The following is a 55,922-nucleotide window of genomic DNA, read 5'->3' on the forward strand; positions in this document are numbered from 1 at the left end:
GCCCCCTGCCCCGACCCCTCGCCGGCGAGATTCCAATAGCCGTGGTTGGTGATGTTGACGATCGTCGGCTTGTCGGTCGTCGCGCGATATTCGATGCCGAGCTCGTTCTTCTCGTTGAGCGAATAGGTCGCAAGCACGGTGAGCTTGCCCGGATAACCCTGATCGCCGTCGGGGCTGACATAACGCAGCGTCACCGACGCCGTTGCCCCCTTCTTGACCTCGACGACCTCCCACAGCACCTTGTCGAAACCGGCGGTGCCGCCATGCAGCGAATTGCCGATGTTGTTGACCGGCGTCTGATAATGTTTGCCGTCGAGGCTGAACTTGCCCTTCGCGATGCGGTTGGCGAAGCGTCCGACCGTCGCACCGAAATATTCGGACTTGGCGAGATAGCCGTCGATCGAGGGATAGCCGAGCTGGACGTCGGCGACCTTGCCCTGCTTGTCGGGCATCATCAGCGACTGGATCGCGGCGCCCCAGTTGATGATCGTCGCCGAAACGCCCTTGGCGTTGGTCAGCGTCACCGCCTCGACCTGCCGTCCGTCGGGGAGAGCGCCAAAAGGCTTGCGCTGGATTTCCGCCGCGCCCGCGGGGGCAAGGGCCAGCGCCCAGCCGGCCGCCCCGATTGCGAGCGATGCCGCAAGCTTCGCCTTCATGATAATCTCTCCCTATTCATGGTCTATCACGCACCTTTTTGCGAGTAAAGCCGTTTAATATGATAATTAACTTGCGAATTGGCGTGGGGCAAATCCCCGGACGCCGGCATCGACCTCGAACAAGGCGCCGGCGTGCGGCGACGCGGTGTCGTCTTCGGCGGCCGAGGTGACGAACAGGCGGTCCAAATCGGCGCCCGCGAAGGTGCAGCTGGTGAGCTGCGACGCGGGCAGCGCGATGCTGCGGTCGAGGCTGGCGTCGGGCGCGTAGCGTTCGATGCGCCCCGCACCCCAGAGCGCGATCCAAAGCCCGCCCTCGACATCGAAAGTCATGCCGTCGGGGGTTCCGTCGCGATCGGCGAAATCGAGAAAAATGCTGCGATCGTGCAGACTGCCATCATCGGCGATGCGATAGCGATAGACGTGCCCCAGCTTGCTGTCGGTATGGAACAGATGCTCGCCGCCAGGCATGAGCGCGGGGCCGTTCGCGATCGTATAGCCGGTATCGACCCGGGTGACGCGGCGATCGGGATCGAGCCGATAGAGGCTGCCGCTCGCGCCTTCGCAATCGAACGGCATCGTCCCCGCCCATATGCGCCCCGCGTCGTCGGCCTTGGCGTCGTTCATCCGGTTCGCGGGCAGGTCGGGCTCGGGATCGTGGAACGGCGTCACCGTGAAGGGATCGAGCCGCAGCTCGGCGAAACCGCTTTGCAGGCCCGCGATGAAACCGTCGCCCGGCGCGCGCTCGATCACCCAGCCGATCGGCTCGGCGAGCGTCCAGCGGGTCGCCTCCCCGCCCGCGAGGTCGAACCGATTGAGCGCGCAGCCGAGAATGTCGACCCAGTACAGCGCATTGTCGCGCGGCGACCACAAAGGCCCCTCGCCCAGCCGGTCGCGCGTATCGCGCTCAACGATCTCGAAAGCGCTCAATGGCTGTCCCTCGGCAGGCCGGCATTTTGGGCGAGCCGCTGATATTTGGTCGCGGCCTCCAGCGCGGCGCCGCTGTCGAACTGGCCGACCAGCTGGCGCTGGATTTCCTGCCAGGGCGTCTGCGACGCCGGATAGGCGTAGCCGCCCGCTTGCTCGAGCCGGCTCCGCCGCGCGACAAGCTCGGCGTCGTCGACCAGCATGTCGGCGGTCCGGCGCACGAGGTCGACGCGAATGATGTCGCCCGTCGCCAATAGCGCCAGCCCGCCGCCGGCGGCGGCCTCGGGCGATGCGTTCAGGATCGAGGGACTGCCCGACGTGCCCGACTGCCGCCCATCTCCGATGCAGGGCAAGGTATGGATCCCCCGCTTGATGAGCGCGACGGGGGGCTGCATGTTCACGACTTCGGCGCCGCCTGGATAGCCGATCGGCCCGGTGCCGCGGATGACGAGAATGCAGCCCTCGTCGATGCCGAGCGCCGGATCGTCGATGCGCGCGTGATAATCCTCGGGACCGTCGAACACGATCGCACGGCCTTCGAAGACATTCGGCCGATCGGGGTCCGACAGATAGCGCGCGCGAAACGCGTCAGAGATCACGCTCGCCTTCATCACCGCCGAATCGAACAGATTGCCGCTGAGCACCATCAACCCCGCATCCTCGCGAAGCGGCGACGCAAAGGGCCGGATCACCGCCGCATCCTGCGTCACCGCTTCGCCGCAATTCTCCGCGAGCGTGCGGCCGTTGGCGGTGAGCACAGTCCCGTCGAGCAGTCCCTGGCGCAGCAGTTCGCCGATCACCGCCGGGACGCCGCCGGCGCGATAGAAATCCTCGCCCAGATATTCGCCCGCGGGCTGCAGGTTGACGAGCAGGGGAACATCCTCGCCCTCGCGCTGCCAGTCGTCCATCGTCAGCTCGACCCCGATATGCCGCGCGATCGCGTTGAGGTGGATCGGCGCATTCGTCGACCCGCCGAGCGCGGCATTGACCTTGATCGCATTCAGGAACGCGGCGCGGGTCAGAATGTCGGAGGGCTTGCGATCGGCGTGCACCATCTCGACGATCGTGCGGCCGGTCTGCCAGGCGCATTCCTGGCGGTCGCGATAGGGCGCGGGGATCGCCGCCGACCCCGGCAACGCCATGCCCAGCGCTTCGGCCAGGCTGTTCATCGTCGTCGCAGTGCCCATCGTGTTGCAATAGCCGGTCGAAGGCGCCGAGGAGGCGACGAGTTCGACAAAGCCCTTATAGTCGATCTCGCCCGCCGCGAGCATCTCGCGCGCTTTCCATACGATCGTGCCCGACCCGGTACGCTGCCCCTTGTACCAGCCGTTGATCATCGGCCCCACCGACAGCGCGGCGGCGGGGATATTCACCGTCGCCGCGGCCATCAGGCACGCCGGGGTCGTCTTGTCGCAGCCGATGGTCAGGACGACGCCGTCGAGCGGATAGCCGTAGAGCGTCTCGACGAGCCCGAGATAGGCGAGATTGCGGTCGAGCCCCGCCGTCGGCCGCTTGCCCGTTTCCTGAATGGGGTGCACCGGAAATTCGATCGGGATGCCGCCCGCGTCGCGGATGCCCTGCTTCACCCGATCGGCAAGGACGATGTGGTGGCGATTGCACGGCACAAGATCGCTGCCCGTCTGCGCGATCCCGATGATCGGCCGGTTCGACTGCAACTCTTCGAGCGACAGGCCATAGTTCAGATAACGCTCGACATAGAGCGCGGTCATGTCGGGATTGTCGGGATTGTCGAACCATGATCGCGACCTCAGGGCCGGCCGCTTCGATCCGCTATCTTGCTTGTCGTCCGTCACTTCATTTCCTGACTTGGCTCAATGTCATTTGAAGGCCGCGACCAGCCGGTCGTGCTGCGCCTTGCTGATCTCGATCATCGATCCGTGGCGCGCGCCAGCGGGCACCGCGTAGCGGTTCCATTCGGTCACGCCGCTGTTCCCCGACATCTGGAACCACGGCCCCTCGAGCCGCGGCGCTTTCGACAGGCCATAGCTGGTGCCGGCATATTGCTCGTAATAGAGCAGCCAGTCGGCGCCGTTCGGCGCGCGGATGATCGTCGGCGCCTCGCGGAAATTGGGGCTGAGCGACGGGCCGGGCGTCGGATAGGGACCTGTCATGTCCTTCGCGCAGGTGATGCGGACGGTCTTGCCCGTCGTCCAGGCGTATGAGGGGTAACGCTCGTCCTTCAGGAGCGCGCAATAGCCGCCCTCGGGGTTCGGCTGGATGACGGTGTCGATCGTCGCCATCTCCCATTCGAACAGGCGGCGCGGCGGCCCGGCAAAGCTTTTGAGGTCGGGCGACAGGACGTAAAGCGTGCGCTGGCTTTCCCAATAGCGTTCGGGGTCGCTCGCCGACCCCGGCACGGTCGGCGTGTGCCAGCTCAGCAGGAAACGCTTCGACGACTTGTCGAAATAAAGCTTCGGCGCGCCGATGCGCTGCAGCGGATTGGCGAGGCCGACCGCCGACTGCAGATCGGGCTGATAGGTGCCATAGGGCGCCCAGTTGACCAGATCGTCCGACACCCAGAAGCGGATCAGCGGGTCCTCGTCGCTCTTGTTGCCGACCAGATAATAGCGCCCGTCAGGCCCCTGTGCGATCGAAGCGTGGCCGTGATAATCCTTCGACACCGGCTTTCCGCCATTGAGCTCTGTCCAATAGAGGCCATCGCGGCTGACCGAATAATAGAGGATGCCGTAATGACCGGTCTTCATATGCGCGAACAGATAGGCCTTGTCCGGATGGACATAGGTGTCGGGTGCCGATGCCGGCTGCGTGTTATCCTGCGCCAAGGCGGGCGCGACGAACGCAGCGAGCGCAAGGCAAGCCATCGACAGTCTGCGAAGCGGCATAAACTCTCCCCTGTGCGGACCTTGCGCGGCCCCCTTGCATAAGCTTCGATCTCGTATAAGCAGATATATATGATAAATAAAGAGGACGCGATGGACGAGAGGAAAGATTTTTCGAAGGCACGCGAAGGCACGGAAATCCGCCTCGCGCTGGTCGGCATCGGCAAGATCGCGCGCGATCAGCACTTGCCGGCGATCGCCGCCGACCCGCGCTACCGGCTGGTCGCGACCGTGAGCCGCAACGATTCGGTCGATGGCGTGCCGGGCTATCGCAACATCGACGAATTGCTCGCCGCCGGCGTCCCGCTCGACGCGGTGTCGCTGTGCACGCCGCCCGAAGGACGCGCCGATATCGCGCGCCGCGCGATCGATGCCGGCCTGCACGTGATGCTCGAAAAGCCGCCCGGCGTCACCGCCGATGAAGTGCACGCGCTGGCGCGCCACGCGGCGGCAAAGGGCGTCACTTTGTTCGCCTCCTGGCACTCGCGCGAAGCCGCCGCGGTCGATAGCGCGCGCGACTGGCTGTCGGATCGCGTCGTCACCGGCGGGCGGATCGTGTGGAAGGAGGATATCCGCCAGTGGCATCCCGGGCAGGAGTGGATCCTCGAGCGCGCGGGCATGGGGGTCTTCGATCCCGCCATCAACGCCCTCTCGATCCTGACCCGCATCCTGCCAGCACGCTTCGTGGTCGAGGCCGCCACCCTCGACATCCCGAGCAACCGGTCGGCCGCGATCGCCGCCGCCTGCACATTGCGCAGCGCCGATGGCTATAAGATTGAAGCCGATCTCGATTTTCTGTTCGCCGGCGCGCCAAGCTGGGACATCGAAGTTGCGACCGATGCCGGGCGATTGATCCTGCGCGACGGCGGCGCCACGGTCGAGCTGCCCGGCGCCGCGCCGCATAGTGGCGAAAATCGCGAATATCCCCGCCTCTATGATCGCTTCCACGCGCTGGTCGAGGCCGCGGAAATCGACGCCGACACCGCGCCGCTCGAACTCGTCGAACAAGCTTACCGCGTTGGAGAGGAGCGCGCTGCGCCGCCGTTCGCGTTCTGAGCCGGCGGCAACCGACGCTCAGCGAGCGCGCGACCCGGCGGGGACAGGCGATGGCGTTCCGGCGGCGACGGGCGCGCCGAAATCCGGCCAGCCTGCGGTGGTCCATCCAAAACGCTGGATATGCGGCGCCCGTTTCGCCGTGCAGCCCATGCCCGCGGCCGGATTGGCATGATAGATGATCCAGTTCTCCCGGCCGTCGGGCGACCGGAAAAAGCCGTTGTGTCCGGTCGCATAAACGCCATTGGCGCTTTTGAAGACGGGCTGCGGCGACTTGCTCCACACGGCGGCGTCGAGCGGATCCGCGCCCGGCGGCGCGCGGAGCAGCCCCAGCGAATAATCATCCGACCAGCAGGCACTGGCCGAATAGGTCAGGAAAAGATCGCCCTTCGGGCCGGGCAGAAATTCGGGCCCCTCGACGATCTGCCGGCCGCCTTGCCGTTCCCAGACATGATCGGGCCGCGCGATCACCGCCTCGCGCCCCTTCAGGGTCCAGGGGTTCGCCATCTCAGCAATCGCGATGGCGCTGTCGGGGCCGATGTAGGGCGAATAGGCGAAATAGCGTTTGCCGCCGTGATCGAAGACGGTGCCGTCGATCCCGGCGTGCGCCGTGTTGACGCGGCCGCGATCGACCCATTTTCCGCTCAACGGATCGGGGCCCGCATTTTCCAGGACAAAGACCGCGCGATGATCGTCGTCGGTGAACCCGCTGGCGGTCGCGGAATAATAGAGGAACCACTTCCCATCGATGCGATGCAGTTCGGGCGCCCATATCGAATGCGCGTTCGCCCCCTCCTTCGGCGGCGTCCAGACGGTCACCGGCGCGACCGCGCCCAGTCTCGCGACATTGTCGGTCCGCCAGAGCGCGATCCGGTCGCCGAGCGTATGGGTGTAATAATAATATCCACCGTCCTGCAGAATCCACGGATCGGGCCCCGAGGGAAGCAGCGGGTTGGCGAAGGTGGCGACACCCGTCTCCTCAGCCGCCGCAGGCAATGCAAGACCGCCGATTGCCGCGACCGCAACACCCCACGCGATCCGCCGGACGACGCGGCGCGCAAGACGGTTGACCGAACCCGAAAAATGCATGCGCCTCTCCTCCTTATTGCTCTGATCCTCATTTATAATATAAGTATGATCAAATTGGCAACCGGCGACTTGGGCGCGTATGCGTGGACGCGTTGGCCGGTAGCGGCCTGTCAGCTTTCACCTCGGAAATTGTGAGCGCGGCCGCCCAACCTCGTAGGGATTTCGCGCTCCATCCCGACTGTGACCCTAGGGCCACAGCACCGCATGATTCGTATGCGGCGGGAGCTTGGCGTTCATCCTAACTCTTTTCCCGAGCGTTGCTGACGCGGCTGCCGGATTTCGGCGACCGCACACATATGCCTGAAAACAACAGGAGGAGAGGATAATGACCCAATTCCAGCAATTTGCTCGGTCGGGAACAGCCGTCATCGCCGTAGCGGCAGCTCTGGCAAGCGCTGCCCCCGGCAACGCGCAGCAATCGGAACCGCTTCCGCAGGACAGCATGGCCGAAACATCGGGGGATACCATTGTCGTCACCGGTTCGCGCATCCGCCGCGACCCGTTGGATCAGGAAGCCCCGATCGCGTTCATCGGTCAGGAGGATATCGCGAAGACCGGTCTCAATTCGGTCAACGACGTGCTCCAGCGGCTGCCCAGTTCGGGCGGCGGCCTCAACAGCAAGTTCAACAACAGCGGCAACCTCGGCAATCCGCCCGACGGCGGCGGCGTCGGCGCGGGCGCGGCGGAAATCGACCTGCGTTATCTGGGGTCGCGCCGCGTGCTCGTGCTCGTCGACGGCATCCGCTATGTGAACGGCGCTTCGGCGAGCGGCGTCCCCGGATCGACCGACCTCAACTCGATCCCCGAAAGCGCGATCGAGCGCATCGAGGTGCTGCAGGACGGCGCCTCGGCGATCTACGGGTCCGACGCGATCGCGGGCGTCGTCAACATCATCACCAAGAAAAGCCAGGAGGGGCTCCGCGCCAGCGCGCAGGTCGGCGGTTATGGCCAGGGCGACGGCTTTACCAAGAGCGCGCAGGTTAGCTGGGGCAATGGCCGCGGCCCGACGCAGATTGTCGTCGGCGCCAACTATGTCCAGCAGGACGGCGTCCTCGCGGGCAGCCGCGCGATTTCGCGTTTCCCTGCGCCCTATTCGAACACCTGCCTCGATGGCGGCTGTTCGGGCTTCGTGCCGCTCGGACGCTTTATCGTCTTCGGAACGCCCGATGCACAAGGGCAGATAGTAAGAAATGATTTGACGCTGCGCGGCCCGGTAATCGGCCGCAACCCCGTGTACAATGCGGGCAATCCGACCGACCCGGCGAGCGATTTCAAGGCGTTTGGCACCGCCGACCGCTTCAATTTCGGCCCGTTCAACTATCTCCAGATTCCGGTCGAACGCTATGGCGCCTTTATCAACGCCCGCCAGGAAATCTCCGACAGCATCAATTTCTCGGTTCGCGGGATTTGGAACCGGCGTAAATCGAAGAACCAGGCCGCGCCGCTGCCCTTTGGTTTCGGCCCCGCCGCGGGGCTGACGCCGGTGCTCGACGCGATCACCGTCGATGCGACCAACCCCTTCAACCCGTTCGGGGTGACGCTCGACGCGAGCAACACCGATCTCGTCTATCGCCGCTTCGTCGAGGGCGGCCCGCGCCGCTTCAACCAGAGCGTGACGACCCTCTATGGCGTCGCGACGCTCGACGGCAGCTTCGAGTTCGGCGGCGGGCGCAAATGGTATTGGGACGTCAACGCCGCCTATGGCCGCAACAAGGCGAAGCAGACGATGTTCGGCAACATCAATTCGGATCGCCTGCGCCGCGCGCTCGGTCCGGTCGCCGCCTGCACCGGCGAATGCGTGCCGTTCAACATCTTCGGCGGGGTCGGTTCGATCACCCAGCCGATGATGGACTATGTCATGTTCACCCAGCGCGACCGCAGCCGCCAGTCGACCTTCAGCGCCTCGGCCAACATCACCGGCAGCCTGTTCGACCTGCCCGGCGGGCCGCTCGGCATCGCGGTCGGGGTCGAATATCGCAAACTGAAAGGCAGCTTCGATCCCGATCCGATCGTCGCTGCGGGCTTCAGTTCGGACATCCCGGCGCTGCCGACGCGCGGCAGCTATAACGTCAAGGAAGCCTATGCCGAACTCAGCGCTCCGGTGCTGTCCGACACCCCCTTCTTCGACCTGCTCGAATTCACCGGCGCGGTGCGCTGGTCAGACTATTCGACCTCGGGCTCGACGACGACGCTGAAGGGCGGGGTCAACTGGAAACCGATCCAGGACCTGCGCCTCCGCGCTTCCTATGCCGAAGGCTTCCGCGCGCCGTCGATCGGCGAATTGTTCGGCACCCAGTCGCGCTTCGACCAGCAGATCAACGATCCCTGCTCGACCTCCACGACCACGGGCCAGAACTGGAACAATAACTCAACCGTTCGGACCAATTGCATCGCGCAGGGGGTTCCGGCCGCCGGCTATGCGCAGGCCAATCCGCAGATTTCGGTACTCGTCGGCGGCAATCAGGATCTGGCCGCCGAAAGTTCAAAAAGCTGGATCTTTGGCGGCGTTTACAGTCCGGGTTTCGTCCCCGGCCTGTCGATCGAGGCCAATTATTACGACATCAAGATCAAGGGCGCGATCCAGGCGGTGAATGCCGAGATCACGCTGGCGCAATGTGCCGGGCAGAACGATGCCGACGCCTGCGCGCTCGTCACCCGCGCAGCGGGCGGCCAGCTGACCTTTGTCGAAGGGTTGCTCCAGAATATCGCGGGCATCCGTACCAAGGGGATCGACGCCAACCTGACCTTCCGGACACAGAAAACGTCCGCCGGGCGGTTCGGCTTCACCTGGAACAACACGATCCTGACGAAATATGACGTGATCGTGCCGACCGCCGACGGCTCGCTGGTCGTCAGCCGCGAAGGGACCGAACAGGGCAGTCCCAGTCAGGCCTTCCCCAAATGGAAGTCGGTCGGCATCCTCGACTGGGACGGCGCATCGATCGGCGCGACGCTGACCGGCCGTTATGTTTCGGCGATCCGCGAACCGCTGGCCAACGACAACAAGTTGAAGGCGCGCTTCTACACCGATTTCCAGCTGCGTTGGTTCCCGGCGGAGGACCCCGAGGCCTTCGGCTTCGCGCTCGGCGTGAACAATCTGTTCAACGTCAAGGCGCCGGGGTGCATCAGCTGCGACATCAACAATTTCGATCCGACCGCCTATGATTTGCCCGGGCGCTATTATTACGTCCGCGCCAGCTTCAAGATGTAGGCATTCGGCTTGGAGGGTGATCGATCTCGCGCGAGATCGATCACCCCTTCGCATTGCGATCCAACATCCCCTATCTGACGGACGGAACGAAAGAGGCGGAAGCGCTGCTGACGGCGATCGAATTCGGGCAAGCCGAAAAATGGTGCACCCGACAGGATTCGAACCTGTGGCCCCCAGATTAGGAATCTGATGCTCTATCCTGCTGAGCTACGGGTGCGCCGCCGCTCGTTTAGCGGTGCAGCGCGCAAAGCGTCAATCGCGATGGATCAATTGGCCGCCTCGGGCGGGACGATCGGCACCAGCAGGGGCATCGCGGCGATCCCGTCGTCGTGCAGCGATTGCGCTTCTTCGGGCGAGGCCTGGCCATGGATCAGATCTTCGGCCGCGCGTCCTTCGTGCATCGCGCGCGCCGCATCGGCGAAATCGCGCCCGACCCAGCGCGACTGCGGCAGCATTTCGGCCTGCTTCGCGGCAATGTCGGCGAATAATTTGCGCACCAGGTCGGGCGATGGCTCGGGCGAACCCACCGGTTTGATGGGCGGCTGCACCGCCCCCTGACGGTTGGACTTGGTACCGACCCGCGGCGCCATCACCGCCTTTTTCACATCGTCATCGCCGCACACCGGGCAGTTGATCAGCCCGCGCGCCTGCTGGTCGGAGAAACTCTCGCTGCTCGCGAACCAGGCCTCGAAACGGTGATCACCGGCGGCGCAGCAAAGGTCGAAAACGATCAAGGTCAGCCCAGTCCCAACAACGGATCGAGCCCACCGCGCGCATCGAGCGCCGCCATATCGTCGCTGCCGCCGATATGCTTGCCGTCGATGAATATCTGCGGGACGGTGCGCGCGCCACCCGCGCGCTCGACCATCGCGTCGAACCCGGCGCGGTCCATCGTCAGGTCGATTTCCTGATATTCGACGCCCTTGCGCTCGAGCAGCGCCTTGGCGCGCGAGCAATAGGGGCAGAAGAACTTCGTAAACACTTCGATCTTGGCCATGCGGCTATCCTGTCATCCTTCACTCGCCATATCGGAATCCAACGAAGCAAAGTCAAATATGTTGCTTGTCATCAGGGCATCGGGAACGACGCGCGCCCAGGTGAGCGCCGACACCCGTGCGGCGCCGCTGCGCCCGAGCACCCGCGCCGCCGCGCGCAGCGTCGCACCGCTGGCATGGACGTCGTCGACCAGCACCAGATGCCGCCCCGCCGCGCGCGCCTTGGCATCGCCCGCCAGTGCAAAGGCGCCGGCGACGATCCGGTCGCGCTCGCGCCGCCCCTTGCCGCGCAGCGATGCCGTTGCCTTGGTGCGCAAAAGCAGGTGATGATCGCGCGGCGCCCCCGTCAGCCGTTCCAGTTCGTCGGCGATCAACGCCGCCTGATTGAACCCGCGCGACCACAATCGCCAGCGGTGCAACGGCACCGGAACCAGCAGCATCGCATCGATGTCTCCCAGTATCGCGAGCTGCCGTGCCATCAGCCGCGCCATCAACCGGGCATGCCCGGTCCGCCGCCCATATTTGAGGCGCAGCGCCACCGTGCGCGCGACGGGGCCATAGGCGACCGCCGCGGGCGCACCCTCGAACGGCGGCGCACTCGCCAGGCACGCGCCGCATAGGGTCGGCCCGCCGGGCAAGGCGGCGGGCAATGGAATCGAACAGCGGGAGCAGGACGGTCCATCGAGAAAGTGAAGCGACGACCAGCAGGTCAGACAGAACTGGCGGTCTTCGCCGACGATGACGCCGCAGCCGGGGCAGCGCGGCGGCAGCGCATAATCGACGATCGCACGCGCCGCGGCGCGCAATCCGCCCAGCCATGCCCCGGCCGGCGCGCCGTCTTTTTCGACATCCCCCGTCGTCGTCGCCATCACCGGCTTGTGAAGCATCGCCGGGGACGGCACAAGCGGCGCATGTCGCAGCCTCCCCGCCCGCTATTCTCCCCGGCCCGCCACCGCGCCCAGCGCGACCGCATGGCGCACCTGCCCGCATCGGCCAATTTCCTCGCGCCGCTCATCGCCGAAACCCTGCTCGACCGGCTGGCGATGGTGACGCGCGAGTTTTCCCGCACATTGCTGATCGGCGCGCACGACGCGGCGCTCGCCGATCATCTGCGCGCGACCGGCACCACCCTCACCATCGCTGAGGCGGGGCCGCGCCTTGCCGCCGGAACCGGCGCCATCGCGGTCGAGGCCGACGCGATCGACCTGCCCTTCGCCAGTTTCGATCTCATCATCTGGCCCGGCGGGCTCGATAGCGTCAACGACGTCCCCGGCGCGCTGCTCCGCCTCCGCGCGCTGCTCGCCCCCGACGGCCTGCTGCTCGGCGCCTTCGTCGGCGACGGCAGCCTGCCCCGGCTGCGCCGGGCGGTGATGACCGATGGCGTGCGTTCGATCGCGCGGCTGCATCCGCAGATCGACCTCGCCGCGATGGGCAATCTGCTCCAGCGCGTCGGCTTCACCCTGCCCGTTGTCGATGTCGACGCGCTGACGGTGCGTTATGGCGACTGGTTCGCGCTGGTGCGCGACCTGCGCGCCGCCGACCTGTCGAGCCGGCTCGCGCCCGCGCCGCCGCCCCTGACGCGCGAGGAAACCGAGCGGATTGCCGCCGCTTTCGCGGGGCAGGCCGATCCCGACGGCCGGATTGCCGAAACCTTCCGCCTGATCCATTTCAGCGGTTGGGCGCCGCATCCCGACCAGCCGCAACCCGCGCGGCGCGGCAGCGGCACCGCCTCGCTCGCCGAAGCGCTCAAGCCGAAAGATTAGATCAGCGCCTCCAGCAGGCCGATCAGCGGCTTGTCGGCGGGCGGCATGTCGAGGCCGTGCAGTTCGACGGGGCGCACCCAGCGCAGCGCGCTGGCGTGCTGTGCCGCCGGCGTCCCGCGCCATTTGCGGCACACGTAAAGCAACAGCAGCAGATGCCGGTCGCCGAGCATGTCGCTCGCGAAGCAGGCGGGCGCGAGGCAGGCGTGATCGACATCGATCGCAAGTTCCTCGCCCAGTTCGCGGATCAACGCCTGCTCGGGCGTCTCGCCGGGTTCCAGCTTGCCGCCGGGGAATTCCCACAATCCCGCCATCGACAGACCTTCGGGACGCTGCTGGACAAGCAGCCTTCCGTCGCGGTCGACGAGCGCCGCCGCCACGACAACGAGCGAGCTTTTCTGCGGCTTTCCGGGGTCTGGCACGGACAAATTGTTAACCTTCCTGTGTCAATATGGGCACCCTCGGGAACTATAATTTCAGTCAGGGGTGGAACAATGCGAAACTTTTACAGGCTGATGCGGTCGACCAGGGCCGCCACAGCCGTCGAATACGGGCTGATCCTGGCCCTTATCTTTTTGGCGGCCGTAGTTGCGGTAGGCAATGTCGCCAATTCCACCGTGGGCATGTGGAATAACGTTTCGACCGCGGCTCAGAATAATATGTAGCGCCGGAACCGCCGTCCCTTTTCGGGGCTGCCACGCACCGGTTTTGGGCGGATGCCATTAAGATTTTCAAAACCTATTCGCCCTAAACCCCCAAATGTTGACCCAGACCAGACCGTCAACAGGGTAAGTGAAATCAGGAGACCAGACATGAAGTTCATCAAGAAATTCGTCCGCGACACCAAGGCCGCGACCGCCATTGAATACGGCCTGATCGCCGCTCTGATCGCCGTCGCCGGCATCGCCGCGATGGGCGCCGTTGGCAACAGCGTCACCAACACCTTCAACAAGGTTAACAACGGCCTGTCGACCACCTCGACGACGACCCCGTAAGTGGTCGCAACTGAATAAAAAAGGGGCGGTGGAAACACCGCCCCTTTTTTTTGTCCCGTCAGCGGCTGGCGTAGACGACGATCTTCACCTTTTGCCCCGGCGTCAGCCGGCTGCTCGCGGTCAGGCGGTTGAGCACCTGGAACCGTTCGGTCTGATAATTGCTATAGGCCATTCGCCGCGCGAGGCTGGCGAGTGTATCGCCGCGCCCGACAGTCACGACATCGATCCGCCGCGGCCTGATCGCCGCCGCTTCCGCCGTGCTCAGGCGCCGGACGCTGCTGAACATCGAATTGAACACGCTGCCGCCACCCGCCTGCGTCAGCGCGACGAAGTGAAACGCGCTGCTGCGAGAAAATTCATAAGCGAAGACGGTGACATCGACCTGCCCCGACTGGGTATTCACGCGTGCGGTTGAATAGGATGCCGGGATGCCGTTCACCGTCGTGCGCTGGATCGCGCCGGGGCTGATCGACGCGTTACCCGCCACCGCCCTGAACGCGGCGGCGATATAGGCATTCATGTCGCCGCTGTACGGCCCCGTCGTGAACTGCGCTTGCCCGCCATTGCCGCTGACCGACACCGCATCGGCGGCGTTCTGCATGCCATAGCCGTTCGGCACCGTGAAACGCAGCCGGAGATCGGGGTGCAGGAAATCCCGCCCCTCGACCACGCCCTGCGCCGGATCGTCGCCATAAAGCACATTATCGATCGAAGCGAGAAAGGCATCGGCGTTGCGGTTACCGCCGCTGCCGCCCGCCCGGCTCGCCAGCGTCTGCGCGTTGCGCACGCGCGATGCGGGGTCGGGGTGAGTGCTCGCCCATTCGGGCAACGAGCGCGCGTCGCCGCCCGACAGGCGCGCGTCGAGCGTCGTCTGGTTGGCGAGGCTCGTCAGCATCGTCGACAGCGCCATCGTGTCATAGCCCGCGCTGCGCAGATATTGGACGCCGAGCTGGTCGGCCTGCAATTCCTGGCTGCGCGAAAAGCCCAGCGTCGCAAGCTGTGCCACGCGCATCGAATTATTCTGGAGCAAGCCGCCGAGGCCGCCGAGCAGCCCGCCATTGTCACCAATCGCCCCACCCAGCACCGCGCCGAGCACGCCGAGGATCTGGTTGCGCGTCGCCGCCGACTGGCGCTTCTTGCTGTGCTGCGCCGCGACATGGCCGACCTCGTGCCCGAGCACGCCCGCGAGTTCGGCCTCGTCGTTCATCAGCGCCATCAACTGGCGCGTCACGTAAACATAGCCCCCCGGGATCGCGAAGGCGTTGTTCACCGGCGAATTGAGCAAGGTGACGGTGAAATCGCTTGGGCTACGCGACAGGCCCGACTGAACGGCGATATTCTGTCCGACGCGGTTCACATAGGCGGCCTGCGGGCCGTTGTAGGCGCCTCCGAATTCGGCCATCAGCTGCGGATGCGCGTCGGTGCCCTGCTTGCGTTCGGCGGGCGAAATGCTCGTCGCGGTCTTGATCGCCTTCAGCTGCGCATCGGCAACCCCGGTCAAGGCCAGGCTGCCGAGCGCTGCCGATGCCGCCAGCTTGATCGCCAGCCCGTTTTTCGTCTTCCGGGTCATTGCCGCGCCTCCCTTATGCTTCTGGTCATCAAGGAATATCCTCGATTCACGACAAGGCAAGCCGCGCCATAGCCCGGACTTGTCATTGCCTTGATCGGGAACGCAAATGCGCGCGATCGGGTTCCGGTTCAGGCGCGGCCCATGGCGAGGAATTTTTCCTCGCGCGCCGCGAGCAACGTCTCGCGCGGCAATCCTGCCAACGCGCCCAGTTCCTGCTCGATCGCATCGCCAAGCGCCGCAATCGCGACTTCGGGCGCGCGATGCGCGCCGCCGACGGGTTCGGTGACGATGCGGTCGATGACCTTCAGCCCCAGCAGATCCTGCGCCGACATTTTCATCGCCGCGGCGGCGTCGGCCGCCTTGTCCGACGTGCGCCACAGGATCGACGCGCAGCCTTCGGGCGAAATCACCGAATAGACGGCATGTTCGAACATCAGCACGCGGTTCGCGGCGGCAAGCGCGATCGCGCCGCCCGAGCCGCCCTCGCCAACCACCGCGGCGACCATCGGCACGCCGAGCGCCAGGCATTGTTCGGTCGACCGTGCGATCGCTTCGGCCTGCCCGCGCTCTTCGGCCTGGATTCCGGGAAAGGCCCCCGAGGTGTCGACCAAAGTCACCACCGGCAGCCCGAAACGGTCGGCAAGCTGCATCAGGCGGATCGCCTTGCGATAGCCCTCGGGCTTCGCCATCCCGAAATTATGCTTCATCCGCGACGGAATATCGTCGCCCTTTTCGTGGCCGATGACCATCACGCGGCGGCCGCGGAATCGCGCCATTCCGCCCAAAATCGCCTGATCGTCGCCGAAGTTGCGGTCGCCGGCCAGCGGCATCCAGTCGTCGAACAGGCCGGCGACATAATGTTTGAAATGCGGGCGGTCAGGGTGGCGCGCGACCTGCGTCTTTTGCCAGGGCGTCAGTTTCGAATAGATTTCACGCAGCAATTTCGAGGACTTGCCCTCAAGCTGCGCGATATCATTATCGATGTTGAGCGTCGGGTCGTCCCCCATTTCGCGCAATTCGGCAATCTGTCGATCGAGCGCGGCGACCTGTTTTTCGAAATCCAGAAAGGCTGTCATGGCGGAGAGCGCTAGGACGAAGGCGCGGCAACGTCAACTTCGGGGTGGGCGCCATCCATCCGCGCCAGCGGATGCCGTTTGTTGACCAGTTCGACGAGGCGGCGGCTATCGACATGCGTGTAAATTTCGGTCGTCGCGATATCGGCGTGGCCGAGCATCAATTGCAGCGCGCGCAGATCGGCCCCGCCCTCGAGCAGATGCGTGGCGAACGCGTGGCGCAGCACATGCGGGCTGATCGCGGTCGGGTCGATCCCGGCGCGCGCGGCAAGGTCGCGCAGCATCTGGAACAGCCGCACGCGCGAGATGTGCGCCTTGCCCGACGGGAACAGCCAGAGCGATCCATCGGCGATGAGCGGCAGCCAGCGATCGAGCGCCGTGCGCGCCCGTTCAGACAGCGGGACCAGACGTTCCTTGTCGCCTTTCCCGCGGATGATCAGAAATTCGCGCTCGCCGGCCATCGCGCGGCGGGGCAGCGACACCAGTTCGCTGGCGCGGAGGCCCGAACCGTAGAGAAGCTCGAGCAGCAGTAGCATCCGCACCGCCGCCGCGGGCGGCGCCTCACCCGCCGCTTCCTCCTCGGCCTGGTCGAACAATCGCTCGACATGGTCATGGGTCAGGATACGCGGCAATGGCCGGCGCGTCGCGGGCCGCGCGATATCGAGCGCCGGATTGTCCGCGCGCTCGCCCTCATCGAGCAGAAAAGCGAAAAACTGGCGCAGCGCCGACAGCTTGCGCGCGGCGCTGCTTGCCGCAAGCGACTGATAATCCGCCATCAATTTGCGCAGCGCCGCCGCATCGGCGTCGGCTAGCCGGCCCTGCCCCCACTCCGCCGCCTGTTCCAGATCGCGGCGATAGGCGGCCAGCGTGTTGCGCGAGGCGCCGCGCTCGGCCGCCATCATTTCGAGGAAGCGGTCGATCAGCGCCGCGTCAGACATCGCCGATGTCCGGCAGCTTTATGGGCTCAGACACGCACCAGCGCTTCGGCCGCAATCATCCGCGCTTCGGCCGCGAGGCCCACGTCGCGCAGCGCCCGGACGATATAATAGAGATGATAGGGCGGGACTTTCGACCATTCGCCCTGCATCCCCGCCGCCGCGAGAAGTGCCACCATGCCGGGCTCGCGGCGCTCGGCGGCCGCCATGATCGCGCGCGACCAGCGCGTCTGTTTGCCCAGATCGACCTCCAGATCGTCCGCCGCCGATGCCGCCGCGCTCGCATCGAGCCGCCCGAGACCCGCGAGACCCGCGAGCAGGAATTTCGACCGCAGCGTGTCGGCGCTGTCGTCGTCGCCCGCAAACTGGCCGACCGCCCCCGCGCTCATGCCGGTAAGCGGCCGCGGCGATCCCACCGCGAGCACGCCCCATGCGCGGCTTCCGACCGATACGGTTGGGACCCACGCGATGGCATTTTCGTCATATCCGCCCGCGAGCATCGACCCCAAAAGCTGCCAGGGATCACCGCCCACTTCGGTATTCACCGGCAAGGCCGCGGCGGCGCGTGCGGTTGCGACCATCGCGGCATAGCTTTGCGCCGGCGTGCCGCCCGCGCCCCACAACTGCTGCATCGCGGCATAGCGGTCGGCGCCGGCCGCGAGGCGAAACGCACTGCGCAGCTGATCGGTCTGCGTCACGATCGCCTCGGCGGGCTCCTCTTCGCTCGCCGCGGCGCTCAGCAGCGACACATAGGCTTCGCTAGACAGCACACCGCGCGCGGCGGCTTCGGGCGCCGCGGCGATGCGGCTCGCCATGTCGGTCATCGGCGCGAGCACCGTCCAGCTCTTGATATTGGACGGCGCCGCGGTGCGCAGCGCCTCGGGCACCGGGATCGCGGTCGCGGTCGCCATGCCGAAGCGCCAGCTCGTCAGCCGGTCGATATTGTCCCACTCGATCGTCGTCGAGCGGCGGCCGGCGCCCGTCGCGCCAAGCACGCGTTCGGCCAGCAATATGTCGAAGTTCGATATCTTGCCGCTCGACCGCACGCGGCCGATCGCCCAGCCCGCGGGCCCGGCTTCGCCCGACAGCCCCGAACAGATCGCCGACGACAGGCGCCACGCCTGCTCGTCGCCATGCGCGAGGCCTGCGGGGACATAAGGACACATGCCCGCCGGATCGGCGTTGGCGAGATAGGTTTGCTGCGCCGCGGCGACGAGGCGCGGACTCGCGCGGTCATAATCGACCGACTGGACGATCCGGCGCGCTATGATCGATTCGCCCATGCGCAGCAGCAGCGCCGCGCGAGCGGCGGCGAGATCGGCGCCGTTGATCGTGTCGGGGGTGTCGATCGCCGACGCGAGCGAGCGGCGGAGCAATATCTGCCCCCAACGCGACGCGAACTGGCCGTTCGTCTTGCCCATGATCGCGGCGGCATATTGGCCGCGCACGCCGAACGCATCGGGCGCAAGCCCGCCCGATTCGGGGGTCAGCGGCCCGATACGCGTCAGCAGGCGCCGCGCGCCCGGCGGCAGGTCGTATTTGAGGCCGCCCGATTCGACTTCTTCGCCTTCCTCGGCCTCTTCACCGGTTTCGGCGGGCGCACTCGCGCTCGTGGCCCCGACGGTCGGTGCGACAGGCGGCGGAGCGGTGCCGTTGACCGGCGTCGAGCCCGGCGTCGGGGTCGCGGTCGGCGACGGCGTGGGGGTCGGCCGCGGCGCGGGCGTCTCGGCGGGGTTGCCGAAGCCTTCGGGCAGCAGCGATTCCTGCGCGAGCGCGGGCAGGACCAGCACCGCGGCGAGCGCGGTGCCCGAAAGGCCCAGCGTCAGCGAAAGCGTTTTCATCTTCATCGTGGAGCGCTTTCGGCAATCTTGTCGGTCACGTCCACCTCAATCATTCGCGGCTCGATCGGCCGGCCCAGGAACAGCAGGAACAGAAAGAACGCCGCCAGCACCAGCGCCAGCACGATCAATCGTGCGATCCAGCGGCCTTTTCCCGATCTGCCCCGAGCGCGCAATATCCAATGCCTGCCGTTCGTCTCATTTGAACCGCAGCAAAACGATTGTTCCGCGCGGTCCCTTCGGTATAGCCGCGCGCACCATGTCGCGAAACCCGAAAAGCCCGGCTTCAGCCGTCCCCGCGTCGATCCGCGACCGGTCGATCGTGCTCGTCGGGCTGATGGGGTCGGGTAAATCGACGATCGGCCGCCGCCTCGCGCAGCGGCTCGGCATGCGCTTCGCCGACGCCGACGACGAAATCGAACGCGCGGCAGGCATGACGATCTCCGATATTTTCGCGCGTTTCGGCGAGGCGCATTTTCGCGACGGCGAACGCCGCGTGATTTCGCGCCTGCTCGGCGAAAAGCCAATGGTGCTGGCGACCGGCGGCGGCGCCTTCGTCAACGAGGAAACCCGCGCGCTGATCCTCCGCGACAGTCTTTGCATATGGCTTGACGCCGATATAGCGACGCTGGTCGAACGCGTCGGCCGCCGCAGCCATCGCCCGTTGCTCAGGAACCGCGACCCCGGCGAAGTGCTCCGCGAACTGGCGGCGGTCCGCAATCCCATCTATGCCGAGGCGCATATTCGCGTCAGTTCGGCAAGCACGCCGCACGACCATACGGTGCGCGCGATCCTGGAGGCCCTGTCAAAGTGGGAAGATCCGAAATGGAAAGCCTGACCGTCGAATTGGGCAGCCGCAGCTATCCGATATTGATCGGCGACTGGCTGATCCGCGACATCGGCGATCATGTCGCGCCGCTGCTGAAACGCCCGCGCACGATGATCGTCACCGACACCCACGTCGCCGAACAATATCTGATCCCGCTCGGCACCTCGCTCGCGATGGCGAACATCTCCTTTTCCTCCTTCGTGCTCGACCCGGGCGAAGGCACGAAGAGCTGGGCGGGTCTCGCGCGCCTGACCGAATGGCTGATCGGCGAAGGCGTCGAGCGCGGCGATCATGTCATCGCGCTCGGCGGCGGCGTGATCGGCGACCTCGTCGGCTTCGCGTGCAGCATCGTCAAACGCGGCTGCAACTTCATCCAGGTGCCGACCACCTTGCTGGCGCAGGTCGACAGCAGCGTCGGCGGCAAGACCGCGATCAACGTCCCCGCGGGCAAGAATCTGATCGGCGCCTTCCACCAGCCCGCCTTGGTCGTGATCGACCCGACGACGCTCGAAACGCTGCCGCGCCGCGAACTCGGCGCCGGCTATGCCGAAGTCGTCAAATATGGCCTGATCGACGACGCCGATTTCTTCGCCTGGTGCGAGGAGCATGGCGCGGCGCTGCTCGCGGGCGACAGCGCGGCCCGTCACAAGGCGATTGCCCATAGCGTCGCCGCCAAGGCGCGCATCGTCGCCGCCGACGAGCGCGAGACGCAGGACATTCGCGCGCTGCTCAACCTCGGCCACAGCTTCGGCCACGCGCTCGAAGCCGAAACGGGCTATTCGGACCGGCTGCTCCATGGCGAAGCCGTCGCGGCGGGCATGGTCCTTGCGCACCAGTTTTCGGCCGCGAACGGCCTCTGCTCCGCGGCCGACGCCGAACGCGTGCGCGCGCATCTGGCGAGCGTCGACCTGCCGCACAGTCTTGCCAGCGCGGGCGTCAATTGTGATGGCGCGACGCTCGCGGGGCATATGGCGCACGACAAGAAGGTGCGCGGCGGCAAGCTGCCGCTGATCCTGACCCGCGGTATCGGACAGAGTTTCGTCACTGAAGACTATGGACTCGACGCCGTCGCGGCGTTTCTCGACGGTTAGGGTCAGAACTTGGGCGTCAGTTCACCGCTGACGACGCCTGCTCGCTTTCCTCGTCCTTCGGATCGTCTTTCAGCGCCTTCGCCGCCAGGCGCCGCAAACGGAATTTCTCCAGCACGCTTTCGGCCTCGCGTCCGCCGCCCGGCTTGAAGCGATGGTCCATGCCCGCCGAAATATCGCCCTCGTCGATCTGCGCCTGCAGCCGCGTCTCGTCGAGATGGCGCAACGTCGCCTCGACATCTTCCATCTCGCGCGGATCGACGTCGAGATAGCGCAGCGCGGTGAGGCCCATCGCGACCGAGCTTTCAAAAACCTCGCGAATAACCCCGTCGACCCCCGCCCCGTCGATCGCGAGCAACTGGCGGCGGTCAAAGACGCGCATCAGCACCTTCGCATTCGGAAACGCGTCGACGATCGGCTTCAACGCCGCGGCATCGACCGAGGCATCGTCGATGCAGAAGATGATCAGCCGCGCCTCGTCGGCGCCGGCGCGGCGGAGCAGGTCGACGCGCAGCCCGTCGCCGAAATAGACCTTGGTATCGAAACGGCTCGACAGCTCGATCTGGCTCGGTTTCTTGTCGATCAGCGTCACCGAACAGGCGACGCCGTGCAGCATCTGCGAGACGATCTGCCCGAACCGCCCGTAACCGACGACGATCGCGGACCCGCGCGGTGCGCCCTCTGGATCGTCGAGGTCGAACGGCTCGGCGGCGGGCGAAAACTCCAGATTGCGCGCGAAGAGCATCAGGAACGGCGTCGTCACCATCGACAGCGTCACCACCGCGCTGAACAGGCTCGCCGCTGCGGGATCGATCAGCAGCGCGTCGGCGGCCTGCGCGAACAGCAGGAAGCCGAACTCGCCGCCCTGGCTCAGCAGCAACCCGAGCCCGAGTGCCACCGGCCACGGCTTGCCGAACAATTTCACGATCAAGGTGAGGACGACGACCTTCACCGCGACGAGCCCGAGCGCGAGCGACAGGACAAGCAACGGCCGCTCGATCACCGCCCCGACGTCGAGCACCATGCCGACGGCAAGGAAGAAGAGGCCGAGCAGGATCAGGCGGAAGGGTTCGACATCCGATTCGATCTCGTGCCGATAGGGCGAGTCGGCGAGCATCACCCCCGCGATGAAGGCGCCGAGCGCGGTCGACAGGTGCAGGCTGTGCATCAGCGCCGCGCTCGCAAGGATGGTGAGCAACCCGACGACGACGAACAATTCGCGCTCACCATAACGTCCGATGATGCGGAGCAGCGGATTGACCACGAAGCGGCCCGCGAGGACGAGCACGACGATCGCCCACAAGGTGAAAAAGGCCATCTGCCACCCCGGCGGCGCCGACGGATCGGCGGGCGCGCGCGACAGCACGGCGACGATCGTGATCATCGGCACGATCGCGAGGTCCTGGAACAGCAGGATCGAGAAGGCTTTCTCGCCAAAGGGCGAATTGATCCGGCCCGAGCTCTTGAGCCCGGGCAGCACCTGTGCGGTCGACGACAGCGCGAGCGGCAGGCCGAGCGCGAGCGAGGCTGCCGGGCTGAACCCCAAGGTCAGATGGATGAGCCCGGTGAGCACGAGCCCGGTCACCACGACCTGCACCATACCGAGCCCGAAGATCGCGCGGCGCATCTGCCACAAGCGTCCCGGCGACAGTTCGAGCCCCACGAGAAAGAGCAGGAAGGCGATCCCGAGTTCGGCAAAGGCGAGCTTCGATTCGCCGCCGCCGACCAGCCCGAGCCCGTGCGGCCCGACGATCGCCCCCGCGATCAGATAACCAAGCACCGCGCCGAGGCCGAGGCGGCGAAAGATCAGCACGAACAAGGTCGCGACGCCGAGCAGGATCGCGCCTTCAACCAGCGCGGTGTCGGTTGCGGTTTCGGCCACCTTTCCGGCCGCCTCCGAGGCGGCCGCGGTGAGCGCGAGCAACGTCATGCAGCCGCCGCCCGCTCCTCAAGCGCCGCGATGGCGGCGTCGAAGGGCAGCAGGATCGCGCCGTGGCGCGCCGGATAGCCCTGCGCCGGCGCAAGCAGGTCGAACCCCGGCCAGTCGGGCTGTGCGTCCGCGCCCGCGAACCAGCTGGCGATCCCGTCGCGCGCGGCGCGCAGTTCGGTCAGGCCGAGCCCCGGCGCGTGGCGCGCAAGCAATGCCGCCGATGCCTGACCCAGCGCGCACGCCTCGACATGCATGCCGACGCGCGTCACCCGGCCCGCGTCATCGGTATCGAGATCGAGAATGATCGCGCTGCCGCACAGCGGCGCGCGCTTGCTCACGCGGTGGCGCGCGTCGGCGATCGGCAGATATTCCGCGGTCGCCACCGCCAGCGCCAATATGTCGCGATTATAGAGCGGCGCGCTCATGGCTTGTCCGCCCCGGCAGCTTCGGCCTCGAGGGCCTCGGCGCGGCGCGCGGCGATGACCTTGCTCATCGCCGCGCTCGTCGCATTGAGCGCCGGATAGGTGCGGCTGTCGGTCATCCACGCGGGGCGCTGCATAACGCCATAACCTATATCATAGAGCAAGGTGAGGAGCATGAAGCCGATCGACGCGATCAGCAGCCCTTTCACGGCGCCGAACCCCGCGCCCAGCCCGCGGTCGAACCCGCCGACCAGCGACGCGCGGCTGCGTTGCCCCATCGCGCGCGATCCCCATTTGGCGAGCGCGAACACGCCGCCGAAGAGGAGTACGAAGGCGAGTGCCGCGGCGCCGCCTTCGGTCCCGACCCAGCCCGCGAGAAGGTCGGTCACCAGCGGGTGAAAGAAACGCACCGCCGCGATCGCCAGAATCCAGGCGAGCAGCGTCGTCACCTCCTGCACGAGGCCGCGCGAAAAACCGAGCACCGCGCCGCCGCCAACCAGCACCAGCACGACGATATCCAGAGCCGTCAGACTTCCCATAGGCCGGTCGCTAGTCGCGCCCGAGCATCAGGTCAACGAGTTCGCCGAGCCGCCCGAAACCGGTGACCGAAATCCCGCCGACCGCTTTCATGCCCGTCGGCCCCCAGCCGCGCGAAAAACCGAGCTTCGCCGCTTCGCGGAGGCGCAAGCCGTCGTGCGAAACCTGCCGCACCTCGCCCGAGAGCGACAGCTCGCCGAATACGATGGCGTCGGCGGGCACCGGCCGCTCGCTGAACGCCGAGATCAGCGCCGCGGCGACCGCGAGATCGGCGGCGGGATCGGTGAGCCGATAGCCGCCCGCGATGTTGAGATAGACTTCGGCGGCGCCCATCTGGAGCCCGCAGCGCGCCTCCAGCACCGCAAGCACCATCGCAAGCCGCCCGCTGTCCCAGCCGACGACGGCCCTGCGGGGCGTCGCGCCGCTCGCGAGACGGACGGTGAGCGCCTGCACCTCGACGAGCACCGGCCGCGTTCCTTCAAGCGCGGGGAAGACGACAGACCCCGGCACATCGCGGCTGCGGTCGGTCAGAAACAGGCTCGACGGGTTGCTGACCTCGCCCAGCCCTTCCTCGCCCATCGCGAACACCCCGATCTCGTCGGTGCCGCCAAAGCGGTTTTTCACCGCGCGCAGGATGCGATATTGATGACTGCGCTCGCCCTCGAACGCCAGCACCGTGTCGACCATATGTTCGAGCACGCGCGGCCCCGCGATCGTCCCGTCCTTGGTGACATGGCCGACGAGCACGATCGCCGCATCGCTGTCCTTGGCATAGCGGATCAGTTCCTGCGCGCTCGCGCGCACCTGGCTCACCGTCCCCGGCGCGCTGTCGATCAGGTCGCTGTGCATCGTCTGGATCGAATCGATCACGACGAAATCGGCCGTCTGCTTGTCGAGCGTCGCAAGGATGTCGCGCACCGATGTCGCGCTGGCGAGCGCCACCGGCGCATCGCCCAGCCCCAGCCGCTGTGCGCGCAGCCGCACCTGCGCCGCCGCTTCCTCGCCGCTGATATACACGACCGACTTGCCCGCCTTGGCGAGCCGCCCCGCCGCCTGCAACAGCAAAGTCGACTTGCCGATCCCGGGGTCGCCGCCGATCAGCGTCGCCGACCCCGCGACGAAACCGCCGCCGAGCGCGCGATCGAACTCGGCAATCCCGCACAGCATCCGCTCGGGCATCTTGCTCTCGGCATCAAGCGTTTCGAGCGCGAGCGTGCGTCCGCCGCGGCTGAGGTCGTGCTTGGCCGAAAACACCGTTTCGGCAGCCTCCTCGACCAGCGTGTTCCACTCGCCGCAATCGGCGCATTGCCCCTGCCAGCGATAGGTGGCGGAGCCGCAATTCTGGCAGACATATTGACGTTTCGCTTTGGCCATGCGGCTCGCATAATCGGAACAAAGAACGAACGCCAGCGCTTTCATCGAAGCCGACGGTTCAGTTTTTGCCCGCGTTGCTCTAGGGCGTCGTCAAACCCGAATCACCTTCCCACAGGAAAGCCCCGCGCCATGAAATTCTTCGCCGATACCGCCGAAATCGCCGACATCCAGGAGCTCGCCGCGACCGGCCTGCTCGACGGCGTCACCACCAACCCCTCGCTGATCGCCAAGTCGGGCCGCGACTTCAAGGAAGTCACGAAGGAAATCTGCGCGCTGACCACCGGCCCCGTGTCGGCCGAGGTCGTCGCGCTCGACCATGCAACGATGATGAAAGAGGCCGAGATCCTCCGCAAGATCGCGCCGAACGTCTGCATCAAGGTGCCGCTGACGATCGACGGGCTCAAGACGTGCAAAGCGCTGACCGGCGACGGCACGATGGTCAATGTCACGCTCTGCTTCTCGGCGGCGCAGGCGCTGCTGGCCGCCAAGGCCGGCGCGACCTTCGTCTCGCCCTTCGTCGGCCGCCACGACGACAATGGGTTCGACGGGATGCAGCTGATCTCCGACATCCGTCTGATCTACGACAATTACGGCTATGAGACCGAGATCCTCGTCGCGAGCGTGCGCCACGGCATCCATGTGCTCGAAGCCGCCAAGATCGGCGCCGACGTGATGACCGCGCCGCCGTCGGTGATCAAGGGGCTGTTCAAGCATATCCTGACCGAAAAGGGCATCGAAGGCTTCCTCGCCGACTGGGCGAAGACCGGGCAGTCGATCTGATCAGCCCGAACAAGTTATGTGCCCCTGCGAAGGCAGGGGCCCATCACCCGCCGGTTCTGGATAGTGCCCACCGGAGATGGGCACCCGCCTTCGCGGGTGCGCAGCGTGTTATACAGTTGACGTAAACGTCAACCAACCGCGATACTCGCCCGAAAGGGAGAGATTCGCGATGACCGACACCACCATCCTCACCGAACGTCGCGGGCACGTGCTGCTCGTCACGATCAACCGGCCCGAAGCGCGCAACGCGGTCAACGCTGCGGTCCATATCGGCATCGGCACCGCGCTTCAAACCGCCGAAGCCGACCCCGAAATCCGCGCCGTCGTCATCACCGGCGCCGGCGACAAGAGCTTCTGCGCGGGCGCCGACCTGGTCGCACTCTCGCGCGGCGAAAGCCTCTATCCCGACGATCCGGCGCAGCAGGCGTGGGGTTTCGCGGGCATGGTGTCGCACCCAATCTCGAAACCGATCATCGCCGCGGTCAATGGCTTCGCCTTCGGTGGCGGCTGCGAGATCGCGCTGATGAGCGACATCATCATCGCCGCCGATCATGCGCAATTCGGCCTGCCCGAGGTCAAGGTCGGGCTGTTTGCCGCGGCGGGCGGCGCCTTCCGCCTCGCGCAGCAGCTCCCGAAGAAGCTCGCGATGGAATATATGCTCACCGGTGACCCGATCCCCGCCGCGCGCGCCGCCGAATTCGGGCTGGTCAATCATGTCGTGCCGCTCGCCGACCTGCTCCCCACCGCGCTCGCGCTCGCCGAAAAGATCGCCGCCAACGCGCCGCTGTCGGTGCAGGCGTCGAAGCGCGTCGCGCTCGGCATCGACGAAGGCCGCATCGCCGCCGACGCCCCCTATTGGGAACATAACACCCGCGAGCGCGGGGTGCTGATGCGCAGCGAAGACGCGCGCGAAGGCCCGCTCGCCTTCGCGCAGAAGCGCAAGCCCGAGTGGAAGGCGCGCTGATATGGCGATGACCGATCCCGAACGCATTCCCGTGATCATCGGCGTCGGGCAAGTCAACGACCGGCCCGAAGACCCCGATCAGGGGCTCGACTCGCTTGGATTGATGGTCGAGGCGCTCAAAGTGGCTGAAACCGATGCCGGCGGCGGGCTCCTCGCCGAACTCGACAGCCTCGCGATCGTCGACCAGATCAGCTTCCACAGCCTCGGCAAGCTTCCCGAACCGCTCGCTGCGGCAATCGGCGCGAACCCCAAGATCAATTACCAGTCGGCCGCGCCGCACGGCGACACGCCCGTCCGCTTACTCAACGAAGCCGCGAACCGCATCGGCGCGGGCGAGGTCAAGCTGGCCGCCATCGTCGGCGCCGAGGCGCTGCGCACCGCCGCGGGCCGTGCCGCCAAAGCCGCGAGCGGCGAGGACAAGAGCTATAACGCGATCCGCAAGGTCGCGACGCGGCGCGAACCCAATTATGCCCAGACCCACGGGCTTGCCGCGCCCGTCGATGTCTACCCGCTCTACGAAAATGCGACGCGCGCGGCGTGGGGCCAGAGCCTCGAGGACGCGCAATTCGAAAGCGCCGAAATCTGGGCGCGCTTTTCGGAGGTCGCTGCAGCGAATGAGGGCGCGTGGATCCGCAAGCCCGCGTCGCCCGAGGACATATTGCGCGTCGACGAGCGCAACCGCCCGATCTCCTTCCCCTATTCGAAGCTGATGGTCGCCAATTCGTCGGTCAATCAGGGCGCGGGCTTCATCGTCGCGAGCCTCGCCGAAGCATGGCGCCGCGGTATCGCCGAAGACCGCCTGATCCATATCGGCATGGGCGCTGCCGCAAAGGAGCCGCCAAGCATCCTTCACCGCGACCGTTACGACGGCAGCGTCAGCATGGAGACCTCGATCACGCGCACGCTCGAATTGAACGACATGGGCGCAGAAGATTTCGATTTCGTCGAGCTTTACAGCTGTTTTCCGTGCGTTCCTAAGATGGCGCGGCGCATCCTCGGCTGGCCGTGGGACCGCCCCGCGACCGTGTTCGGCGGGCTGACGTTCGGCGGCGGGCCGATCGCGAACTATATGAGCCATGCGATCGTCTCGATGGTCGAAAAGCTGCGCACCGAGGGCCGCTACGGCTTTCTCTTCGCCAACGGCGGCTTCGCGACCGACAATCATTGCATCGTTCTGGGCAACCGGCCGATTGCGGCAGCGAGCTTTCCGCAGGATTTCGACTATCAGGCCGAGGCCGAAGCGCAACGCGGGCCGGTGCCCGAGCTGGTCGAGGATTATGCGGGGCCGGCGACGATCGAGAGCTACACCGTGTTTTATGGCCGCGATGGGGCGCCGAAAGCGGGCGTTGTCGTCGCACGCACGCCCGAGAACAAGCGCACGCTGGCGCATGTGGATGTCGGCGATGCCGCGATGCTCGCATTCCTGACCGATGGGAAGCAGGAGCCGGTCGGGACGGCGGGGCAGGTCGTCGCCCTGGAAGATGGCTTCGGCTGGCGCGCGTAAGCCTCTCCCCTCCCGCAAGCGGGAGGGGACACATCAAATCTCGAACGAAACCCCCTGCGCCAGCGGCAGCACATCCGAATAATTCAACGTATTCGTCGCGCGCCGCATATAGGCCTTCCAGCTATCCGACCCGCTTTCACGCCCACCGCCGGTTTCCTTCTCGCCCCCGAACGCGCCGCCGATCTCGGCCCCCGAGGTGCCCAGATTGACGTTCGCGATCCCGCAATCGCTCGCCGCAAGAAACCGCTCGGCCTCGCGCATGTCGGTGGTGAAGATCGCCGACGACAGGCCTGCCGCGACATCGTTGTGCAGCTCGATCACCGCGTCCAGATCATAATAGCGCATGACATAGAGGATCGGCGCGAACGTCTCTTCGAGCACCGGCCCGACCTGCCCCGGCATCTCGACCAGCGCGGGCTTCACATAGAAGCTCGCGCCCTCGCCGACGCGCTCGCCGCCATGGACGACGCCGCCCACAGCGCGCGCCCTGCCCAGCGCGTCCTGCATCATCTCATGGGCCGCGCGGTCGATCAGCGGCCCGACGAGCACGTCGGCTTCGAGCGGGTTGCCGACGCCGACGCTCGTATAGGCCGCCTTCAGCTTGGCGATGAAACCGTCGTAGATATTGTCGTGCAGAAACAAGCGCCGCGTCGTCGTACAGCGTTGCCCCGCTGTCCCCATCGCCCCGAACGCCACCCCGCGCAGCGCGAGGTCGAGGTCCGCCGACGGCGCGACGATCACGCCATTGTTGCCGCCGAGTTCTAGGATCGCGCGCGCAAAACGCTGCGCGAGCCGCGGTGCGACCGCGCGGCCCATGCGCGTCGAACCGGTGGCCGAAACGAGCGCCACGCGCTTGTCGTCGACCAGCGCCTCGCCCGCCTCGCGCCCGCCGATCAAGAGTTGCGCCAGCCCCGCGGGCGCATCGCCGAACCGCGCGACCGCGCGCGCGAAAATCGCCTGCGTTGCCAAGGCGGTCAACGGCGTCTTTTCCGACGGCTTCCACACGACGCTGTTGCCGCACACCAGCGCGATCGCCGCATTCCATGCCCACACCGCGACAGGGAAGTTGAATGCCGAGATCACCCCGACGACCCCCAGCGGATGCCACACCTCCATCATCCGGTGCCCCGGTCGCTCGGTCGCGATCGTCAGGCCATATAATTGCCGCGACAGCCCGACCGCGAAGTCGCAGATGTCGATCATTTCCTGCACTTCGCCCGCGCCCTCGGACGGGATCTTGCCCGCCTCGATCGTCACCAGCTTGGCCAGATCGTCCTTTGCCGCGCGCAATTCCTCGCCCCACAAACGGACAAGTTCGCCGCGGCGCGGCGCCGGGACATTCCGCCATGCACGGAACGCCGCGCTCGCTTTGTCGAGCGTCTCATCGATCGCCGCGGCATCGACGACCTGCGCCATCCCGAGCTGCTCGCCCGTCAACGGCGTCACCGATGGCATCGACCCGTCGGCCCATAGCGCGCGGTCGACGCCCAGCCTGTCGAGGAGTGCCCCTGTCTCCTGGCCCAGTCGCAGCATATAAAGTCCCTTCATCAGCGCGCGAGCGCCTTGCAGTTTGCGGCTCGCGGGTTATCGCTTCGCGCGAACAAAGCAAACCCAATAGGGAGAGTCGCCCGTGTCGTCCGAACTGCACCCCTCCGAACCCTTCGTTCCCGTCCCCGCCGACGCGGCTGCCAACACGCATTGCACCGCCGCCGACTACGACCGGCTCTATGCGCAGAGCATCGCCGACCCCGATGCCTTTTGGGCCGAACAGGCGAAGCGCATCGACTGGATCACGCCGCCGACGAAGATCGCGGGCTGGTCCTTCGACCCGGTCGAGATCAAATGGTATGAAGACGGCGTCCTCAACCTCTGCCACAACGCCGTCGACCGCCATGTCGCCGCCGGTCACGGCGACCGCATCGCAATCATCTTCGAACCCGACGCCCCCGACGGCGAAACGCGCCATATCAGCTATGCGGCGCTGCTCGCCGACGTCATCCGCTTCGCGAACACGCTGAAGAAGATGGGCGTCCAAAAGGGCGACCGCGTCACCATCTATATGCCGATGATCCCCGAGGGCGCGGTCGCGATGCTCGCCTGCGCGCGCATCGGCGCGGTCCACAGCGTCGATTTCGGCGGCTTCTCGCCCGAGGCGATCCATGGCCGCATCGAGGATTGCGCGAGCGACTGGGTGATCTGCGCCGACGAAGGGCTGCGCGGCGGCAAGGTGGTTCCGCTCAAGGCCAATGTCGACAAGGCGCTCGAGCGCGTCGATGTGAAGGCGGTGCTCGTCATCGCGCACACCGGCGGCGACGTCGCGATGAAGGAAGGCCGCGACCATTGGTACGACGCGCTCTCGGCCGACGTCGGCGCCGACTGTCCGTGCGAGCCGATGGGTGCCGAAGACCCGCTGTTCATCCTCTACACTTCGGGATCGACGGGCAAACCCAAGGGCGTGCTCCACACCGTCGGCGGCTACAGCGTGTGGACCGCGAGCACCTTCTATTATGGCTTCGACTACCGCCCCGGCGAAATCTTCTGGTGCAGCGCCGACATCGGCTGGGTCACCGGGCACAGCTACGTCGTCTACGGCCCGCTCCAGAATGGCGCGACGACTTTGATGTTCGAGGGCGTGCCCAATTATCCCGGCCACGACCGTTTCTGGCAGGTCGTCGACAAGCATCGGGTCAACATTCTCTACACCGCCCCGACGGCGATCCGCGCGTTGATGCGCGAAGGCGACGATTATGTGACGCGGCACGACCTGTCCTCGCTCCGCCTGCTCGGCAGCGTCGGCGAGCCGATCAATCCCGAGGCGTGGCGTTGGTATCATCAGGTTGTCGGCAAGGACCGCGTTCCCGTCGTCGACACCTGGTGGCAAACCGAAACCGGCGGCATCATGATCACCACCCTCCCCGGCGCGCATCCGATGCAGCCGGGCAGCGCGGGCCGCCCCTTCTTTGGCATCCGACCGCAACTGGTGGACGCCGAGGGCGGCGTTCTCGTCGACGAACAGACCGGCGGCGCGGCCGAGGGCAATCTTTGCATCACGCACAGCTGGCCGGGACAGGCGCGGACGATTTATGGCGACCATAAGCGCTTCGCCGAAACCTATTTCTCGACCTACAGGGGCAAATATTTCACCGGCGACGGCTGCCGCCGCGATGCTGACGGCTATTGGCGGATCACCGGCCGGGTCGACGATGTGATCAACGTGTCGGGGCACCGCATGGGCACCGCCGAAGTCGAAAGCGCGCTCGTCCTCCACGACCTCGTCGCCGAGGCCGCGGTCGTTGGTTTTCCGCACGACATCAAGGGTCAGGGCATCTACGCCTATGTGACGCTCAACGCCGGGGTCGAGCCGACCGATGAAATCGCCGCCGCGCTCAAACAGCAGGTCCGCACCGAAATCGGCCCGATCGCAACCCCCGACCATATCCATCTGACGCCCGGGCTGCCCAAGACGCGCTCGGGCAAGATCATGCGCCGCATCCTGCGCAAGATCGCCGAGAATGATTTCGGGTCGCTGGGGGACACATCGACGCTCGCCGATCCGAGTTTGGTCGACGGGCTGATTGAGGGACGGAAGAATAAATAGCCGGCGGCGTTCCCCGGCGAAAGCCGGGGCCCACGCGATCGCGCGCTCCGCAGTCTGGACCCCGGCTTTCGCCGGGGAACAACTATTTCGCCAGCGCCCCGCACAGACCGTCGGTCGCCAGCGCGATACGCGATTCCGCCGTTTCGCGATTGGCCGCGCTATTCTCGACACCGCGCGTTTCGGTGTTGAACGCCAGCAGGCTGCCGATGCGCTGATCGGGACAGAGGCTCAGATAGGCGCGAAAGCCGTTCTGGTCGCCATTATGCCCCACGAACCGCACCCCCGCGCTGCGGTCGATGAAGAAGGACAGGCCGCTCTGCGTCGTCTTCGCCATGCGCCCCTGCGTGAAATCCTCGCCCGCCGCGATTTGCGGCGCCCACATTTCCTCGAGAGAAGACCGCTTCAGCACCAGATCATAGTCGGACTGGCGCGCCGGATCGCCGAGCAGGAACGCCGCATATTTCGTCATATCGGGCATCGGCGCGTTGAGCCCGCCGTTCGACACCGTCACTCCGGTATCGACATCGAACGGCGCCGCGACCCGCCGGCCATTGCGGATATAATAGCTGTGCGACCGATGCGGCAGCAGATGCGGCGGCGTGCGGTCGAAATAGCTGGCGTGCATGCCCAGCGGCTTCAGGATGTTCTTGTCGACATAGACTTCATAATCCTCACCCGACAGGCGCTCGATGACCTGCCCCAGATAGACGATGCCGGGGTTCGAATAGCCGAAGCGCGTGCCGGGTTTGAACTCGACCTGCGTATACGGCAGCATCGCCACGAGCTGCGCCCAGCCCTTCGGCTCGAACGGCTGCCAGTCATGATTGCGCCACGGCCAGGTGCCGCTTCGAAACCCCGCGCTGTGGCTCATCAACTGGCGCAGGGTGATCGCGCCCGTGTCGCCATAGGGATTATGCACAGCGGCGAGTTCGGGCACATAACGCACGATCGGATCGTCGAGCGAAAGCAGCCCGCGATCGCGGAGCTGCATGATCGCGATCCCCGTCATCGTCTTGGTGATCGACGCCCAATGATAGATGGTGTCGGCATCGACGGGGACATGCGCGTCGGCGTCCTGCTCGCCCAGATGGTCGGCTACGACGGTCCGGCCGTCACGTACGACGTAGAAACTGCTCCCCGCGATCTTCGCCCGGCCGGTTTCGCTCCGATGCAGCTCGCGAAAATCGCTGAGTGCCGCGTCAAAGCGCGTCTCTTTGGCCGCCGCCGGATTGGCTATCAGAACAAGTGCGGCAGCAATCCAGCGCGACATGGCGATCCCCTGTGCATTCACGACGGGGCCACGGTGGCCGAAGGCGGTCAGAAATGGAAGTCGGGAAGCTCCGCGAGCGCGATGCCCAATGCCTCGGCCCAGCCGTCGGCGACGCTTTCGAAATAGGGGTCGTTGCGCTCGAACCGCCGTTCGCGCACCGTGGCAAAATCGTCGCGCTCATGGACGCGAAGGTCGATCGGCAAGTCGACACCGGCATTGGCGCGGATCGTCGAATCGAACGAGACGCAAAGCAGCTTCACCGAATCCTCGAACGACATCGCCGGGTCATAGGATCGCACGATGATCGGCCGCCCATATTTGGTCTCGCCGATCTGGAAGAAGGGATTGTCCTCGCCCGCCTCGATGAAATTGCCTTCGGGATAGATGAGGAACAGCCGCGGTTCGGACCCCTTGATCTGCCCGCCGACGATCAGCGAGGCGCGGAACAGCGATTCCGCTGCAGGCCCTTCGTCGCTGTGGCGCATCACGATATTGCGCAGCGTCTCGCCGACGATCGTCGCGACCGCGAACATCGACGGCGCCGCGAGGATCGAAGGTTGGCGTTCCTCGGGGGCCTTGGTGCGCTCGTCGAGCAGGCTCACCACGGCCTGCGTCGTCGCCAGATTACCCGCCGACATCAATGTGATCACCCGCTCGCCGGGCACGTGCCAGCTGCGCATCTTGCGGACCTGCGAAATGTCGTCGACGCCCGCGTTGGTGCGGGTGTCCGACATGAACACCAGCCCTTTGTTCAAACGCATGCCAACGCAATAGGTCATCGAATCCCGTTTCCCCGCCCGGAAAGTCCCGATCGTCCAGCCCGCTTATTGCTGGACCTGCAATTGAACAACCAGATTTTCCTGCGCCGCACCATAGCGCATGCCGCGAACCGGGGCAGCGTCGCGATAATCGAGCCCCGTCGCGACGCGAATGTAACGCTGGTCGGGCGAATGGCCGTTGCTGACATCGAAGCCGATCCAGCCGATATGGTCGAAATGCGCCTCGGCCCATGCGTGCGTGGCATCCTGATGCGTGCGGTCGTTCATCATCAGATAGCCCGAGACATAGCGCGCCGGATGGCCGAGGTGGCGCATCGCGGCGATGAAGATATGCGCATGGTCCTGGCACACCCCGCCCTCGCTGCCGAGCGCCTGTTCGGCGGTCGTCTCGGCATCGGTAAAGCCGATCCGGTACGCCAGCCGGTCGACGATCAGCGCCGACAGCGCGTGCGCGCGCTCGATATCGTTGCTATAGTCGCGGCCGAGTGTCGCAGTCAGCGCGCGGACGTGCCGCCCCGCGCGCGTCAGCGGCGTCGGACGCAAAAAGGTCCAGAGCGGCATCGCGCCGCGATGCTCCCCGATCACGCCGTCCCAGGTCTCGAGCTCGACCTCGCCATGACAGCGGACCACGAGCTCGCTCGATCCGCCATGGACCGCGATCAGGTCGACGCCATTGCCATGATGATCGGTGTAGTGAAGCTGCTGCGCGCCACCCTCGACCTCGATCGTCCAGCCGTGGACACGCTGCTGCCCCGGCCGGTCCTTCGGCGTCAGTTTCAGCTGCTGCAGCGCATAGCTGACCGGCGCATCATACTGGTAACGGGTGGTGTGTTCGACGCGCAGTTTCATTCCACAAACCTGTAATCGCGCTCGATCTGGCGCGCGAGCGCCGCATTGGCGCGAAGGAATCCGGTCACATATTGGTGCAGACCGCCGTCGAAGATCGACTGGATCGGCCCGGCGAGCGTTTCGTGGGCGAGCGCATGCGCCAGCCGCCACGCTTCGGTTTCCTCGCCATAATGCCGCTGCAACTGCGCCAGATGATCCTCCATCCGCTCGCCGCAAAAGGCGAGGCTGCGCGGCATCTGGCGGTAGAGGATCAGGAATTCGGCAATCTTGAGCGCGCTGATCTCGGCCCCGTACAGCCAGCGATAGGCGCGATGCGCCGACACCGACCGCAGGATCGTCTCCCATTGCACATTGTCGATCGAGCTGCCGATATGCGCGACCGAGGGCAGCAGCAGATAATATTTGACGTCGAGGATGCGCGCGGTGTTGTCGGCGCGCTCCAGAAACGTGCCGAGCAGCGCGAAATGATAGCCGTCGTTGCGCAGCATCGTGCCATTCAATGCCCCGCGAACATGCGCGCTCTGCTGGCGGATCGTCGTCAGCACATCGGGCAAATCATCCTCGCGCACGGGCCGCTTCAGCAGCGCGACGAGCGTCATCCAGCTCGTATTGACCGCCTCCCACGTCTCGCGGGTCAGCGCGGTGCGCGCGGTGCGGGCATTGTCGCGCGCCTGTCTGATCACCGACATGATGCTCGACGGGTTCGCGGGATCGCGAAGCAGGAAGTCGATCACCCGCGCCGAGCTGTAATCGCCGTGCGCCGCCTGGAACGCCTGGTTGACCCCCGCGGTCACCAGCACCGACTTCCATTCGGCGGCCGCGGTCGACGAGCGCGTCAGCGCGATGCGGAACCCCGCGTCGATCAGGCGCGCATTATTCTCGCTGCGCTCGAGGTAGCGCGCCATCCAGAAGAGCGAGCCTGCGGTCTTGCCCAGCATCAGTCTTCCAATACCCAAGTGTCTTTGGTGCCGCCGCCCTGGCTCGAATTCACCACCAGCGATCCCTTGGTCATCGCGACGCGCGTCAACCCGCCCGGCGTGATTGTGATCCCCTGCGGTGACATCAACACGAAGGGGCGGAGATCAACATGGCGCGGCGCGAGGCCCTTTTTCGTAAAGATCGGCACGGTCGAGAGCGACAGCGTCGGCTGCGCGATATAATTGCCCGGGTTCGCCTCCAGCTTGGCGCGGAAAGCCGCGATTTCCTTCTTGCTCGCGGCGGGGCCGACCAGCATCCCATAACCGCCCGACCCGTGGACCTCTTTCACCACCAGTTCGGGAAGCCGGTCGAGCACTTCGCGCAGATGCTCGGGGTCCGAACAGCGCCACGTCGGCACATTGGGCAGCAGCGCCTTTTCGCCCGTATAGAATTCGATGATGTCGGGCATATAGCTGTACAGCGCCTTGTCGTCGGCGATGCCGGTGCCCGGCGCGTTGGCGATCGTGATGCGCCCGGCGCGATACACGTCCCAGATGCCGGGCACGCCGAGCAGCGAGTCAGGGCGGAAATTCAGCGGATCGAGGAAATCATCGTCGACGCGGCGATAGATCACGTCGATCGCCTTATATCCTTGGGTGGTGCGCATCGCGACGCGCCCGTCGATAACGCGCAGGTCGTGCCCCTCGACCAGTTCGGCGCCCATATGGTCGGCAAGGAAGCTGTGCTCATAATAAGCGCTGTTGTGGATCCCCGGCGTCAGCACCGCGACCGTCGGCGTACCGCCGCATGCGGGCGGTGCGCACGCGGCGAGCGATTTCAATAGGTTGATCGGATAGTCGCTGACCTCGCGCACCGGCACTTTCGCGAACAGCTCGGGAAACATCTGGAGCATCGTTTCGCGGTTTTCGAGCATGTACGACACACCCGACGGCGTGCGCGCATTATCCTCGAGCACATAGAATTCGTCGGCGCCGGTGCGCACGATGTCGGTGCCGCTGATATGCGTATAGATGCCGCCCGGCGGATCGAGCCCCATCATCATCGGCAGGAAAGCTTCGTTCCCGGCGATTAACTCGACCGGGACGCGCCCCGCGCGCAAAATCTCCTGCCGATGATAGATGTCGTGGAGGAAAGCGTTGAGCGCGCGCACGCGCTGCTCGATCCCGCGCGACAGGCGGCGCCATTCGCTGGCGGAGATGATGCGCGGCACGACGTCGAACGGGATCAGCCGCTCGTCGCCGTCGGCGGCGCCATAGACGTTGAAGGTGATCCCGGTGGTGCGGAACAATGCCTCGGCCTGCTGCGCCTTGCGCTGGATGCGCGCCGCATCCTCGGCCTCGAACCACCCGCAATATTCGCGATAGGGCGACCGGGTTCCGCCCTCCTGGCTCGTCATTTCGTCGAAAAAGGAAATGCGCCTGCCCTTTCCACGCAACATGCCGTCATCCGCCGCGCGCGAGCGCAGCACACCCATGTTCCTGCTGCTGCGTTGCCTGACGGCTACGTGGCCACCGGGCTTGTGAGGGCAATGCTAATCGCGCCCGCGAGCCTTGGCAAGCGGGCGCATCGTGTCGATTGATACGGTAACATCAAGGGGTTGGCTTACCTTTCCTTCGTCATGCCGGACTTGATCCGGCATCCATCCTCGCGGGGAAGGCATGGACCCCGGATCAAGTCCGGGGCGACGAATGGAAAAGCTATAGGCCGTCGGCGTCAGATCGCGCCGTGGCAGTGCTTATACTTGCGGCCCGAACCGCAAGGGCACGGCGCGTTGCGGCTGATGTCGAGCGCCGCATAGGGATTTTCGCCTTCGGGCAGATCGGGACGCGGTGACTGCATCGGGGGCAGCGTGTTCGCGATCACGCCCAGCTGGCCGTCGTCGAGATCGGCGCTGTTGTCCTCGCCCGTGAAGGGGTCGATGTGCGTCGTCAGGAAATCGGGCAGGTCGGGCAGCGGCAGCGCCTCGGGCTCTTCGAAGCGGAGATCAATGCGCGCCACGGTGCGCGTCACATCCTCGCGGATATTCTGCAGCATGCGTTCGAACAGCGCGAAGGCTTCCTGCTTATATTCGTTGATCGGCTGCTTTTGCGCATAGGCGCGCAGGAAGACGACCTGGCGCAGCGCGTCGAGCGTCGAGAGATGCTCTTTCCAATGATGGTCGAGCGTCTGGAGCAGCACCGATTTCTCGATGCCCTTCCATGTTTCCTCGTCGACGAGCGCGGCCTTTTCGGCCGCGACGGCGTCGGCCGCCGCCTGAATGCGTTCCTCGAAGATTTCGGCGTCGACCGCGTCTTCCTGCATCCACGCATCGATCGGCGGCGAAAGATCGAGGATATTCTCCACCCGCTCCTTCATCGCCTCGACGTTCCACTGTTCGGGATAGCTGCCCGGAGGGCACGCGTCGGCAACGATCGAATTGACCGTCTCGGCGCGCATCGCGGTCATCACCTCGTCGACGGTCTCGCTGTCGATGATCTCGCCGCGCTGTTCATAGATGACCTTGCGCTGGTCGTTCATGACGTTGTCATATTCGACGACCTGCTTGCGGATGTCGTAGTTGCGCGCTTCGACCTTCTTCTGCGCGGTCTCGATCGCCTTCGACAGCCACTTCGACCCGATCGCCTCGCCATCCTCCAGATTCTTGTTCATCATCTTGGAGAACAAGGTGTCGGGGCCGAAGATGCGCAGCAGGTCATCGTCGAGGCAGAGGTAGAATTTTGACAGGCCCGGGTCGCCCTGACGCCCCGAACGGCCGCGCAGCTGGTTGTCGATGCGGCGGCTTTCGTGACGCTCGGTTGCGAGCACGAACAGCCCGCCCGCCGCCTTCACCGCTTCGCGCTCGGCGGCAACCTCTTCGCGGATGCGAGCGATCGCAGCGTCGCGCTCGGCGCCCTCGGGCAGGTCCTTCAGCTCGTCGTCGATGCGGAATTCTTCGTTACCGCCCAGTTTGATGTCGGTGCCGCGGCCCGCCATGTTCGTCGCGATCGTGACCGCGCCGGTGCGGCCCGCCTGAGCGACAATATGCGCTTCGCTTTCGTGGAAACGCGCGTTGAGCACGCTGTGCGGCACGCCGTCCTTTTCGAGGAAGGACGACAGCAGCTCGGACTTTTCGATCGACACGGTGCCGACGAGCACCGGCTGGCCGCGCTCGTTCGCCTCGCGGATCGTCTTGGCGATCGCACCGAACTTGTCGGTGATATTCTTGTAGAATTCATCCTCGTCGTCGACGCGCGCGATCGGACGGTTGGTCGGGATGTTGACGACATTCATCTTGTAGATGTCGAAGAATTCGGCGGCTTCGGTCGCCGCGGTGCCGGTCATCCCCGAAAGCTTCGGGTACATGCGGAAATAATTCTGGAAGGTGATCGACGCGAGGGTCTGGTTCTCGGGCTCGATCTGGACGCCTTCCTTCGCCTCGACCGCCTGGTGCAGGCCGTCGGACCAGCGGCGCCCGTCCATCATGCGGCCGGTGAATTCGTCGATGATGACGACCTTGCCGTCCTTGACGATATAGTCGGTGTCGATGCGGAACATCTGGATCGCCTTCAACGCCTGATTGACGTGATGCACGACCTGCGTGTTCTCGATGTCGTAAAGGTTGTTGCCCTGCAACAGGCCGGCGGCTTCGAGCAGCCGCTCGACATGCTCGGTGCCGTCCTCGGTCAGGTTGATCGACTTGGACTTTTCGTCCTTTTCATAATCATCCTCGGTCAGGTTGAGCACGACCTCGTTCACCCGGATATAAAGTTCGGACTTGTCGTCGGTCGGGCCCGAGATGATCAGCGGCGTGCGCGCTTCGTCGATCAGGATCGAATCGACCTCGTCGACGATGCCGAAATTGAAGGTGCGGTGGACCATCTGCTGGCGGTCGAACTTCATATTGTCGCGGAGGTAATCGAACCCCAGCTCGTTGTTCGTCGCATAGGTGATGTCGCTGTTATAGGCGTCGCGGCGCTGCGTCTCGTTGAGGTTCGGGACGATGATCCCGGTCGTCAGGCCCAGGAAGCCATAGACGGTGCCCATCCATTCGGCGTCGCGCGTCGCGAGATAGTCGTTGACGGTGACGACATGCACGCCCTTGCCTTCGAGCGCGTTGAGGTAGCAGGGCAAGGTCGCCATCAGCGTCTTGCCTTCACCCGTTGCCATCTCCGCGATCTCGCCGCGGTGGAGCACGACGCCGCCGACCATCTGCACGTCGAAATGGCGCATGCCGAGCGTGCGGACCGCGGCCTCGCGCACTGTGGCAAAGGCTTCGGGCAGGATGTCGTCGAGCGTCTCGCCGGCGGTCAGACGGTCACGGAACGCCTGTGTTTGCGCCTGCAGTCCGGCGTCATCGAGCGCCTGCATCGCGGGCTCAAACGCATTGATTTTGTCGACGATCTTGCGGATCGAGGCGACATAACGGTCGTTGGACGAGCCGAACAGGCTCTTGGCTAGGCCAGAAAACATGGATTTTCCTTGGAATTAGAATGAATTGGCGGCGCTTCGACCGCATGAACATATGAAAAAGGCCCCATTGCGGGGCGGCGCCTCAGGAAAGGCGCTAAAACGCTGCTCTATTCGAGCGCGCGGTCGCTGCCGGTGAGCAGGCCGGGAAGATGCGGCGGAGCCGCCTTGCGCGGCTTGCCGCTGCCGCTGGAGGTGCGGCGGGTCGGGGCGGTGGTGGTCGGGCGACGCTCGACGTCGTTCGTTTCGGCCTTGCCCGCGGTTTCGGCGAACATGACCAGCGACCCCATCGCCGCCGGAACGGCAGGCGCGGCAACAGCCCGGTCGGCGGTCGCCAGGCCGGTCAGTAATGCCAAAAGGGTCAGCAACAGCCGCAAGAATAGCCCCTCATAACGTTCGGAGCCCAGATTATTGCGCCCCGTTCCCTGAACATAGGGTGAAAGCGGCGGCTCGTCTAGGGGGCTGGCGTCGCGGCGGGATCGGCCAGTTCGGGGTTCAACCCGCGTACTTCGATCAGGAAACTCTTCGGTTTCTTGAACAATTTGCTCTTTCGATCGACCTTGAGCCCGACTGTCTCGGCCAGCTCCATGACAAAATGGACGCAATTGAATTTGTTCAGGCTGTAACTCGGCTGTTCGCGGTCGCGCCATTCGGCGACCTTCGCCATGACCAGCGCATAGGTCGCGTCGTCGACCGTCACATCGAACTGGCGATCGCTCTTCGCAATATAATCGGGTTCGGACGACTCCACCTTGCCCTTCACCGCCCCGAACAGGATCGCGGGGCTGACCGAAACCGCCGTGAAACCATAATTGGCGTCGACCACCTCGCCCGTCGCGTCGACTGTTCCCTTCATCACGATGAAGGCGTGCGGAAAGCGGTCGCCGAAATCATGGCTATAGAAACTCACGACCACCTCGGCGCGCGCCGGGGCCGCGAGGCCCGCGCACAGCATCAGCAACGACAGGAGAATGAAACGAAGGCCGCGGGTCATCATCGGCGCCCTCTTAGCGAGCCGCGCTTCGCCTTGCCAAGCCGCGATTGCCGCTTGACGGAAACGTCAACTTCGCATCTTGTCGCGCTGACATCAATGTAAGGAGGGGCCCATGGCACGAAAGGCGATTTTCATCACCGGGGGCGGATCGGGGATCGGCCGCGCGGTCGCGCGCCATTTCGCCGGGCAGGGCTGGTTCGTCGGCATCGCCGACGTCAACAGCGCCGGGATCGATGAAACCGCCGCGCTGCTTCCCGAAGGGGCTTCGTCGCGCCATATGATGGATGTCCGCGATCGCGACCAGTGGCAGGCCGCGCTCGACGCTTTTTCCGCGCAGAGCGGCGGCCGCCTCGATGTCCTCTTCAACAACGCCGGCATCGGCACGGGCGGGCAGTTCGCCGATATGCCGCCGGCCGAGGCCGACCGGTTGATCGCGATCAATTTCGGCGGTGTCGTCAACGGCATCTATATGGCGCTGCCGCTGCTCCGCGCGACCCCCGGATCGACGATCCTCAACACCGGGTCGGCGTCCGGCTTCTACGGCGTCGCGGGCCTCGCCATCTATTCCGCGACCAAATTCGCGGTGCGCGGCCTGACCGAGGCGCTCGAAATCGAATTCGCCAAACATGGCATCAAGGTCCGCTCGCTGATGCCGGGCTTCATCGACACGCCCCTGCTCGATCAGGTCAGCGCCGACAGCAACGAACCCGCGCGCAATCGCCTGTCCGACAGCGGCTTCGAAATCGTCCCCGTCGAGCGCGTCGCCGAGGCCGCATGGGAAGCGGTGCATGGGACGAGCGTCCACACCCCGGTCGGCAAGATGGCGAAGCGCCTGTCACGCCTCGCACGCTGGTTCCCGGGGCTGATCGTCCGCCAGTCGAAGAAGATCGACGGGCTCGGCGCCGCGTCATCGCACTAGGCTATTTCGCCGGCCCGCACGTCACCGACCCACTACCTACATTGCGCACGGTGCACACCGGCTTACCGAGCACGACGGTTTTGCCGATCCCGCGCGAGGTGATCGCGGCGCTCTTGACCGCGCGCAAGATGTGATCGCCCGCGCCTTCGCTGTCGCTGATGAGTTCGTCGACCGACAGCGCCCCCGCGTCGATCGCGCCCGCGCCCGACAATGTCATCTGCGCATTCTTTGCCGCGCCGCCGAGGGTCATCGTACCGTTGCCGATCATCGCGACCTGCAATCGGTCGGTACTGATCTGGCCGACGATCAGCCGTCCAGGTCCGCGCAGGCCAACCATCGCGCGTTGCCCTTTCAGCCTGTCGATCTGGAGCGATCCCGCGCCCGAAAGCGTCGCCGCACGCAGATTGGCGGCGTTGATGCGAACCGTCACCGGCCCGCGCGGCCCGCGGCGTTTTTCGTCGCCCGCGAACTGGCGTTCGCTGATCACCAACCTGCCGTCACGCGCTTCGACGCTCAGCCGGTCGAGCGCGTCCTGCGGCCCGGTCGCCACAGCGCTCACCGGTGCCCGCGTCACGACCTCGACCGTCACATCGGCGCTGACGTCGATCGTCTCGAAGCCGGTGAGGCCATAACGCTTTTCGGCGCCCCATGCGGGGCCGGCGGCAAGCAGGGCGGCGGCCGCGATCGCGGCGCATCTGGTGGCAAGCGTCATGGTGCCGCCTTACCCGCTTCGGGCAGGCGGCACCAGCACGGCATCATTTGCAGGTCGCGGTCCCCGAACCCATCTGCCGCGTCGAACAGGTCGCGCCGCCGGCCAGCGTCACATCGCCCGACCCGAGGATGCGAATATCGGCCGTGCCGGTCGCCTGCGCGTCGACATTGCCCGATCCGGTGACCGACACTTCGAGCGTCGTCGCGACCAGCCCGTCGGCATCGATGTCGCCCGACCCGGTGACGCTGATCTCGCCCGCCCCGATCGTGCCGCCGCCAATCTCGATATCGCCCGAACCCGACACCGTGATATCGGCGCGCTTGCCCGTCAGCTTCGCAACCTTGAGGTCGCCCGATCCGGTGACCACCGCCTCGACCGCGTCGCCGTCGACATTGTCGGCGTCGATCGTTCCCGATCCGGTCAGGCGCACCTTGTTCAGCCGAGGTAGGGTGATCGCGATATCGACATCATCCTCGTCGCTGCTCGAAAAGCTGAAACCTTCGCGCTTGCGGCCGATCAACAGATCCGGTCCATCGAGCTTGATCTCAAGCCGGTCGAGCGCTTCCTTGCGGCCACGCGCGGTGATCGAAAAAGCGTCGCCCTGCCGGATGGTGACGTCGTCGGGGCCCGCAACCTCAATCGCGGTAAAACCGGCCAGGTCATAGGTCTGGGTCGTGATCGGACCGACGCTGGCCGGCGGCCCGCCCCGCTCGGCCCGCTTTTCATCGCTCGGCGCCGCGCCGTTGCAGCCGGTCACAAGCGCCAGCGGCAAAATCGCCATCATCCAGTTCCGCATCATCAATCTCCTCTGTGTATTGCTTGCATAACACACGATGATCGGCGCTGTCCAGCGGTCTGCCATCTTGTCGCCACCTTCGGCGTCCAGAGGGCAATTTCTCCCCCGAAACCGAAAGCCCGACCATGAGCGTAGCCTTTCGCCGCGAGAGCGACGACGAGCATAAGGAACCCGAATTCGAGCTGCCCATCGCGGTCGGCCCGAACCTGGTGACTCCGCGCGGGCTGCGCCTGCTCGGCGAAGAGGTCGCGCGGCTTGAGGGCGAGATCGCGGAAACCGCCGACGAGGACGCGCGCAAGAAATTGCAGCGCCGCCTGCGCTATTTCCACACGCGGCAATCGACTGCCGAGGTGCAGGCACCGCCCGCGGACGGCAGTGTCGGCATCGGCAGCCGCGTGACCTATCGGCTGAACAAGGCCGAAAAGACGATCACCATCGTCGGCGGCGACGAGGCCGACCCGGCACGCGGCCACATCGCCTTTTCCGCCCCGCTCGCCCGCGCGCTGATGGGAACCGAGACCGGCGAGAGCATCGAATATCAGGACCGTGAGGATGCGATCGCGATCCTCGCGGTCGAGGCCGATCCGGAGACGCAGGCATGAAGGACAAATTCGAACGCCACAAACAGCCGTGGACCCCGGCCGAAATCGACAAACTCCATACGCTTGCCAAGAAAGGCATGCCGCTGAAGTCGATCGCGAAAGCGCTGACGCGCAGCGAGGAATCGGTGAAAATCCGGGCCAAGGCCGACAGCCTTTCGATCGCAAAGCTGCACTGAGCCACCATGTCCGCAACCGAATTTGACGCCATCGTGCTGGGTGCCGGCGCGGCCGGGCTGATGTGCGCCACGGTCGCGGGCGCGCGCGGCCGCCGCGTGCTGCTGCTCGACCATGCAGACGCGGTGGGCAAGAAGATCCTGATCTCGGGCGGCGGGCGCTGCAATTTCACCAATGTGAATAGCGCGCCCGACCGCTTCCTCTCGGCGAACCCGCATTTCGCCAAGTCGGCGCTCGCACGCTACACCCCCGCCGACTTTATCGCGCTCGTCGAGCGCCATGGCATCGCTTACCATGAAAAGACATTGGGCCAGCTCTTCTGCGACGGTTCGGCGAAACAGATCGTCGCTATGCTGCTCGATGAGGCGGCGAAAGCCGGTGTCGACGTCCGCACGGGCCAGCCGGTGAGCGACGTGAAGCATGCCGACGGCAAGTTCGCCGTCCGTTTCGGCGACCAGAGCTTCGCTGCCCCGGCGCTCGTCATCGCGACCGGCGGCCCGTCGATCCCCAAGATGGGCGCGACCGGCTTCGCCTATGATCTCGCGCGGCAGTTCGGTCTGAAAGTCGTCGAACCGCGCCCTGCGCTCGTTCCGCTGACACTCGGCGGCGACGATGTCCTGTTCCGCGAGCTATCGGGAATCGCCGCACCGGTCGAAGCCCGCGCGGGCAAGGCCGCGTTCCGCGAGGCCGCACTTTTCACCCATCGCGGCCTCTCGGGTCCCGCGATCCTGCAGGTCAGCAGCTATTGGCGCCACGGCGAACCCGTGACCATCGACCTCCTGCCCGACGCCCCGCAAGGCTGGCTGACGGACGCCAAACGCACCCGTCCGCGCACCACCCTCCGCGCCGCGCTCGGCGCGCAACTCCCCGACCGACTCGCCGAAACCCTCGCCGAACGCCTCGCACTTCCCGGCGAACTCGGCGCCCAGACCGACCGCAAGCTCGCCGATGCAGAGGCGCGACTCGCGGGCTGGATTTTCCGTCCCAACGGCACCGAAGGCTTCGCCAAAGCCGAGGTCACCGTGGGCGGAATCTCGACTGCAAACCTATCCTCGCAAACAATGATGGCCAAAACCGTCCCGAACCTCTATGCGGTCGGCGAAGCCGTAGATGTCACAGGGTGGTTAGGCGGCTATAATTTTCAATGGGCCTGGGCCAGCGGACACGCTGCCGGACAGGTGATTTAAGCCCATTGAGCCCCTTTTCCGTCGGCCCGTCACCGCACCGGTGACCGCCCATATTATTGAGATAAAAATGCCTTTCGAAAATCTTTCTCCCGTCCTTTCGGACGCCCTTGTCGCGCGCGGCTATGAAGCGCTCACCCCCGTCCAGACGCAAGTCACCGAAGACGAAGCCAAGGGCCGCGACCTGCTCGTCTCCGCCCAGACCGGCTCGGGCAAGACCGTCGCCTTCGGCCTCGCGATGGCCGACGAGCTGATCGAGGACGGCCGTCTGCCCTTCGCAACCTCGCCGCTCGCGCTGATCGTCGCCCCGACCCGCGAACTCGCGTTGCAGGTCAGCCGCGAACTGAGCTGGCTTTACGCCAAGGCCGGCGCGCGCATCGCGACCTGCGTCGGCGGCATGGACGCCAGCAAGGAACGCCGCGCGCTAGGCCAGGGCGTGCAGATCGTCGTCGGAACCCCGGGGCGCCTGCGCGATCACCTCGAACGCGGCGCGCTCGACCTCACCGCGCTCCGCGTCGCGGTGCTCGACGAAGCCGACGAAATGCTCGACATGGGCTTCCGCGACGACCTTGAGGAAATCCTCGACGGCACCCCCGCAACGCGCCGCACGCTTTTGTTCTCGGCGACGCTCCCCAAGCCGATCGTTCAGCTCGCCAAGCGTTACCAGCAGGATGCGCTGCGCATCTCGACCGTCGGCGAAGACCGCGGCCATGGCGACATCGCCTATCAGGCGGTGACCGTCGCCCCCGCCGACATCGAGGGCGCGGTCGTCAACCTGCTCCGCCTGCACGACGCCGAAACCGCGATGCTGTTCTGCGCGACGCGCGACAATGTCCGCCGCCTCCACGCCAGCCTCGTCGAGCGCGGTTTCGCCGCGGTCGCGCTGTCGGGCGAGCATAGCCAGAACGAACGCAACGCGGCGCTGCAAGCCCTTCGTGATCGCCGCGCCAAGGTCTGCGTCGCAACCGACGTCGCGGCGCGCGGCATCGACCTTCCGACGCTCAGCCTCGTCATCCACGTCGAAATCCCGCGCGACGCCGAGGCGCTCCAGCACCGTTCGGGCCGCACCGGCCGCGCGGGCAAAAAGGGCACCGCGGTCATCATCGTCCCCTATCCACGCCGCCGCCGCGTCGACGGCATGCTGCGCGGTGCGCGCATCAACGCCGAGTGGATGGACGCGCCGACCGCCGCCGACGTGCGCAAGCGCGATCAGGAGCGTTTGATGGAAAAGCTGCTCACGCCCGTCGAGCATGAGGCCGAAGATATCGAACTCGCGCAGCGCCTGATGGCCGAGCGCACGCCCGAGGACATCGCCGCATCGCTCGTCCAGGCGCACCGCGCGCTGATGCCGCCGCCCGAGGATCTGCTCGACAACAGCCCGCGCGGCCGCGACGCCGCCGGCCGCCCCGAGCGCGGCGAACGCTTCGAGCGCCCCGAACGCGGCGGCGACCGCCGCGAGGGATTCGAGGACGCCGTCTGGTTCCGCCTCAACATCGGCCGCCACCAGAATGCCGATCCGCGCTGGATCCTGCCGCTGCTCTGCCGCCGCGGCCATGTGAGCAAGAACGAGATCGGGGCGATCCGCATCGGTCCCAAGGAAACGATGTTCAACATCCCGCGCGCGATTGCTGACCGCTTTGCCGAAGCGGTGGTGCGGACCGCGAATCAGGATGGCGAGGACGACAGCGGCGTGTCGATCACGCCCGCGCCCGACGGCCCGACCTATCCGCCGCGCCGCGATAAGGGTCCGCGCGACAACGCGCCGCGCAACACGCTCGGCCGTGCGCCGGGCGGTGATCGTGGATTCGGTGATCGTTCGGGTCCGCGCGGCCCGCGTGGCCCGGGCGGCCCGGGCGGCAACGAACGCTACAAGCCCAAGCCCTACGGCCAGCGCAGCCCGCGCCGTCCGTCGAAGTAAGCCATAAACCCCTCCCCCGACGGGGAGGGGCTTTTGTCGCTCCGCCCTTGCGCTCCCCGGCCCGGCCCACCAGATGGACCGGACAGCAGGAGAGCGGCGCATGCAAGCGATCGAAGCCTTTATCGAAAGCCAGGGCGGACCCGAGGTCATCGACTGGCGCGAGGTGACGCTCGGCGACCCCGGCCCCGGCCAGGTGCTGCTCCGCCAGACCGCGGTCGGCCTCAACTATCTCGACACCTATCATCGCGACGGCACTTACCCCGTCCCGCTGCCCAGCGGCCTCGGCGTCGAATCCGCCGGCGAGGTGATCGCCGTCGGCGCCGACGTCCACGGCCTCCAGCCCGGCGACCGCGTTGCGACCTTCGGCCCCGAACGCACCGCCTATGCCAGCGCGCGGATCGTCGGCGCGGCGTCGCTGTTCAAGCTCCCCGGCGACATCGACGATGAAACCGCCGCCGCCGCGCTGCTGAAAGCCTGCACCGTCGAAATGCTCGTCGAACGCTGCGCGAAGGTTCAGGCCGGCTCGCCCGTGCTCGTCCACGCCGCCGCGGGCGGGGTCGGGCTGATCCTCGTCCAGTGGCTGAAAGCGATCGGCGCGACCGTGATCGGCACCGTCAGCACCGAAGCCAAGGCGCACACCGCGCGCGAAGCCGGCGCCGACCATGTGCTGATGTACAAGAGCGACGACGTAGCCGCGCATGTCCGCGAAATCACCGATGGTCAGGGCGTGCCGGTGACCTTCGACGGCATCGGCATGGCGACGTGGGACGTGTCGCTAAAGGCCACCGCGCGGCGCGGGCTGATTGTCAGCTATGGAAATGCGGGCGGCCCGGTGACCGGGGTCAACCTCGGCATCCTCGCTCAGCATGGGTCGCAGTTCGTCACGCGCCCGACCTTGTTCGACTATTATCACCTGCCCGGCGAACGCGCCGCGGGCGCAGCGCGCGTGTTCGAGATGATCGCCTCGGGCGCGGTGCAGATCACCGTCGGACAGCGCTATGGGCTACAGGATGCGGCAAGGGCGCACGCCGATTTGCAGGCGGGACGTACGACGGGTTCGACCTTGCTGATCCCGGAGCACAACTAAACCCCTCCCGCCTGCGGGAGGGGCAGCGAGACTTGCGAGCTTGCTCGCTAGTCGCAGTGGGGGAGGGTTGCGCAACGTCACATGTTCTCCCCCGACCCCTCCCTGAAGGGAGGGGAGAAATTACGCGTTCAACCGCTCCGCATGCCACGCGACATGCTCGGCCAAAAAGGTCGAGATGAAATAATAGCTGTGGTCATACCCCGGCTGCATGCGGATCTCGGCCTTCTGCCCCGCACGTTCGCACGCCGCGACCAGCAATTCGGTCTTCAGCTGCTCGGCGAGAAAATTATCGGCGTCACCCTGATCGACGAGCAGGTCGGGGACGCGCAGCCCCTGATCGAGCAGCGCGCACGCGTCATAGGCGTGCCAGTCCTCGCGGTTGTTACCGAGATAGTTGCCGAGCGCCTTTTCGCCCCATGGACATTGCAGCGGCGCGACGATCGGCGAGAAGGCCGACACCGAACGAAAACGATCCTGATTGCGAAGGCCGATGGTGAGCGCGCCATGCCCGCCCATCGAATGGCCGGTGATCGCCTGCCGCGTCAGGTCGGCGCTCGCAAAATTGCGCAGGACGAACGAAGGCAGCTCATCCTCGATGTACGAGCGCATCCGGTAGTTCTTCGCCCACGGCTCCTCGGTCGCATCGACATAGAAACCCGCGCCCAGCCCGAAATCCCACGCGGCGTCGGGATCGTCGGGAACGCCATCGCCGCGCGGGCTGGTATCGGGAGCGATGAAGATCACGCCATGCTCGGCGCACGCGGCGCGATACTCGCCCTTTTCCATCACATTGGCGTGGGTGCAGGTCAGCCCCGACAGATACCAGAGCACCGGAAGCTTCGCGCCGGGTTCATGGTCGGGGACGAACACCGCAAAGGTCATGTCGGTGCCGGTGGTCGTGCTCGCATGCCTGTACACGCCCTGCGTGCCGCCATGGCTGCGAACGGTGGAGAGGGTTTCGAGGGTCATGCGGACTCCTGAACGGGGATGGGCGCGACGACGGGCTGATGTCCCCAATGACGCAGAAGGTCGAGGATCGTTGCCCCCGACAGACCGAGTGTGCCGGTGTTACGCAATGGATGAACATTGACCGTCGCCGCGGCGGCCAGCCCCTCGTCGAGCACGACGGTGATACTGCCCGGAAGCGCATTGATCGCGGCGAGCGGCGTCACCGATCCCGGCGCGATCCCGAGCAGCCGTTCCATATCGTCGGCCTTGCCGAAGCTGACGCGCTTGCTGCCGATCGCGGCGGGCAGCGCCTTCAGGTCGACACGCGCCTCGCCGGGAACAGTGACGAGCCAATAAGCGCCACCATTGTCCTTCAAAAACAGATTCTTGGTATGCGCGCCCGGAATGCCCGCATTGACCTCGTCGCTCTCGGCGACGGTGAAAACCGCGACATGCTCATATACGGCGAAGGGGATGCCAAGCGCATCCAGGTCGGTCAGCAATCCCGCTTCGCCGCGCATGATCGATCCTCAGACGACGCGGTGCAGCGCGCAGAGCTTGTTGCCCGACGGATCGCGCAGATAGGCGAGATACATCGCGCCGAAACCGCCTTCGCGGATGCCCGGCGGGTCTTCGATCGACGTGCCGCCGTTGGCGACGCCGGCATCATGCCACGCCTTGGCCTGCTCGGGGCCTTCCATCGCAAAGCCGATCGTGCAGCCGTTGCCCGCGGTCGCGGGTTCGCCATCGATCGGCGCACCGACGAGGAACAGCCCGCCATTGTACATATAGATCAGGCGTCCCTTGTCGTCGGTGATCGCCGGCTTGCCGCCGATCGCCTGAAAGGTCGCGTCATAGAATTTCTTGGCGGCTTCGAGGTCGTTCGCCCCGACCATATTGTGACTGTACATCGCCTTTGCTCCTCCTGATTCTGGTTGCGAATCGATACCTACCCTGCTCGGCCGGGCAGGACCAGCCGCCATAATGTTTCGGATTCTGCAAAAATGACGAACCCGGGCGCTCGTACCTATCCTAGCGGAAGACCACCGTCTTGCGCCCGTCGATCAGCACGCGCTGTTCGGCAACCCAGCGCACCGCGCGCGCCAGCACCTGCGCCTCGGTATCGCGGCCGATGCGGATCAATTCGTCGACCGAATCGCGATGATCGACGCGCTCGACCGCCTGTTCGATGATCGGCCCCTCGTCGAGATCGCTCGTCACGAAATGCGCGGTCGCGCCGATCAGCTTGACCCCGCGTTCGTGCGCGCGGTGATAGGGCTTGGCGCCCTTGAAGCCCGGCAGGAAGCTGTGGTGGATATTGATGCAGCGCCCCGACAGCTTCGCCGACAAATCCTGCGACAGCACCTGCATATAGCGCGCAAGCACCAGATGCTCGGCGCCCGCATCGGCCATGATCTGCACGATCGCCGCCTCCTGTTCGGCGCGATTGGCGTCGCTGACCGGCAGGTGATGAAAGGGTACGCCGTGCCATTCGGTCAGCCGCCGCTGATGCTCATGGTTCGACACCACCGCGGCGATGTCGATCGCGAGATTGCCCGTCGACCAGCGGTGGAGCAGGTCGTTGAGGCAATGGCTGCCCTGCGACACCGCGATGACGAAGCGCGGCTTGACGCGGCTGTCGCTGATCCGCGCGTCCATCGCGAACCGATCGATGATCGGTGCGAAAGCGTCCTGCACCGCCGCGAGCTCGCCGGGAAAGCGCGGCCCCGCACCGCGGAACTCGACGCGCATGAAAAAGCGCCCCGAATCGAGGTCGGCATATTGCTGGCTATCGAGGATGAAGCCGTCGCGTTCCGCGAGCAGCCCCGTCACCGCCGCGACAATGCCGACCGCATCGGCGCAGCTGAAGGTCAGGACAAAGGCGGGCTGGTCCATTTCCATCATGCCAGCCGGTGCGTCGCGCACAGCTTGTTGCCGGCGGGATCGCGCAGATAGGCAAGATAGAGCGTGCGCCCTTCGGTGCCGTGGCGAACGCCGGGCGGATCCTCGATTGCCGTGCCGCCGTTCGCCGCGCCCGCGGCGTGCCAGGCATCGACCGCCTCGGTCGACGCGGCGACGAAACCCAGCGTTCCGCCATTGGCCCCGCTCGCGGCCGCACCATTGAGCGGCTTGGTCAGCAAAAAGCGCCCACCGGCGTGCGAATAGATGAGCCGGCCCCATTCGTCGACGACACCCGGCGGGATTCCGAGCGCGCCGAGCGCCGCGTCATAGAAGCGGCGCGCGGCTTCGATATCGTCGGCGCCCAGCGCCACATGACTGAACATGGCGGCCTCAGAACACGACGACGCTGCGGATGCTTGTCCCCGCATGCATCAGGTCGAAGCCCTTGTTGATCTCTTCCAGCCCCATGACGTGGGTGATCATCGGGTCGATCTCGATCTTGCCGGTCATATACATGTCGACGATCTTGGGCACATCGGTGCGGCCCTTGGCGCCGCCGAACGCGGTGCCGCGCCAGTTTCGCCCGGTGACGAGCTGGAACGGCCGCGTCGCGATTTCCTTGCCCGCTTCGGCCACCCCGATGATGATCGAGGTGCCCCAGCCGCGATGGCAGGCTTCCAATGCGGTGCGCATCACCTCGGTATTCCCCGTCGCATCGAACGTATAATCGGCGCCGCCGTCGGTCATCTGGACGATCGTCGCGACGACATCCTCGCGGCTCATGCCCTTCGAATTGAGGAACTCGGTCATGCCGAACTTGCGGCCCCATTCCTCGCGCGCGGGGTTGATGTCGACGCCGATGATCTTGTCGGCACCGGCGAGGCGCGCGCCCTGAATCACGTTGAGCCCGATGCCGCCAAGCCCGAAGACGACGACATTGTCACCGACCTGCACTTTTGCCGTATTGATGACGGCTCCCACCCCGGTGGTCACGCCGCAGCCGATGTAACAGCTCGACTGGAACGGCGCATCTTCGCGGATCTTCGCGACCGCGATCTCGGGCAATACGGTGAAGTTCGAGAAGGTCGAGCAGCCCATATAATGAAAGATCGGCTGGCCCTTGTACGAAAAGCGCGTCGTGCCGTCGGGCATCAGCCCCTTGCCCTGCGTCGCACGGATCGCGGTGCAGAGGTTGGTCTTGCCGCTGAGGCAGCTTTTGCACTGGCGGCATTCGGGGGTGTAGAGCGGGATCACATGATCGCCGGGCTTTACCGAGGTTACGCCGGCGCCGACTTCGCGCACGATGCCCGCGCCCTCATGCCCCAGCACGCTCGGGAAAATGCCCTCGCTGTCGAAGCCGTCGAGCGTGTACGCGTCGGTGTGGCAGATGCCTGTCGCCATGATCTCGACCAGCACCTCGCCCGCCTTCGGGCCTTCGAGGTCGAGTTCGACGATCTCCAGCGGCTTCTTCGCTTCGAAAGCAACGGCGGCGCGGGTCTTCATGGGCGATCTCCTTCTCGCCCGGCTATCAGCACTCCACGACGCTGACCGCAAGACCCCCTTTGGATGTTTCCTTATATTTGTCGCGCATGTCGCGGCCCGTTTGCAGCATCGTCGCGATCACCGTGTCGAGGCTGACGACATGGGTGCCGTCGCCGATCATCGCGATGCGGCTCGCATCGATCGCCTTGATCGAACCCATCGCGTTGCGTTCGATGCACGGAATCTGCACCAGCCCGCCGATCGGATCGCAGGTCAGGCCGAGATTATGTTCCATGCCGATCTCGGCGGCATTTTCGACCTGCGCGTTGGTCCCGCCCAATGCCGCGGTCAGCCCCGCCGCCGCCATCGAACAGGCGACGCCGACCTCGCCCTGACAGCCGACCTCGGCGCCCGAGATGCTGGCGTTGCGCTTGTAGAGCGCACCGACCGCGCCCGCGGCGAGCAGGAAGGTGCGCACCCCCGCATCGTTGCCGCGATAGCCGCGCCGGTAAAAGCGGATCACCGCGGGAATGATCCCCGCCGCGCCATTGGTCGGCGCGGTGACGACCTTGCCACCCGCGGCATTTTCCTCGTTCACCGCCATCGCCCACAGGTTGATCCAGTCCATCATCGCGAGCGGATCGGTCAGATTCGCCTCGTGGCGGTTGCGGATGTCGTCGGCGATCTGCGGCGCGCGGCGCTTGACCTTCAGCCCGCCCGGCAAGACCCCGGTACTGCAGCACCCCGCGTCGATCGACGCGTCCATCGCGCCCGCGATCGCGTCGAGCCCGGCCTCGACCTCTTCGAGGCTGCGATGCGCGAGCTCATTTTCGAGCATCATCTCGGCGAAGCTCTTGCCCGACGCCGCGCCCATTTCGAGCAGATCGGCGCCCGAGGTGAAGGCGAAGGGCAGTTCAACCTCGTCCTCGGCGCCGCGGCTGTTGCGGCCCGCCTCGTCCTCGTCGACGACGAAGCCACCGCCGATCGAGAAATACATGCGCTTCGCGAGGATCTCGCCGTCGCCGTCGCGCGCGGTGAAGCTCACGGCGTTGCTGTGAAAGGGCTGCCGCTGGCGCATCTGGAAGTGCAGGTCGCTTTTCGGTTTGAAGCGAGCGCGCTGGCGGCCGAGCAGATAGAGAAAGCCCTCGCTTTCGGCGCGGTCCCAATGCGCGCGGATCGCCGCGAGGCTCGTGCTCGCGGGAATCTCACCGGCGAGACCTGCTACGATGGCGGTGTCCGCTGCGTGCCCCTTGCCGGTCAGCGCGAGCGAGCCGTAAAGGTCGGCTTCGACATGCGCGGTTTTGCCCAGCAGCGCCTGCTCGTCGAGCCACACGGTGAAACGCCGCGCGGCAACCATCGGCCCGACCGTATGCGAGCTGGAGGGACCGACACCGATTTTGAAAAGTTCGAAAAGGCTGATCGTCATGGCGGCCCTATAGGAGAAGGCGGACGATCCCGATAGGCCCGCGTGGGCCAATTTTCGTTACGGCTTGCAAGAAATCCTCCCTGCGGCGCAGCCGTGGGGAGGGGGACCATGCGAAGCATGGTGGAGGGGCCGCGACGTCGCCGCCCCTCCGTCAGCCCTGCGGGCTGCCACCTCCCCATCGCTTCGCGACAGGGAGGATCACAAGCTTACGCCGGATAGGTCCAGGTCGTATCGCGCGCGAAATTCTCCGCGGCGAAATCCCAGTTCAGCAATTCGTCGACCACCGCGTCGACATAGGCCGGACGCAGATTCTTGCGGTCGATGTAATAGGCATGTTCCCACACATCGATCACGAGCAGCGGCTTGATACCTGCAACCAGCTCGGTGCCGGCATCGTGCGTGTCGGTGACCGACAGCGTGCCGTCACGCGAGACGAGCCACGCCCAGCCCGAGGCGAAATGGTTGACCGCGGTTTCCTTGAGCTTCTTCTTGAGGTCGTCGAGCGAACCGAAATCGCGCTCGATCGCGGCGAGCAGGTCGCCCTTCGGCGCGGTCTTCGTCGGCGACAGGCTTTCCCAATAGAAAGCGTGGTTCCACGCCTGCGCGGCGTTGTTGAACAGGCCCTTGTTGCCCGATCCTTCGGCGTGGTGGACGATTTCTTCGAGCGGCTTCGACGCCAGCTCGGTGCCTTCGATCGCGGCGTTGGTCTTGTCGACATAGGCCTTGTGGTGCTTGCCATGGTGCGTCGCCAGCGTGTCGGCCGAGATATGCGGCTCGAGCGCGTCCTGGGCGTAAGGGAGGGGAGGATGGGCGATCGTCATGGCAGTCTCCATTTTATTATTGAGGGGTTTGCGGCCTTAAACTCGGTATCGGACCCGCGGGTTGCAACCCTGTGACCGCAAATTTTGCGGTTATTTTTCAGGTCACCATCGCTTGCAGCGTCGCGATGCGGTCGGCTTCCTCGGCGGGCTTGTCGCGGCGGATGCGCGATATGCGCGGGAAGCGCATCGCGAGCCCCGACTTGTGACGCTTGCTGCTGTGGATCGAATCGAAGGCGACTTCGAGCACGAGCGATTTCTCGACCTCGCGCACGGGACCAAAGCGGTTCAGCGTGTTGTCGCGCACGAACTTGTCGAGCCATTTCAGCTCCTCGTCGGTGAAGCCCGAATAGGCCTTGCCGACGGGCAGCAACTCGCCCGCCTCGGACCAGCAGCCGAAGGTATAGTCCGAATAGAAGCTCGCGCGGCGTCCATTGCCGCGCTGCGCATACATCATCACGCAGTCGGCGGTGAGCGGGTCGCGCTTCCATTTATACCAGAGGCCGGCGCGGCGCCCCGCCACATAAGGCGCGTCGCGGCGCTTGAGCATCACCCCCTCGATCGCCGCATCGCGCGCGCCCGCGCGGCGCTCGGCGAGGTCGTCGAAATCCTTGGCGTCGATCACTTGCGAAAGGTCGAAATGGCTGCCCGCCAGCCGCGGCACGAAGGCCTCCAACTGTCGCCGCCGCTC

Annotated in this window: 55 protein-coding genes and 1 tRNA gene (1 of these 56 running past the window's edge); 17 read left to right on the top strand and 39 right to left on the bottom strand. The window is 65.7% G+C overall.

Translation table 11 applies throughout. The features are described from left to right. The 4 genes from FG91_RS19180 to FG91_RS19195 form a co-directional block, all read right to left on the bottom strand. Positions 1 to 656, bottom strand: a 656-nt coding sequence (locus tag FG91_RS19180; RefSeq protein ID WP_037518354.1) for an aldose epimerase family protein, incomplete at its 3' end; no start/stop codon positions are given. 66 nt (positions 657 to 722) lie between these two features. Continuing rightward, positions 723 to 1,583, bottom strand: a complete 861-nt coding sequence (locus tag FG91_RS19185) for an SMP-30/gluconolactonase/LRE family protein (protein WP_037518357.1) — start codon at positions 1,581 to 1,583, stop codon at positions 723 to 725. Beyond that, complete coding sequence (locus tag FG91_RS19190; protein ID WP_235212109.1) at positions 1,580 to 3,310, bottom strand: IlvD/Edd family dehydratase; 1,731 nt, start codon at positions 3,308 to 3,310, stop codon at positions 1,580 to 1,582. Before FG91_RS19190 ends, FG91_RS19185 begins: the two co-directional genes overlap by 4 nt. A gap of 108 nt (positions 3,311 to 3,418) precedes the next feature. After that, complete coding sequence (locus tag FG91_RS19195) at positions 3,419 to 4,444, bottom strand: glycosyl hydrolase family 43 (RefSeq protein WP_037518361.1); 1,026 nt, start codon at positions 4,442 to 4,444, stop codon at positions 3,419 to 3,421. Positions 4,445 to 4,513: 69 nt separating this feature from the next. On the opposite strand from FG91_RS19195, the gene FG91_RS19200 reads away from it, so the two are divergent. After that, on the top strand, positions 4,514 to 5,497 hold the full coding sequence (locus FG91_RS19200) for a Gfo/Idh/MocA family protein (RefSeq protein WP_327195875.1): 984 nt from the start codon (positions 4,514 to 4,516) through the stop codon (positions 5,495 to 5,497). Positions 5,498 to 5,515: 18 nt separating this feature from the next. Here FG91_RS19200 and FG91_RS19205 read toward each other — a convergent pair whose 3' ends face one another. Beyond that, the gene (locus FG91_RS19205) at positions 5,516 to 6,583 is read right to left on the bottom strand and encodes a glycoside hydrolase family 43 protein (protein ID WP_052187930.1); all 1,068 of its coding nucleotides are present in this window, start codon (positions 6,581 to 6,583) and stop codon (positions 5,516 to 5,518) included. A 325-nt stretch (positions 6,584 to 6,908) separates the two neighbouring features. On the opposite strand from FG91_RS19205, the gene FG91_RS19210 reads away from it, so the two are divergent. Next, positions 6,909 to 9,794, top strand: a complete 2,886-nt coding sequence (locus tag FG91_RS19210) for a TonB-dependent receptor domain-containing protein (RefSeq protein ID WP_037518363.1) — start codon at positions 6,909 to 6,911, stop codon at positions 9,792 to 9,794. A gap of 140 nt (positions 9,795 to 9,934) precedes the next feature. On the opposite strand, the gene FG91_RS19215 is transcribed toward FG91_RS19210, so the two are convergent. From FG91_RS19215 to FG91_RS19230, 4 genes are all read right to left on the bottom strand, one after another. Next, positions 9,935 to 10,011: transfer RNA gene (locus FG91_RS19215), tRNA-Arg, on the bottom strand. Positions 10,012 to 10,060: 49 nt separating this feature from the next. Then, on the bottom strand, positions 10,061 to 10,528 hold the full coding sequence (locus FG91_RS19220) for a DUF1178 family protein (protein WP_037518365.1): 468 nt from the start codon (positions 10,526 to 10,528) through the stop codon (positions 10,061 to 10,063). A 2-nt stretch (positions 10,529 to 10,530) separates the two neighbouring features. Continuing rightward, on the bottom strand, positions 10,531 to 10,791 hold the full coding sequence (gene grxC, locus FG91_RS19225; protein WP_037518367.1) for a glutaredoxin 3: 261 nt from the start codon (positions 10,789 to 10,791) through the stop codon (positions 10,531 to 10,533). Positions 10,792 to 10,803: 12 nt separating this feature from the next. After that, positions 10,804 to 11,676 (bottom strand): ComF family protein, encoded by an 873-nt coding sequence (locus FG91_RS19230; protein WP_235212105.1) that lies wholly within the window; start codon positions 11,674 to 11,676, stop codon positions 10,804 to 10,806. 24 nt (positions 11,677 to 11,700) lie between these two features. On the opposite strand from FG91_RS19230, the gene FG91_RS19235 reads away from it, so the two are divergent. Then, positions 11,701 to 12,552 (top strand): methyltransferase domain-containing protein, encoded by an 852-nt coding sequence (locus FG91_RS19235; RefSeq protein WP_037518369.1) that lies wholly within the window; start codon positions 11,701 to 11,703, stop codon positions 12,550 to 12,552. Here the strand turns inward: FG91_RS19235 and FG91_RS19240 are convergent. Next, on the bottom strand, positions 12,549 to 12,971 hold the full coding sequence (locus FG91_RS19240) for an NUDIX domain-containing protein (RefSeq protein ID WP_037518371.1): 423 nt from the start codon (positions 12,969 to 12,971) through the stop codon (positions 12,549 to 12,551). The two genes, FG91_RS19235 and FG91_RS19240, sit on opposite strands and share 4 nt — an antisense overlap. Before the next feature lie 72 nt (positions 12,972 to 13,043). Here FG91_RS19240 and FG91_RS22440 point away from each other — a divergent pair, with 72 nt between their 5' ends. Together FG91_RS22440 and FG91_RS19250 are read left to right on the top strand one after the other, a co-directional pair. Continuing rightward, positions 13,044 to 13,214, top strand: coding sequence for a Flp family type IVb pilin (locus tag FG91_RS22440; RefSeq protein ID WP_037518374.1), 171 nt, complete (start codon positions 13,044 to 13,046; stop codon positions 13,212 to 13,214). A gap of 147 nt (positions 13,215 to 13,361) precedes the next feature. Then, positions 13,362 to 13,544 (top strand): Flp family type IVb pilin, encoded by a 183-nt coding sequence (locus tag FG91_RS19250; protein ID WP_037518376.1) that lies wholly within the window; start codon positions 13,362 to 13,364, stop codon positions 13,542 to 13,544. A 58-nt stretch (positions 13,545 to 13,602) separates the two neighbouring features. On the opposite strand, the gene FG91_RS19255 is transcribed toward FG91_RS19250, so the two are convergent. The 5 genes from FG91_RS19255 to FG91_RS22520 form a co-directional block, all read right to left on the bottom strand. Beyond that, positions 13,603 to 15,114, bottom strand: coding sequence for a M48 family metalloprotease (locus FG91_RS19255; protein WP_081940688.1), 1,512 nt, complete (start codon positions 15,112 to 15,114; stop codon positions 13,603 to 13,605). Positions 15,115 to 15,242: 128 nt separating this feature from the next. Next, positions 15,243 to 16,190 (bottom strand): acetyl-CoA carboxylase carboxyltransferase subunit alpha, encoded by a 948-nt coding sequence (locus tag FG91_RS19260; RefSeq protein WP_037518379.1) that lies wholly within the window; start codon positions 16,188 to 16,190, stop codon positions 15,243 to 15,245. A gap of 11 nt (positions 16,191 to 16,201) precedes the next feature. Beyond that, complete coding sequence (locus FG91_RS19265) at positions 16,202 to 17,125, bottom strand: tyrosine recombinase (RefSeq protein WP_037518381.1); 924 nt, start codon at positions 17,123 to 17,125, stop codon at positions 16,202 to 16,204. Between the two features lie 26 nt (positions 17,126 to 17,151). Further along, complete coding sequence (locus tag FG91_RS19270) at positions 17,152 to 18,969, bottom strand: hypothetical protein (protein WP_052187934.1); 1,818 nt, start codon at positions 18,967 to 18,969, stop codon at positions 17,152 to 17,154. After that, entirely contained in the window at positions 18,966 to 19,091 is a 126-nt protein-coding gene (locus tag FG91_RS22520; protein WP_268746392.1) for a hypothetical protein, read from the bottom strand. The genes FG91_RS19270 and FG91_RS22520 overlap by 4 nt, the downstream gene beginning before the upstream one ends. Before the next feature lie 128 nt (positions 19,092 to 19,219). Between FG91_RS22520 and FG91_RS19275 the strand changes: the two genes are divergently transcribed. Both FG91_RS19275 and aroB read left to right on the top strand, forming a co-directional pair. After that, complete coding sequence (locus FG91_RS19275) at positions 19,220 to 19,798, top strand: shikimate kinase (RefSeq protein WP_037518542.1); 579 nt, start codon at positions 19,220 to 19,222, stop codon at positions 19,796 to 19,798. Continuing rightward, positions 19,786 to 20,880 (top strand): 3-dehydroquinate synthase, encoded by a 1,095-nt coding sequence (aroB, locus tag FG91_RS19280; RefSeq protein ID WP_037518382.1) that lies wholly within the window; start codon positions 19,786 to 19,788, stop codon positions 20,878 to 20,880. Before FG91_RS19275 ends, aroB begins: the two co-directional genes overlap by 13 nt. A gap of 16 nt (positions 20,881 to 20,896) precedes the next feature. Here the strand turns inward: aroB and FG91_RS19285 are convergent, their stop codons facing one another. The 4 genes from FG91_RS19285 to radA are packed head-to-tail and all read right to left on the bottom strand — an operon-like array spanning position 20,897 to position 25,140. Then, positions 20,897 to 22,807 carry a cation:proton antiporter domain-containing protein gene (locus FG91_RS19285; RefSeq protein WP_052187935.1) on the bottom strand — a complete coding sequence of 637 codons (1,911 nt, stop codon included), beginning with the start codon at positions 22,805 to 22,807 and terminating at the stop codon, positions 20,897 to 20,899. Further along, positions 22,804 to 23,232, bottom strand: coding sequence for an iron-sulfur cluster assembly scaffold protein (locus tag FG91_RS19290; protein ID WP_037518383.1), 429 nt, complete (start codon positions 23,230 to 23,232; stop codon positions 22,804 to 22,806). Before FG91_RS19290 ends, FG91_RS19285 begins: the two co-directional genes overlap by 4 nt. Further along, positions 23,229 to 23,768 (bottom strand): CvpA family protein, encoded by a 540-nt coding sequence (locus FG91_RS19295; protein WP_081940689.1) that lies wholly within the window; start codon positions 23,766 to 23,768, stop codon positions 23,229 to 23,231. The genes FG91_RS19290 and FG91_RS19295 overlap by 4 nt, the downstream gene beginning before the upstream one ends. 10 nt (positions 23,769 to 23,778) lie before the next feature. Continuing rightward, a complete protein-coding gene (gene radA / locus FG91_RS19300; RefSeq protein WP_037518547.1) occupies positions 23,779 to 25,140 on the bottom strand; it encodes a DNA repair protein RadA in 1,362 nt (453 codons plus the stop codon). Positions 25,141 to 25,269: 129 nt separating this feature from the next. On the opposite strand from radA, the gene fsa reads away from it, so the two are divergent. From fsa to FG91_RS19315, 3 genes are all read left to right on the top strand, one after another. Continuing rightward, positions 25,270 to 25,920: a fructose-6-phosphate aldolase gene (gene fsa / locus FG91_RS19305; protein WP_037518386.1), complete on the top strand. Its 651-nt coding sequence runs from the start codon at positions 25,270 to 25,272 to the stop codon at positions 25,918 to 25,920. Between the two features lie 169 nt (positions 25,921 to 26,089). Further along, positions 26,090 to 26,884, top strand: a complete 795-nt coding sequence (locus FG91_RS19310) for an enoyl-CoA hydratase-related protein (protein ID WP_037518387.1) — start codon at positions 26,090 to 26,092, stop codon at positions 26,882 to 26,884. Position 26,885: 1 nt separating this feature from the next. Next, positions 26,886 to 28,388, top strand: coding sequence for an acetyl-CoA acetyltransferase (locus FG91_RS19315; protein WP_037518390.1), 1,503 nt, complete (start codon positions 26,886 to 26,888; stop codon positions 28,386 to 28,388). A gap of 33 nt (positions 28,389 to 28,421) precedes the next feature. Here FG91_RS19315 and amaB read toward each other — a convergent pair whose 3' ends face one another. Then, entirely contained in the window at positions 28,422 to 29,936 is a 1,515-nt protein-coding gene (gene amaB / locus FG91_RS19320) for an L-piperidine-6-carboxylate dehydrogenase (RefSeq protein ID WP_037518393.1), read from the bottom strand. Positions 29,937 to 30,018: 82 nt separating this feature from the next. On the opposite strand from amaB, the gene acs reads away from it, so the two are divergent. Beyond that, positions 30,019 to 31,986: an acetate--CoA ligase gene (acs, locus tag FG91_RS19325; protein ID WP_235212106.1), complete on the top strand. Its 1,968-nt coding sequence runs from the start codon at positions 30,019 to 30,021 to the stop codon at positions 31,984 to 31,986. An 82-nt stretch (positions 31,987 to 32,068) separates the two neighbouring features. Here acs and FG91_RS19330 read toward each other — a convergent pair whose 3' ends face one another. From FG91_RS19330 to FG91_RS19365, 8 genes are all read right to left on the bottom strand, one after another. Then, the gene (locus tag FG91_RS19330) at positions 32,069 to 33,256 is read right to left on the bottom strand and encodes a serine hydrolase domain-containing protein (protein ID WP_152568186.1); all 1,188 of its coding nucleotides are present in this window, start codon (positions 33,254 to 33,256) and stop codon (positions 32,069 to 32,071) included. A gap of 47 nt (positions 33,257 to 33,303) precedes the next feature. After that, on the bottom strand, positions 33,304 to 34,035 hold the full coding sequence (locus FG91_RS19335) for a peptidase (RefSeq protein ID WP_037518395.1): 732 nt from the start codon (positions 34,033 to 34,035) through the stop codon (positions 33,304 to 33,306). A 45-nt stretch (positions 34,036 to 34,080) separates the two neighbouring features. Further along, positions 34,081 to 34,884: a transglutaminase family protein gene (locus tag FG91_RS19340; protein ID WP_037518397.1), complete on the bottom strand. Its 804-nt coding sequence runs from the start codon at positions 34,882 to 34,884 to the stop codon at positions 34,081 to 34,083. Continuing rightward, the gene (locus tag FG91_RS19345) at positions 34,881 to 35,822 is read right to left on the bottom strand and encodes an alpha-E domain-containing protein (RefSeq protein WP_037518400.1); all 942 of its coding nucleotides are present in this window, start codon (positions 35,820 to 35,822) and stop codon (positions 34,881 to 34,883) included. Before FG91_RS19345 ends, FG91_RS19340 begins: the two co-directional genes overlap by 4 nt. Further along, positions 35,822 to 37,261 carry a circularly permuted type 2 ATP-grasp protein gene (locus tag FG91_RS19350; protein ID WP_037518555.1) on the bottom strand — a complete coding sequence of 480 codons (1,440 nt, stop codon included), beginning with the start codon at positions 37,259 to 37,261 and terminating at the stop codon, positions 35,822 to 35,824. Before FG91_RS19350 ends, FG91_RS19345 begins: the two co-directional genes overlap by 1 nt. 275 nt (positions 37,262 to 37,536) lie before the next feature. Beyond that, complete coding sequence (secA, locus tag FG91_RS19355) at positions 37,537 to 40,272, bottom strand: preprotein translocase subunit SecA (protein WP_037518402.1); 2,736 nt, start codon at positions 40,270 to 40,272, stop codon at positions 37,537 to 37,539. A gap of 107 nt (positions 40,273 to 40,379) precedes the next feature. Then, positions 40,380 to 40,646, bottom strand: a complete 267-nt coding sequence (locus FG91_RS19360; RefSeq protein WP_037518404.1) for a hypothetical protein — start codon at positions 40,644 to 40,646, stop codon at positions 40,380 to 40,382. A 77-nt stretch (positions 40,647 to 40,723) separates the two neighbouring features. Continuing rightward, entirely contained in the window at positions 40,724 to 41,263 is a 540-nt protein-coding gene (locus FG91_RS19365; RefSeq protein ID WP_037518558.1) for a hypothetical protein, read from the bottom strand. A gap of 112 nt (positions 41,264 to 41,375) precedes the next feature. On the opposite strand from FG91_RS19365, the gene FG91_RS19370 reads away from it, so the two are divergent. Beyond that, on the top strand, positions 41,376 to 42,182 hold the full coding sequence (locus FG91_RS19370; protein WP_037518406.1) for an SDR family oxidoreductase: 807 nt from the start codon (positions 41,376 to 41,378) through the stop codon (positions 42,180 to 42,182). Between the two features lies 1 nt (position 42,183). On the opposite strand, the gene FG91_RS19375 is transcribed toward FG91_RS19370, so the two are convergent. Further along, on the bottom strand, positions 42,184 to 42,894 hold the full coding sequence (locus FG91_RS19375; protein WP_037518409.1) for a head GIN domain-containing protein: 711 nt from the start codon (positions 42,892 to 42,894) through the stop codon (positions 42,184 to 42,186). 43 nt (positions 42,895 to 42,937) lie between these two features. Further along, the gene (locus tag FG91_RS19380) at positions 42,938 to 43,693 is read right to left on the bottom strand and encodes a head GIN domain-containing protein (RefSeq protein ID WP_052187939.1); all 756 of its coding nucleotides are present in this window, start codon (positions 43,691 to 43,693) and stop codon (positions 42,938 to 42,940) included. Positions 43,694 to 43,815: 122 nt separating this feature from the next. Between FG91_RS19380 and FG91_RS19385 the strand changes: the two genes are divergently transcribed. The 5 genes from FG91_RS19385 to FG91_RS19405 all read left to right on the top strand — a co-directional run bounded on the left by FG91_RS19385 (position 43,816) and on the right by FG91_RS19405 (position 48,655). Then, positions 43,816 to 44,292, top strand: a complete 477-nt coding sequence (locus tag FG91_RS19385; protein ID WP_037518411.1) for a GreA/GreB family elongation factor — start codon at positions 43,816 to 43,818, stop codon at positions 44,290 to 44,292. Then, positions 44,289 to 44,468 carry a hypothetical protein gene (locus FG91_RS19390; RefSeq protein ID WP_037518413.1) on the top strand — a complete coding sequence of 60 codons (180 nt, stop codon included), beginning with the start codon at positions 44,289 to 44,291 and terminating at the stop codon, positions 44,466 to 44,468. Before FG91_RS19385 ends, FG91_RS19390 begins: the two co-directional genes overlap by 4 nt. Positions 44,469 to 44,474: 6 nt before the next feature. Then, positions 44,475 to 45,653: an NAD(P)/FAD-dependent oxidoreductase gene (locus tag FG91_RS19395; RefSeq protein ID WP_037518416.1), complete on the top strand. Its 1,179-nt coding sequence runs from the start codon at positions 44,475 to 44,477 to the stop codon at positions 45,651 to 45,653. A 67-nt stretch (positions 45,654 to 45,720) separates the two neighbouring features. Then, positions 45,721 to 47,568: a DEAD/DEAH box helicase gene (locus FG91_RS19400; protein ID WP_037518418.1), complete on the top strand. Its 1,848-nt coding sequence runs from the start codon at positions 45,721 to 45,723 to the stop codon at positions 47,566 to 47,568. Between the two features lie 100 nt (positions 47,569 to 47,668). Continuing rightward, complete coding sequence (locus tag FG91_RS19405) at positions 47,669 to 48,655, top strand: quinone oxidoreductase family protein (RefSeq protein WP_037518421.1); 987 nt, start codon at positions 47,669 to 47,671, stop codon at positions 48,653 to 48,655. Between the two features lie 120 nt (positions 48,656 to 48,775). On the opposite strand, the gene fghA is transcribed toward FG91_RS19405, so the two are convergent. The 9 genes from fghA to FG91_RS19450 form a co-directional block, all read right to left on the bottom strand. After that, complete coding sequence (gene fghA, locus FG91_RS19410) at positions 48,776 to 49,624, bottom strand: S-formylglutathione hydrolase (protein WP_037518424.1); 849 nt, start codon at positions 49,622 to 49,624, stop codon at positions 48,776 to 48,778. Next, a complete protein-coding gene (locus FG91_RS19415; RefSeq protein WP_037518427.1) occupies positions 49,621 to 50,124 on the bottom strand; it encodes a prolyl-tRNA synthetase associated domain-containing protein in 504 nt (167 codons plus the stop codon). Before FG91_RS19415 ends, fghA begins: the two co-directional genes overlap by 4 nt. Positions 50,125 to 50,133: 9 nt before the next feature. Further along, positions 50,134 to 50,514: a VOC family protein gene (locus tag FG91_RS19420; RefSeq protein ID WP_037518429.1), complete on the bottom strand. Its 381-nt coding sequence runs from the start codon at positions 50,512 to 50,514 to the stop codon at positions 50,134 to 50,136. 121 nt (positions 50,515 to 50,635) lie between these two features. After that, positions 50,636 to 51,508 carry a formyltetrahydrofolate deformylase gene (gene purU, locus FG91_RS19425; RefSeq protein WP_037518563.1) on the bottom strand — a complete coding sequence of 291 codons (873 nt, stop codon included), beginning with the start codon at positions 51,506 to 51,508 and terminating at the stop codon, positions 50,636 to 50,638. Continuing rightward, the gene (locus FG91_RS19430; protein WP_037518430.1) at positions 51,505 to 51,888 is read right to left on the bottom strand and encodes a VOC family protein; all 384 of its coding nucleotides are present in this window, start codon (positions 51,886 to 51,888) and stop codon (positions 51,505 to 51,507) included. The genes purU and FG91_RS19430 overlap by 4 nt, the downstream gene beginning before the upstream one ends. 7 nt (positions 51,889 to 51,895) lie before the next feature. Then, positions 51,896 to 53,008: an S-(hydroxymethyl)glutathione dehydrogenase/class III alcohol dehydrogenase gene (locus FG91_RS19435; protein ID WP_037518432.1), complete on the bottom strand. Its 1,113-nt coding sequence runs from the start codon at positions 53,006 to 53,008 to the stop codon at positions 51,896 to 51,898. A 25-nt stretch (positions 53,009 to 53,033) separates the two neighbouring features. Further along, complete coding sequence (locus FG91_RS19440) at positions 53,034 to 54,413, bottom strand: L-serine ammonia-lyase (RefSeq protein WP_037518434.1); 1,380 nt, start codon at positions 54,411 to 54,413, stop codon at positions 53,034 to 53,036. Positions 54,414 to 54,619: 206 nt separating this feature from the next. Beyond that, positions 54,620 to 55,234 (bottom strand): superoxide dismutase, encoded by a 615-nt coding sequence (locus FG91_RS19445; RefSeq protein WP_037518565.1) that lies wholly within the window; start codon positions 55,232 to 55,234, stop codon positions 54,620 to 54,622. 97 nt (positions 55,235 to 55,331) lie between these two features. Then, positions 55,332 to 55,922 carry the end of a cisplatin damage response ATP-dependent DNA ligase gene (locus FG91_RS19450; protein ID WP_037518436.1) on the bottom strand. 978 nt of this gene lie beyond the right edge of the window, so 591 of the gene's 1,569 nt are visible here — the last part of the coding sequence; its start codon lies off the right edge, out of view; it ends in the stop codon at positions 55,332 to 55,334.

It is taken from the genome of Sphingopyxis sp. LC81 (genome assembly GCF_000756375.1).
Taxonomy (GTDB): Bacteria; Pseudomonadota; Alphaproteobacteria; order Sphingomonadales; family Sphingomonadaceae; genus Sphingopyxis.

What these genes read in the sequence shown, in the direction of transcription:
- FG91_RS19340 (WP_037518397.1), bottom strand. Translation starts at nt 34,884, where the DNA reads ATGAAACTGCGCGTCGAACACACCACCCGTTACCAGTATGATGCGCCG.
- FG91_RS19275 (WP_037518542.1), top strand. Translation starts at nt 19,220, where the DNA reads ATGTCGCGAAACCCGAAAAGCCCGGCTTCAGCCGTCCCCGCGTCGATC.
- FG91_RS19445 (WP_037518565.1), bottom strand. Translation starts at nt 55,234, where the DNA reads ATGACGATCGCCCATCCTCCCCTCCCTTACGCCCAGGACGCGCTCGAG.
- aroB (WP_037518382.1), top strand. Translation starts at nt 19,786, where the DNA reads ATGGAAAGCCTGACCGTCGAATTGGGCAGCCGCAGCTATCCGATATTG.
- FG91_RS19390 (WP_037518413.1), top strand. Translation starts at nt 44,289, where the DNA reads ATGAAGGACAAATTCGAACGCCACAAACAGCCGTGGACCCCGGCCGAA.
- FG91_RS19430 (WP_037518430.1), bottom strand. Translation starts at nt 51,888, where the DNA reads ATGTTCAGTCATGTGGCGCTGGGCGCCGACGATATCGAAGCCGCGCGC.
- fghA (WP_037518424.1), bottom strand. Translation starts at nt 49,624, where the DNA reads ATGACCCTCGAAACCCTCTCCACCGTTCGCAGCCATGGCGGCACGCAG.
- secA (WP_037518402.1), bottom strand. Translation starts at nt 40,272, where the DNA reads ATGTTTTCTGGCCTAGCCAAGAGCCTGTTCGGCTCGTCCAACGACCGT.
- FG91_RS19335 (WP_037518395.1), bottom strand. Translation starts at nt 34,035, where the DNA reads ATGACCTATTGCGTTGGCATGCGTTTGAACAAAGGGCTGGTGTTCATG.
- FG91_RS19230 (WP_235212105.1), bottom strand. Translation starts at nt 11,676, where the DNA reads ATGCTTCACAAGCCGGTGATGGCGACGACGACGGGGGATGTCGAAAAA.
- grxC (WP_037518367.1), bottom strand. Translation starts at nt 10,791, where the DNA reads ATGGCCAAGATCGAAGTGTTTACGAAGTTCTTCTGCCCCTATTGCTCG.
- FG91_RS19330 (WP_152568186.1), bottom strand. Translation starts at nt 33,256, where the DNA reads ATGTCGCGCTGGATTGCTGCCGCACTTGTTCTGATAGCCAATCCGGCG.
- FG91_RS19435 (WP_037518432.1), bottom strand. Translation starts at nt 53,008, where the DNA reads ATGAAGACCCGCGCCGCCGTTGCTTTCGAAGCGAAGAAGCCGCTGGAG.
- FG91_RS19270 (WP_052187934.1), bottom strand. Translation starts at nt 18,969, where the DNA reads ATGAAGATGAAAACGCTTTCGCTGACGCTGGGCCTTTCGGGCACCGCG.
- FG91_RS19380 (WP_052187939.1), bottom strand. Translation starts at nt 43,693, where the DNA reads ATGATGCGGAACTGGATGATGGCGATTTTGCCGCTGGCGCTTGTGACC.
- fsa (WP_037518386.1), top strand. Translation starts at nt 25,270, where the DNA reads ATGAAATTCTTCGCCGATACCGCCGAAATCGCCGACATCCAGGAGCTC.
- radA (WP_037518547.1), bottom strand. Translation starts at nt 25,140, where the DNA reads ATGGCCAAAGCGAAACGTCAATATGTCTGCCAGAATTGCGGCTCCGCC.
- FG91_RS19295 (WP_081940689.1), bottom strand. Translation starts at nt 23,768, where the DNA reads ATGGGAAGTCTGACGGCTCTGGATATCGTCGTGCTGGTGCTGGTTGGC.
- FG91_RS19285 (WP_052187935.1), bottom strand. Translation starts at nt 22,807, where the DNA reads ATGACGTTGCTCGCGCTCACCGCGGCCGCCTCGGAGGCGGCCGGAAAG.
- FG91_RS19200 (WP_327195875.1), top strand. Translation starts at nt 4,514, where the DNA reads ATGATAAATAAAGAGGACGCGATGGACGAGAGGAAAGATTTTTCGAAG.
- FG91_RS19260 (WP_037518379.1), bottom strand. Translation starts at nt 16,190, where the DNA reads ATGACAGCCTTTCTGGATTTCGAAAAACAGGTCGCCGCGCTCGATCGA.
- FG91_RS19235 (WP_037518369.1), top strand. Translation starts at nt 11,701, where the DNA reads ATGTCGCAGCCTCCCCGCCCGCTATTCTCCCCGGCCCGCCACCGCGCC.
- FG91_RS19290 (WP_037518383.1), bottom strand. Translation starts at nt 23,232, where the DNA reads ATGAGCGCGCCGCTCTATAATCGCGACATATTGGCGCTGGCGGTGGCG.
- FG91_RS19365 (WP_037518558.1), bottom strand. Translation starts at nt 41,263, where the DNA reads ATGACCCGCGGCCTTCGTTTCATTCTCCTGTCGTTGCTGATGCTGTGC.
- FG91_RS19385 (WP_037518411.1), top strand. Translation starts at nt 43,816, where the DNA reads ATGAGCGTAGCCTTTCGCCGCGAGAGCGACGACGAGCATAAGGAACCC.
- FG91_RS19195 (WP_037518361.1), bottom strand. Translation starts at nt 4,444, where the DNA reads ATGCCGCTTCGCAGACTGTCGATGGCTTGCCTTGCGCTCGCTGCGTTC.
- FG91_RS19420 (WP_037518429.1), bottom strand. Translation starts at nt 50,514, where the DNA reads ATGTACAGTCACAATATGGTCGGGGCGAACGACCTCGAAGCCGCCAAG.
- purU (WP_037518563.1), bottom strand. Translation starts at nt 51,508, where the DNA reads ATGATGGAAATGGACCAGCCCGCCTTTGTCCTGACCTTCAGCTGCGCC.
- FG91_RS19440 (WP_037518434.1), bottom strand. Translation starts at nt 54,413, where the DNA reads ATGACGATCAGCCTTTTCGAACTTTTCAAAATCGGTGTCGGTCCCTCC.
- FG91_RS19375 (WP_037518409.1), bottom strand. Translation starts at nt 42,894, where the DNA reads ATGACGCTTGCCACCAGATGCGCCGCGATCGCGGCCGCCGCCCTGCTT.
- FG91_RS22440 (WP_037518374.1), top strand. Translation starts at nt 13,044, where the DNA reads ATGCGAAACTTTTACAGGCTGATGCGGTCGACCAGGGCCGCCACAGCC.
- FG91_RS19205 (WP_052187930.1), bottom strand. Translation starts at nt 6,583, where the DNA reads ATGCATTTTTCGGGTTCGGTCAACCGTCTTGCGCGCCGCGTCGTCCGG.
- FG91_RS19370 (WP_037518406.1), top strand. Translation starts at nt 41,376, where the DNA reads ATGGCACGAAAGGCGATTTTCATCACCGGGGGCGGATCGGGGATCGGC.
- amaB (WP_037518393.1), bottom strand. Translation starts at nt 29,936, where the DNA reads ATGAAGGGACTTTATATGCTGCGACTGGGCCAGGAGACAGGGGCACTC.
- FG91_RS19265 (WP_037518381.1), bottom strand. Translation starts at nt 17,125, where the DNA reads ATGTCTGACGCGGCGCTGATCGACCGCTTCCTCGAAATGATGGCGGCC.
- FG91_RS19210 (WP_037518363.1), top strand. Translation starts at nt 6,909, where the DNA reads ATGACCCAATTCCAGCAATTTGCTCGGTCGGGAACAGCCGTCATCGCC.
- FG91_RS19400 (WP_037518418.1), top strand. Translation starts at nt 45,721, where the DNA reads ATGCCTTTCGAAAATCTTTCTCCCGTCCTTTCGGACGCCCTTGTCGCG.
- FG91_RS19250 (WP_037518376.1), top strand. Translation starts at nt 13,362, where the DNA reads ATGAAGTTCATCAAGAAATTCGTCCGCGACACCAAGGCCGCGACCGCC.
- FG91_RS19345 (WP_037518400.1), bottom strand. Translation starts at nt 35,822, where the DNA reads ATGCTGGGCAAGACCGCAGGCTCGCTCTTCTGGATGGCGCGCTACCTC.
- FG91_RS19255 (WP_081940688.1), bottom strand. Translation starts at nt 15,114, where the DNA reads ATGACCCGGAAGACGAAAAACGGGCTGGCGATCAAGCTGGCGGCATCG.
- FG91_RS19310 (WP_037518387.1), top strand. Translation starts at nt 26,090, where the DNA reads ATGACCGACACCACCATCCTCACCGAACGTCGCGGGCACGTGCTGCTC.
- FG91_RS19315 (WP_037518390.1), top strand. Translation starts at nt 26,886, where the DNA reads ATGGCGATGACCGATCCCGAACGCATTCCCGTGATCATCGGCGTCGGG.
- FG91_RS19415 (WP_037518427.1), bottom strand. Translation starts at nt 50,124, where the DNA reads ATGCGCGGCGAAGCGGGATTGCTGACCGACCTGGATGCGCTTGGCATC.
- FG91_RS19395 (WP_037518416.1), top strand. Translation starts at nt 44,475, where the DNA reads ATGTCCGCAACCGAATTTGACGCCATCGTGCTGGGTGCCGGCGCGGCC.
- FG91_RS19405 (WP_037518421.1), top strand. Translation starts at nt 47,669, where the DNA reads ATGCAAGCGATCGAAGCCTTTATCGAAAGCCAGGGCGGACCCGAGGTC.
- FG91_RS19190 (WP_235212109.1), bottom strand. Translation starts at nt 3,310, where the DNA reads ATGACCGCGCTCTATGTCGAGCGTTATCTGAACTATGGCCTGTCGCTC.
- FG91_RS19350 (WP_037518555.1), bottom strand. Translation starts at nt 37,261, where the DNA reads ATGTTGCGTGGAAAGGGCAGGCGCATTTCCTTTTTCGACGAAATGACG.